This window comes from Pseudomonas sp. PA1(2017) (assembly GCF_001945375.1).
GTDB lineage: Bacteria > Pseudomonadota > Gammaproteobacteria > Pseudomonadales > Pseudomonadaceae > Aquipseudomonas.
Genome location: NZ_MSXU01000005.1, coordinates 3,220 through 59,876, shown reverse-complemented (window position 1 = coordinate 59,876; position 56,657 = coordinate 3,220). Strand labels below are relative to the sequence as shown.

General features: G+C 65.1%; 49 protein-coding genes and 2 pseudogenes (1 of these 51 running past the window's edge). 33 read left to right on the top strand and 18 right to left on the bottom strand.

All coding sequences use genetic code 11. The features are described from left to right. Window positions 1–513, bottom strand: the beginning of a protein-coding gene (gene yjeH / locus BVH01_RS06900) for an L-methionine/branched-chain amino acid transporter (protein WP_075929630.1). 750 nt of this gene lie to the left of the window's left edge; only the first 513 of its 1,263 coding nucleotides appear in the window; it begins with the start codon at window positions 511–513; its stop codon lies beyond the left edge, outside the window. 156 nt (window positions 514–669) lie between these two features. Between yjeH and BVH01_RS06895 the strand changes: the two genes are divergently transcribed. The 3 genes from BVH01_RS06895 (at window position 670) to BVH01_RS06885 (ending at window position 2,350) form a co-directional block, all read left to right on the top strand. Continuing rightward, window positions 670–1,089: an Lrp/AsnC family transcriptional regulator gene (locus BVH01_RS06895; protein ID WP_075929629.1), complete on the top strand. Its 420-nt coding sequence runs from the start codon at window positions 670–672 to the stop codon at window positions 1,087–1,089. 13 nt (window positions 1,090–1,102) lie between these two features. Further along, on the top strand, window positions 1,103–1,477 hold the full coding sequence (locus BVH01_RS24935; RefSeq protein ID WP_256562725.1) for an alpha/beta fold hydrolase: 375 nt from the start codon (window positions 1,103–1,105) through the stop codon (window positions 1,475–1,477). Window positions 1,478–1,837: 360 nt separating this feature from the next. Further along, window positions 1,838–2,350 (top strand): DinB family protein, encoded by a 513-nt coding sequence (locus BVH01_RS06885; protein WP_075929628.1) that lies wholly within the window; start codon window positions 1,838–1,840, stop codon window positions 2,348–2,350. 263 nt (window positions 2,351–2,613) lie between these two features. Here BVH01_RS06885 and BVH01_RS06880 read toward each other — a convergent pair whose 3' ends face one another. From BVH01_RS06880 to BVH01_RS06865, 4 genes are all read right to left on the bottom strand, one after another. Continuing rightward, entirely contained in the window at window positions 2,614–3,309 is a 696-nt protein-coding gene (locus BVH01_RS06880) for a lipopolysaccharide kinase InaA family protein (RefSeq protein ID WP_075929627.1), read from the bottom strand. After that, window positions 3,309–3,986: a class I SAM-dependent methyltransferase gene (locus BVH01_RS06875; RefSeq protein ID WP_075929626.1), complete on the bottom strand. Its 678-nt coding sequence runs from the start codon at window positions 3,984–3,986 to the stop codon at window positions 3,309–3,311. Before BVH01_RS06875 ends, BVH01_RS06880 begins: the two co-directional genes overlap by 1 nt. A 79-nt stretch (window positions 3,987–4,065) precedes the next feature. Then, on the bottom strand, window positions 4,066–5,337 hold the full coding sequence (locus tag BVH01_RS06870; RefSeq protein ID WP_075929625.1) for a HAMP domain-containing sensor histidine kinase: 1,272 nt from the start codon (window positions 5,335–5,337) through the stop codon (window positions 4,066–4,068). Continuing rightward, window positions 5,327–6,010 carry a response regulator transcription factor gene (locus tag BVH01_RS06865; protein WP_075929624.1) on the bottom strand — a complete coding sequence of 228 codons (684 nt, stop codon included), beginning with the start codon at window positions 6,008–6,010 and terminating at the stop codon, window positions 5,327–5,329. Before BVH01_RS06865 ends, BVH01_RS06870 begins: the two co-directional genes overlap by 11 nt. A 105-nt stretch (window positions 6,011–6,115) precedes the next feature. Between BVH01_RS06865 and BVH01_RS06860 the strand changes: the two genes are divergently transcribed. The 5 genes from BVH01_RS06860 to BVH01_RS06840 all read left to right on the top strand — a co-directional run bounded on the left by BVH01_RS06860 (window position 6,116) and on the right by BVH01_RS06840 (window position 10,360). After that, entirely contained in the window at window positions 6,116–8,071 is a 1,956-nt protein-coding gene (locus BVH01_RS06860; RefSeq protein WP_075929623.1) for an LTA synthase family protein, read from the top strand. Continuing rightward, a complete protein-coding gene (locus tag BVH01_RS06855; RefSeq protein ID WP_371915586.1) occupies window positions 8,068–8,829 on the top strand; it encodes a phosphatase PAP2 family protein in 762 nt (253 codons plus the stop codon). Before BVH01_RS06860 ends, BVH01_RS06855 begins: the two co-directional genes overlap by 4 nt. Continuing rightward, window positions 8,826–9,470: a dual specificity protein phosphatase family protein gene (locus BVH01_RS06850; protein ID WP_075929622.1), complete on the top strand. Its 645-nt coding sequence runs from the start codon at window positions 8,826–8,828 to the stop codon at window positions 9,468–9,470. The genes BVH01_RS06855 and BVH01_RS06850 overlap by 4 nt, the downstream gene beginning before the upstream one ends. Before the next feature lie 10 nt (window positions 9,471–9,480). Continuing rightward, window positions 9,481–9,846, top strand: coding sequence for a hypothetical protein (locus BVH01_RS06845; protein ID WP_075929639.1), 366 nt, complete (start codon window positions 9,481–9,483; stop codon window positions 9,844–9,846). A 298-nt stretch (window positions 9,847–10,144) separates the two neighbouring features. Further along, entirely contained in the window at window positions 10,145–10,360 is a 216-nt protein-coding gene (locus BVH01_RS06840; RefSeq protein ID WP_075929621.1) for a DUF6434 domain-containing protein, read from the top strand. A 299-nt stretch (window positions 10,361–10,659) separates the two neighbouring features. On the opposite strand, the gene BVH01_RS06835 is transcribed toward BVH01_RS06840, so the two are convergent. Genes BVH01_RS06835 through BVH01_RS06825 form a run of 3 tightly spaced genes read right to left on the bottom strand, consistent with a single transcriptional unit; the run spans window position 10,660 to window position 13,543 of the window. Next, window positions 10,660–11,346, bottom strand: coding sequence for an HAD family phosphatase (locus tag BVH01_RS06835; protein WP_075929620.1), 687 nt, complete (start codon window positions 11,344–11,346; stop codon window positions 10,660–10,662). Window positions 11,347–11,398: 52 nt separating this feature from the next. Then, entirely contained in the window at window positions 11,399–12,748 is a 1,350-nt protein-coding gene (locus BVH01_RS06830) for an APC family permease (RefSeq protein WP_075929619.1), read from the bottom strand. A gap of 3 nt (window positions 12,749–12,751) precedes the next feature. Beyond that, complete coding sequence (locus BVH01_RS06825) at window positions 12,752–13,543, bottom strand: methyltransferase domain-containing protein (protein WP_075929618.1); 792 nt, start codon at window positions 13,541–13,543, stop codon at window positions 12,752–12,754. A gap of 233 nt (window positions 13,544–13,776) precedes the next feature. Here BVH01_RS06825 and sbcD point away from each other — a divergent pair, with 233 nt between their 5' ends. Beyond that, a complete protein-coding gene (gene sbcD / locus BVH01_RS06820) occupies window positions 13,777–14,994 on the top strand; it encodes an exonuclease subunit SbcD (protein ID WP_075929617.1) in 1,218 nt (405 codons plus the stop codon). Window positions 14,995–15,225: 231 nt separating this feature from the next. Here the strand turns inward: sbcD and BVH01_RS25140 are convergent, their stop codons facing one another. From BVH01_RS25140 to BVH01_RS06805, 4 genes and pseudogenes are all read right to left on the bottom strand, one after another. Continuing rightward, entirely contained in the window at window positions 15,226–15,930 is a 705-nt protein-coding gene (locus BVH01_RS25140; RefSeq protein ID WP_371915588.1) for a methyl-accepting chemotaxis protein, read from the bottom strand. Between the two features lie 420 nt (window positions 15,931–16,350). After that, window positions 16,351–16,863 (bottom strand): annotated as a pseudogene (locus BVH01_RS25135) (MCP four helix bundle domain-containing protein); the annotation flags it as partial. Between the two features lie 239 nt (window positions 16,864–17,102). Beyond that, a complete protein-coding gene (locus BVH01_RS06810; protein WP_075929615.1) occupies window positions 17,103–18,737 on the bottom strand; it encodes a methyl-accepting chemotaxis protein in 1,635 nt (544 codons plus the stop codon). A gap of 283 nt (window positions 18,738–19,020) precedes the next feature. Next, window positions 19,021–19,749 carry a GntR family transcriptional regulator gene (locus BVH01_RS06805; protein WP_075929614.1) on the bottom strand — a complete coding sequence of 243 codons (729 nt, stop codon included), beginning with the start codon at window positions 19,747–19,749 and terminating at the stop codon, window positions 19,021–19,023. Between the two features lie 174 nt (window positions 19,750–19,923). Between BVH01_RS06805 and BVH01_RS06800 the strand changes: the two genes are divergently transcribed. Both BVH01_RS06800 and BVH01_RS06795 read left to right on the top strand, forming a co-directional pair. After that, window positions 19,924–20,745 (top strand): amidohydrolase, encoded by an 822-nt coding sequence (locus tag BVH01_RS06800; RefSeq protein ID WP_075929613.1) that lies wholly within the window; start codon window positions 19,924–19,926, stop codon window positions 20,743–20,745. A gap of 28 nt (window positions 20,746–20,773) precedes the next feature. Beyond that, window positions 20,774–22,075, top strand: coding sequence for an SLC13 family permease (locus tag BVH01_RS06795; RefSeq protein WP_075929612.1), 1,302 nt, complete (start codon window positions 20,774–20,776; stop codon window positions 22,073–22,075). A gap of 46 nt (window positions 22,076–22,121) precedes the next feature. Here the strand turns inward: BVH01_RS06795 and BVH01_RS06790 are convergent, their stop codons facing one another. Next, entirely contained in the window at window positions 22,122–23,138 is a 1,017-nt protein-coding gene (locus BVH01_RS06790; protein WP_371915259.1) for a helix-turn-helix domain-containing protein, read from the bottom strand. Between the two features lie 317 nt (window positions 23,139–23,455). Here BVH01_RS06790 and BVH01_RS06785 point away from each other — a divergent pair, with 317 nt between their 5' ends. The 7 genes and pseudogenes from BVH01_RS06785 (at window position 23,456) to BVH01_RS06760 (ending at window position 29,969) form a co-directional block, all read left to right on the top strand. Then, window positions 23,456–24,706, top strand: a complete 1,251-nt coding sequence (locus BVH01_RS06785) for a dienelactone hydrolase family protein (RefSeq protein WP_075929610.1) — start codon at window positions 23,456–23,458, stop codon at window positions 24,704–24,706. A 3-nt stretch (window positions 24,707–24,709) separates the two neighbouring features. Then, complete coding sequence (locus BVH01_RS06780; RefSeq protein WP_075929609.1) at window positions 24,710–25,504, top strand: SDR family oxidoreductase; 795 nt, start codon at window positions 24,710–24,712, stop codon at window positions 25,502–25,504. Between the two features lie 77 nt (window positions 25,505–25,581). Further along, complete coding sequence (locus tag BVH01_RS06775; protein WP_075929608.1) at window positions 25,582–26,820, top strand: styrene monooxygenase/indole monooxygenase family protein; 1,239 nt, start codon at window positions 25,582–25,584, stop codon at window positions 26,818–26,820. 13 nt (window positions 26,821–26,833) lie between these two features. Then, window positions 26,834–27,355, top strand: a complete 522-nt coding sequence (locus BVH01_RS06770) for a flavin reductase family protein (RefSeq protein WP_075929607.1) — start codon at window positions 26,834–26,836, stop codon at window positions 27,353–27,355. Between the two features lie 35 nt (window positions 27,356–27,390). Further along, complete coding sequence (locus BVH01_RS06765) at window positions 27,391–28,323, top strand: transporter (RefSeq protein WP_075929606.1); 933 nt, start codon at window positions 27,391–27,393, stop codon at window positions 28,321–28,323. Between the two features lie 131 nt (window positions 28,324–28,454). Next, a pseudogene (locus BVH01_RS25130) lies at window positions 28,455–28,739 on the top strand (PAS domain-containing protein); the annotation flags it as partial. Between the two features lie 177 nt (window positions 28,740–28,916). Then, complete coding sequence (locus BVH01_RS06760; RefSeq protein WP_371915587.1) at window positions 28,917–29,969, top strand: methyl-accepting chemotaxis protein; 1,053 nt, start codon at window positions 28,917–28,919, stop codon at window positions 29,967–29,969. Between the two features lie 36 nt (window positions 29,970–30,005). Here the strand turns inward: BVH01_RS06760 and antC are convergent, their stop codons facing one another. The 4 genes from antC to BVH01_RS06740 form a co-directional block, all read right to left on the bottom strand. Continuing rightward, window positions 30,006–31,040, bottom strand: a complete 1,035-nt coding sequence (antC, locus tag BVH01_RS06755; RefSeq protein WP_075929604.1) for an anthranilate 1,2-dioxygenase electron transfer component AntC — start codon at window positions 31,038–31,040, stop codon at window positions 30,006–30,008. 10 nt (window positions 31,041–31,050) lie between these two features. After that, complete coding sequence (gene antB, locus BVH01_RS06750; protein WP_075929603.1) at window positions 31,051–31,545, bottom strand: anthranilate 1,2-dioxygenase small subunit; 495 nt, start codon at window positions 31,543–31,545, stop codon at window positions 31,051–31,053. Beyond that, on the bottom strand, window positions 31,542–32,933 hold the full coding sequence (antA, locus tag BVH01_RS06745) for an anthranilate 1,2-dioxygenase large subunit (RefSeq protein WP_075929602.1): 1,392 nt from the start codon (window positions 32,931–32,933) through the stop codon (window positions 31,542–31,544). The genes antB and antA overlap by 4 nt, the downstream gene beginning before the upstream one ends. 308 nt (window positions 32,934–33,241) lie before the next feature. Further along, entirely contained in the window at window positions 33,242–34,369 is a 1,128-nt protein-coding gene (locus tag BVH01_RS06740; RefSeq protein WP_075929601.1) for a PQQ-dependent sugar dehydrogenase, read from the bottom strand. Between the two features lie 170 nt (window positions 34,370–34,539). On the opposite strand from BVH01_RS06740, the gene BVH01_RS06735 reads away from it, so the two are divergent. The 13 genes from BVH01_RS06735 to BVH01_RS06675 all read left to right on the top strand — a co-directional run bounded on the left by BVH01_RS06735 (window position 34,540) and on the right by BVH01_RS06675 (window position 52,154). Further along, on the top strand, window positions 34,540–37,953 hold the full coding sequence (locus BVH01_RS06735; protein WP_075929600.1) for an AAA family ATPase: 3,414 nt from the start codon (window positions 34,540–34,542) through the stop codon (window positions 37,951–37,953). 19 nt (window positions 37,954–37,972) lie between these two features. Beyond that, window positions 37,973–38,407, top strand: coding sequence for a hypothetical protein (locus BVH01_RS06730; RefSeq protein WP_168177265.1), 435 nt, complete (start codon window positions 37,973–37,975; stop codon window positions 38,405–38,407). 143 nt (window positions 38,408–38,550) lie between these two features. Then, entirely contained in the window at window positions 38,551–40,194 is a 1,644-nt protein-coding gene (locus tag BVH01_RS06725) for a glucan biosynthesis protein D (protein WP_075929638.1), read from the top strand. A gap of 102 nt (window positions 40,195–40,296) precedes the next feature. Then, window positions 40,297–40,848 (top strand): YaeQ family protein, encoded by a 552-nt coding sequence (locus BVH01_RS06720; protein ID WP_075929598.1) that lies wholly within the window; start codon window positions 40,297–40,299, stop codon window positions 40,846–40,848. A 67-nt stretch (window positions 40,849–40,915) separates the two neighbouring features. After that, entirely contained in the window at window positions 40,916–42,628 is a 1,713-nt protein-coding gene (recJ, locus tag BVH01_RS06715; RefSeq protein ID WP_075929597.1) for a single-stranded-DNA-specific exonuclease RecJ, read from the top strand. Between the two features lie 165 nt (window positions 42,629–42,793). Continuing rightward, entirely contained in the window at window positions 42,794–43,522 is a 729-nt protein-coding gene (locus BVH01_RS06710; protein ID WP_075929596.1) for a tellurite resistance TerB family protein, read from the top strand. A 199-nt stretch (window positions 43,523–43,721) separates the two neighbouring features. Continuing rightward, entirely contained in the window at window positions 43,722–45,344 is a 1,623-nt protein-coding gene (locus BVH01_RS06705) for a methyl-accepting chemotaxis protein (RefSeq protein ID WP_075929637.1), read from the top strand. 4 nt (window positions 45,345–45,348) lie between these two features. Continuing rightward, the gene (locus tag BVH01_RS06700; protein WP_075929595.1) at window positions 45,349–45,864 is read left to right on the top strand and encodes a chemotaxis protein CheW; all 516 of its coding nucleotides are present in this window, start codon (window positions 45,349–45,351) and stop codon (window positions 45,862–45,864) included. Next, window positions 45,861–47,108 carry a protein-glutamate O-methyltransferase CheR gene (locus BVH01_RS06695; protein WP_075929594.1) on the top strand — a complete coding sequence of 416 codons (1,248 nt, stop codon included), beginning with the start codon at window positions 45,861–45,863 and terminating at the stop codon, window positions 47,106–47,108. Before BVH01_RS06700 ends, BVH01_RS06695 begins: the two co-directional genes overlap by 4 nt. Next, window positions 47,098–47,778 (top strand): chemotaxis protein CheW, encoded by a 681-nt coding sequence (locus BVH01_RS06690; RefSeq protein ID WP_075929593.1) that lies wholly within the window; start codon window positions 47,098–47,100, stop codon window positions 47,776–47,778. Before BVH01_RS06695 ends, BVH01_RS06690 begins: the two co-directional genes overlap by 11 nt. Further along, window positions 47,775–50,072, top strand: a complete 2,298-nt coding sequence (locus BVH01_RS06685; RefSeq protein ID WP_075929592.1) for a hybrid sensor histidine kinase/response regulator — start codon at window positions 47,775–47,777, stop codon at window positions 50,070–50,072. Before BVH01_RS06690 ends, BVH01_RS06685 begins: the two co-directional genes overlap by 4 nt. Next, entirely contained in the window at window positions 50,069–51,070 is a 1,002-nt protein-coding gene (locus BVH01_RS06680; RefSeq protein ID WP_075929591.1) for a chemotaxis response regulator protein-glutamate methylesterase, read from the top strand. The genes BVH01_RS06685 and BVH01_RS06680 overlap by 4 nt, the downstream gene beginning before the upstream one ends. A gap of 52 nt (window positions 51,071–51,122) precedes the next feature. Beyond that, complete coding sequence (locus BVH01_RS06675; protein WP_075929590.1) at window positions 51,123–52,154, top strand: diguanylate cyclase; 1,032 nt, start codon at window positions 51,123–51,125, stop codon at window positions 52,152–52,154. 1 nt (window position 52,155) lies between these two features. On the opposite strand, the gene BVH01_RS06670 is transcribed toward BVH01_RS06675, so the two are convergent. Continuing rightward, window positions 52,156–53,811, bottom strand: coding sequence for a GGDEF domain-containing protein (locus BVH01_RS06670; RefSeq protein WP_075929589.1), 1,656 nt, complete (start codon window positions 53,809–53,811; stop codon window positions 52,156–52,158). Window positions 53,812–53,969: 158 nt separating this feature from the next. On the opposite strand from BVH01_RS06670, the gene prfB reads away from it, so the two are divergent. Both prfB and lysS read left to right on the top strand, forming a co-directional pair. Then, a protein-coding gene (gene prfB, locus BVH01_RS06665; RefSeq protein ID WP_139315535.1) for a peptide chain release factor 2 occupies window positions 53,970–55,065 on the top strand; the annotation gives its coding sequence in 2 pieces (ribosomal slippage) (window positions 53,970–54,041 and window positions 54,043–55,065; 1,095 coding nt in all). A 95-nt stretch (window positions 55,066–55,160) separates the two neighbouring features. After that, window positions 55,161–56,657, top strand: a 1,497-nt coding sequence (lysS, locus tag BVH01_RS06660) for a lysine--tRNA ligase (protein ID WP_075929636.1), incomplete at its 3' end; no start/stop codon positions are given.

The following is a 56,657-nucleotide window of genomic DNA, read 5'->3' as shown; positions in this document are numbered from 1 at the left end:
GGCGTGGGGCAGGTCGCCTTTGAACCAGATCAGCGCGATGGTGGCGACGATGGCCAGGGCAATGGCGATCTGCACGCCGCCGGAGGTTCGGGCCGGGCGCTGGCCGAGTAGCAGAATGACGCCCAGAGTGGCGAGCTGGATGGCCAGGACTGCCAGGTCGCTGAGGGTGAACAAGGCGTGCCAGAAGCCGCTGGCGATGTTCAGCGCCGCCGGCAGGCCCACCGGAATCACCGCAAGAAACAGCCAGGCGCTGGTGCGCTCCATGGGCGCGCCGAACGCGCGACCGATCAGGTGCGGGGCGCCGCCCGCGTGCGGGTAATGGCGGCCGAGCTGGGCGAAGGTGAAGGCCATCGGCAGAATCAGCACGATCAACAGCAGCCAGGCCCACAGCGAAATCTCGCCAGCAGCCGTGGCGGCCAGCGCGGGAATCACGAAAACCCCGGTGCCCAGCAGAGACGTGCACAGCAAACCCACGCCCTGCAGCAGCCCCAGTTCCTTGTTCAATCGGCTCATGTTGTATGCTCTCGCTCCTGACGCGGCCCCTGGCAGAGCGCCTGCCGGCCGTATCGCCATGGTAAGGCCGCTTCGCTTGCGCGGCTGCTGGCGAAGCGTCGCCGATCACCGACGAAACGGCGGCAATGGCCGTCATCCTGTTTGCAGAGAGCTTCAGTGGACAAGTTCGATCAACGCATCATCGCCTTGCTGTGCGCCGACGCGCGCCTGACCGTTACCGAGGTGGCTCGCCAGGTCAACCTGTCACGTTCCGCGGTGAGCGAGCGTATCCGCCAGCTGGAGGCGTCCGGGGTCATCCAGGGCTATCACGCGCGCATCGCCGAGCCGACGACGGTAGTGGTCAAGGCCTACCTGGAACTGTTCTACAAGGGCGGACGCTGCGAGCAGTACGTCGAGCGCATGCGCGCCTTCCCGGAAGTGCGTCGCTGCTCGGGCATCAGCGGCGAAACGGACATGCTGATCTACCTCGAAGCGGCGTCCATGGAACGGCTGGCGGAAGTACGCGGGGAGATCGAAAACCTGCCTGGCGTGTTCAAGGTCAAGACCCATATGGTAGTGAAGGATTGGGTGATGTGAGGGTGGGCCGGACATGCTCGAATATCCGATAACCTTGGTTCTACTGCCCGGCATGGACGGCACAGGCTCGCTTTTCAGACCGCTTATTGATCAGCTCGGCAACGGCTTTGATGTTCGGGTCATCAGCTATCCTACTGAGGAAGCGTTGGGTTACGAAGCATTGGAACGCATGGTTCTCTCTTCGCTACCCCGAGGCGAGCCCTATATCCTGCTTGGAGAGTCGTTCTCCGGCCCTCTCGCCATCTCGATCTCAGCCGTACGGCCGCCTGGTCTGATTGGTTTGGTTCTCTGCAGCACCTTCGCGGTAAGCCCGCGGCCGGCGGTCACCGCGCTTTGGGCACTGGTCACGGCGTTTCCCCCTAGGCTGGCGCCCACTGCAGCTCTTTAGTACCTGCTGCTTGGCAGGTTTTCCAGCCAAGCGCTTCGCTCAGCCTTGAGCGCAGCCATTCGCCCGCTATCGTCGGCCGTTTTTTCTGCCAGGGTAAGGGCCATTCATACCGTAAACGTGCTGCCGAAGCTGGAATTCGTTTCGGTGCCCATCCTGTATTTGCAGGCGCAGGAGGATCGGCTTGTGCCTGGCTCAGCTGCTGGGCTCATACAAAGAGAGGCTCCCGGCACTCGCGTGGTATCGGTTATTGCCCCGCATTGCCTGCTACAAGCTGCTCCTGGCGAGGCTGCTGCTGCCATCGAAGCGTTTGCCGAACAGCTGTGATTGAATACTTCCAGCACTGCCGCAGAGGAGCTAAAAATGCTGTTCGCTGACGCATTCAAGTACAAGAAATGGGCAAATGAAGAGCTGCTCGCCCTGGGCGAACGCCAGCTGCATCAGTTGCCGGATAACGATGCCGAGTTCTTCGTACGTATCCTCAATCACACCACGGTGGTCGACAGCCTGTTCATCAGCCGTTTGTCCGGGGGCGCGGAGCATTACGGCGCTGACAACACCCGTGAGACGCCAACATACGGTGAACTTAGGGCACGCATTACGCAGAACGATGCCTGGCTCGTCGACTTCGTCCAGCGCGCCACAGCCGAAGAGCTGCAACGGGTTATCGCCTTTCGCTTCACCGATGGTGATCTCGGCCAGTTGTCGGTCGAGGAGGTGCTGCTGCATCTGTTGACCCATGGCAGCAACCACCGCGGCATGGCGTCGCGAACCTTGGCGATTAATGGGCTCGAACGGCCGAAGGATACCTTCACGCGCTATCTGCACGAGGCGCAGCCGGGCCGGCGAGAAGCTGCCCGGCAAGCGCTCAGCTGAACCTCGTGCTCGCGCTGAGACCTCTGTTCACAGCCTTTTTAAATGGACATTGAAGAGGCTGCTACAAGGCAGAAGCAGACACTCAAACCAACCTGTGGGAGCCCCGACCTCGGGGCGAAACGATTGCAGCCTGACTGCCTATTTCGGCGGTGCCTGAGCGATTCGCCGCGAGGTCGCGGCTCCCACAATGGATCGGATAACGGCCGCTCCCGCCACTTTGCAGTCAAGGCGCTGGAGTCCAGCCGAAAGGTCGTGAACAGCTTCTAAGCTGCCAGCGCTGCCGTATAGGTCTGCATCAGCAGTTGCCAGTCGCTCTCGGGCATTGCCCCGCAATGACGCTTCAGCTGGCGCATGTCATGGCGCGAGGCGTCGGCGCTGCGCCAGCGGCGGCGGCTTTTTTCCAGGTCGAGCAGGGCGATTTCAGCGCGGGGTGAGCTGCTGTCACCATCGTCCTCGATCCTGATGAAGACATGCTTGGCGTAGCAGCAGCCGTGCTGCCAGCCTCCGCGATGCATGCGAGCCAGGGTATCGGCCAATGCAGCCAGCATGCGGGCCGACTGCTCGGCGCGGTGTTCTGTTTCGTACCACTGCTCCAGGCTGATGAACCCTGTCAGCGCCTGGGTGATCAACAGCGCCTGCCACTGGCCCTTATGCTTTCGGGCCGAGCCATAAACGAGCTTTGGTACCCGGACGCCCAACTCAGCGAGTGCCTGATAAGCCTGTAGCTCACGCAAGATGGTCGGGCGGCCAAGTGGGTAGCGCAGGCTGCGGTACAGGTGCCCGGTCTGGCGTTTGCTGTAGAGCAGTGGATGGGAGGGGTTACGGGGCAGCAACCGTTGCACGCCACTTTCCCCGTCGCGGCGCTGGTTCAGTGGTTCCACCCAGGCGCCCTGGCATTGCCACCAGCGCTCGAAGGCGCTGCTTCGAGTTGCCGGATGCTGAACGACGATCGTGGCCATCACTGCACCTCGCGCTTGCGCAGTACATAGGTTCGCCACATGGCATAGCCGGGCAGAAAGTCGCGATGGCCGATTACCTGAAAACCGGCTTCCAGGACCTCGCGTTCTATCTCGTCGCGGTGCACCACGAAGCGGTTCTCGCCCGCACCGCGGCGTTTCTCCAGGCGATTACGCCGCCAGGCCTTGTAGTTGCCGTCGACCCACAGCGAAACGATCACCGTATCGCGGGTGACCCGGTGAAACTCACGTAGCGCCGCCAAACGGTGTTCCGGTGATTGGAAGTGATGCAGCAGGCGAATGCAGAACACGCAATCCACCGAGTTGTCGCCCAGGGCGATATCGAAGGCCGAAGTCTTGAAGGTCTTGACCCGCTCGACCACTGCCGGCGGCTGGGCGGCGAGGGCGGTGGCGAGCATGTCGGCGGAGTTGTCCGCAGCCAGGATCACCCGGTTCGGGTGTTCGGCGAGCATCGGCCAGAAACGCCCGGCGCCGCAGGGCAGGTCGAGCACCAGGTTGGGGTCGCCGGCCAGGCGCAGGGCGCTGCGGCCGACCTGCACGTCGCGCCAGTGCGACAGCCGCCTGGCCAGGCCGTCCTGGTGCTTGTGCAGGTAGCTCTGGGCGTGTTGCTGGTCGTATTTGCCGGAGAAGGCCAGTTCGATGGAGCGGGGTTTGGACATGACGAGGCACCTCTAGGAGAGTGCCTCGATGCTAGGCGGGCAGTTCTGATGAACTCGTCAAGCAAAAGTGAAAAAAGTGTCAGTTACCGGGTTGCAGTACCACCTGAAAGCAACTGCCGGCTACCGGCAGGCTGTGCACGGTGATCTGCCAGCCCTGATGGGCGCAGATGCGCTTGACCAGCGACAGGCCCAGGCCGAGGCCTTCGCCGCGCGCCTGCTCGCCACGCACGAAGGGATCGAAGATCTGTTCATGGTGCTGCTCGGGAATGCCCACGCCGCTGTCCTCGACGCGAAAGCCGTCGGCGAGCAGGGTCAGCTTCACGAAACCGCTTTCGGTGTAGTGCAGGGCGTTACGCAGCAGGTTGGCCATCACCGTGCGCAACAGGGTCGGGTTGTACACGCCATCGGGCTGCGCCTGGGCGTCGATCTGGAAATCCAGGCCCTTTTCGCGCATCAGCGGTGCCCAGGTGTCCACCTGCTCGTCGGCGATCTGTCCCAGGCTGGCGCTGCCGGCGAACAGGCTCTCGTTACCCTTGACCCGGGCCAGTTGCAGGAAGGTCTGCACCAAATCCTGCATCTCTGCGCTGGCGCGTTCGATACGCTCTACCTGCTTGCGTTGCATCGGCTCCAGGTCGACCTGGGAGAGCAATTCGCAGGAGCTGGCGATGACCATCAGCGGCGTACGCAGTTCGTGGCTAACGTCACTGGTGAACAGCCGCTCGCGCTCCAGGGACTGGCGCAGGCGGCCCAGGGTGCTGTCGAAGGCAGCGGCGAGCTGGCCCACTTCGTCGTCCGGGTATTCCGGTGCCAGCGCTGGCGCCAGCGGCAGCAACTGGTCGCGGTGACGTACCTGGTTGGCCAGCTTGCTGACCGGGCGCATCACTCGCTCGGACATGAACCAGCCCAGCACCAGAGCGCCGAGCACCGACAGCAGAAAGCCCGCCAGCACCACGTTGAACAGCACCTGCTCGCGCTTTTCGAATTCGCTCTGTTCCTGCACCAGCAGATAGCGGTCGCCGTTGATCAACTGGGTGAAGATATAGAATGCGCGCTCGCCTTCCAGCTGCTCGCTGAAGCCTTCCGGCAGATTGGCGTAGCGCTCTGGAATGGCGTACTGCGGGTAGTTCGAGGCGAAGAAGCGGGTGCGTGAATCCAGACGCGGCTCCTGGCCGCTCTTGAGGTCCTGATGCACCACCACGCCCAGCTCCAGGGCCAGCTCCTCGGAAACTAGGTGCTCTTCGATCAGGTGCACGATGGCCACGATGCTCAGGGAGAACACCCCGCTGACCAGGATGGTCATGGTCGCGAAGGCGATCAGGATGCGCCGGCGAAACGGCTGCTTACTTTGCATCGGGGTTCGCTGCCAGCCGGTAGCCCACGCCGTGCACGGTGTGCAGCAGGGGCGTGGCGAAGGGTTTGTCGATGGCCTGGCGCAATTGATGGATGTGGCTGCGCAGGCTGTCGCTGTCCGGGCAGTCGTCGCCCCACAGGGCTTCCTCCAGCGCTTCGCGGCGGACCACGGCGGGCGAGCGCTGCATCAGGATGGCCAGCAGCTTCATGCCCAGGGGGTTGAGTTTGATCGGCATGCCGGCGCGGGTCACGCTGAGCATGTCCAGGTCGTAGGCGAGGTCGGCGACTTCCAGCAAACGTCGGCGATTGCCCTGGGAACGGCGCAGGATGGCTTCGATGCGCGCCACCAGCTCGGACAGCGCGAAGGGCTTGATCAGGTAGTCGTCGGCCCCGGCGCTCAGGCCCTGCAGACGGTCCTCCAATGCATCGCGGGCGGTGAGCATGAGGATCGGGATGCTGCTGCGCGCCTCTTCACGCAGGCGCCGGCACAGCTGGTAGCCGTCCAGGCCGGGCAGCATGATGTCCAGCACGATCAGATCGTAGTGCCCCTGGGTGGCCAGGTGCAGGCCGCTCAAACCGTCCTGTGCGCAATCGGCCGTGTACCCCTTGAGCTGCAGGTAATCGAGGATATTGGCCAGGATGTCGCGGTTGTCTTCGATCACCAGAATGCGCATGCAACGTTCTCTTCACGGGGATTGACGTTTTTTTCACACGGCCATGACGAAGCCCTCACGGGGGCGTCGAGAAACTGAGCTCGTTCATCCAGCCAGGATCATACGATGCCACAGCTTCGATACGCCCAACTACGTTACCTGTCGATCGTCCTGTTTGCCTGGGCGAGCATCTTCGTGCTCACCCGCGGCGCGTTGCTGCTGGCCCACTGGAGCGATGCCGGCGCCAGCGGCGTGCAGATCCTGCGCATCTTCTTGGTGGGCCTGGTCTACGACGCGACCTTCCTGTTGTACGCCGCGCTGCCGCTGGCGTTCTACCTGCTGCTTTGCCCGCACCGGCTTTGGCAGCACCGCGGCCATCGGGTGTTCCTGCACCTGCTGTTTGGCGTCAGCCTGTTCGTGATGCTGTTCACCGCCACTGCCGAGTGGTTGTTCTGGGACGAATTCGGCGTGCGTTTCAACTTCATCGCCGTTGATTACCTGGTGTATTCGGAGGAGGTGATCAACAACATCCTCGAGTCGTACCCGGTGTATCCGCTGATCGCTGCCTTGGCGCTGGTGGCGGTTTTTCTGGCCGCGGCCCTCAAGAAGCCGGTCAGCCGGGCGCTGAGTGCGCCGTTGATGCCCCACAAGACAGCCTTGGGCGCCTGGGCTCTGGTGCTCGCCGGGGCGCTGCTGGCGACCCTGGCGGTCAACCAGAACTTTCCGCGCGGGCTGGGCGGCAATGCCTACCAGAACGAACTGGCGAGCAACGGCCCGTTCCAGTTCTTCGCCGCCTTTCGCAATAACGAGCTGGACTACATGACGTTCTACGCCACGCTGCCCGATGAGCAGGTCGGCTCACTGCTGCGCCAGGAGGTTGCCGAAGACAACGCACGGTTCGTCAACGATGACCCCGAGGATATCCGCCGGGGGATCGACAACTCCGGCCCCGAGCAGCGTCACAACGTGGTGCTGGTCACCGTCGAAAGCCTCAGTGCGCGCTACCTGGGCGCCTTTGGTGATCGCCGTGGCCTGACGCCCAATCTCGATGCGCTGGCCAAGCACAGCCTGTTCTTCAGCAACCTGTACGCCACCGGCACCCGTACCGACCGCGGCCTGGAGGCGATCACCCTGTCGGTGCCGCCCACGCCCGGTCGCTCGATCGTCAAGCGCATTGGCCGCGAATCCGGTTACGCCAGCCTCGGCCAGCAGTTCCGGGGCAAGGGCTACGACAGCGTGTTCATCTACGGTGGGCGCGGCTATTTCGACAATATGAACGCCTTCTTCGGCGGCAACGGCTACCGGATCGTCGACCAGAGCAGCGTCGCCAGCAGCGACATGACCTTCCAGAACGCCTGGGGCATGAGCGACGAAGACCTCTATGCACAGACCCTGCGCGTGGCCGACGCCGACCACGCCGCCGGCAAGCCGTTCTTCCTGCAATTGATGACCACCTCCAACCACCGGCCGTACACCTACCCGGACGGGCGCATCGACATTCCTTCCGGCAGCGGTCGAGAAGGCGCACTGAAGTACACCGACTATGCCATCGGCCGCTTTCTGGCCGAGGCGAAGGGCAAGCCCTGGTTCGCCAACACCCTGTTCGTGTTCGTCGCCGATCACACCGCGGGCAGCGCTGGCAAGGAAGACCTGCCGGTAGCCAACTACCACATCCCGATGTTCATTTACGGCCCAGGCATCATCACGCCTGCCGAGGTAACGCGGCTGACCAGCCAGATCGACGTCGCGCCGACGTTGCTCGGGTTGCTGGGCTTCGATTACAGCTCGACCTTCTTCGGCCACAACGTGCTGCGAGATAACGCCCCGGCCGGTCGCGCGCTGATCGGCAACTACCAGCACCTGGGCCTGTTCGACGGCCAGAACCTGGCGATTCTCAGCCCCAAGGGCGCCATGCGCCGGCACGACGATGCCTTGGGCATCAGCCATGAACAGACGGCGACCAAGCGCGATCCGCTGGTGGCGCGCGATATCGCCTATTACCAGGGCGCCAGCCATGACTTCACTCAGCGCCTGCTGGGCTGGCAGCCGACCCCATCGGCGGCCGTGGCGGTGTACCCATGATCAGAGATCACGCCATGTCGTTGCCTGCTTCTGCGACGCCGTCGCGGCGCTTCGACTTCCGCCTCTGGCTGGGCATGCCCCTGGGCCTGATGGCGCTGCTGCTGGTGCTCGACCCCAAACCGCTGGATTTCGCCCTGGCCGAGCGCTTCTACGACCCGGTCAGTGGTTTCATCGGCGGGCGCAGTTCCTGGCTGGAAAACGTGCTGCACGACCAGGTCAAGATCATGGTGATCTGCCTGGGCGTGGCCTGCATCGTCGCCTTTCTGGTCAGCCTGCTGCCGCTACGGCTGCGCAGCTGGCGCCGCGAGCTGGGCTATCTGGTGCTGGCACTGGGGCTGTCGACCAGCATCGTGCCGCCACTCAAGACCCTGACCGCAGTGCAATGCCCGTGGAGCCTCACCCAGTTCGGCGGGCACGAAGCCTTCAGCCCGCTGATCGGCGAGCGGCCGGTTACCGACAAGCCCGGGCGCTGCTGGCCGGGCGGGCATGCTTCCACCGGCTTTTCCCTGCTGGCCCTGTATTTCGCCCTGCGTGATCGCCGCCCACGCCTGGCCCGCTGGGCATTGGGGTTCGCCCTGACTTTGGGTTGCGTGCTGTCGCTGGGGCGCATGCTGCAAGGCGCACACTTTCTCTCCCACAACCTGTGGACGCTGCTGCTCGACTGGCTGATCGCCGTGGTCGGCTACCGCGTGCTGCTCTACCGTCGGGCGCCGCAGCCGGCGCCGACGCCCACCCTTGCTAGGGAGCTGCGCGGATGAGCATCGTCAACCTGCGTCAACTACTGCTGGCGGTTCTGTTCTGCGTACCCGCCGCGCCAGCCTGGAGCGCGGTGCAAAGTGCTGCCATGGACGCGCAATGGGCCGCGCCGGTGGACAAGGCCTTCAACCTCTACCGCATGCAGCCCGATCTGTATCGCAGCGCGCTGCCCAGGGCCGATCAGCAAGGCGAGCTGCAGCGCCTGAAGATCGCCACGGTAATCAACTTCTACCAGCGCAGCGATGCCGAGTGGCTGAGTGATCCACGCATCCGGCTGATCCACCAGCCCCTGCACGCCGACCGCGTCGACGATGCCGATGTGCTGCAGGCCCTGCGCAGCATTCGCCAGGCGCAGGCCAGCGGCCCGGTGCTGATCCACTGCAAGCACGGCCAGAACCGTACCGGCCTGATCGCCGCCATGTATCGCATCGTCTACCAGGGCTGGAGCAAGCAGCAGGCGATCGCCGAGATGCGTGGCGGCGGTTTCGGCGGGCAGGAGCGATTCGAGGATGCCGAGCGCTATGTGCGCGAGGTCGATCTGCCACGCTTGCGCCAGGCACTGGCCAGTGGCGCCTGCAGCACCAGCCCCTGGGCCTACTGCGCACTGCGCGACAAGGTGCTCGAGGCACTCAACGAGTGGTGAGGTGACGATCATGAACAGATGCCTGGCTTTCCTGGCTATAGTGCTGGTACCGCTGCTTGGCGGCTGCCAGAGCACGCGGGACTATCTGCTGGCCCAGGGCTACCCGCCGGCCTTCGCTTCGGGCTACGCCGATGGTTGCACCAGCGGCGACAGCGCCGCCAAAGCGCTCGGTGCGTTTCGCAAGAACGTGCCGCAGTACCTGGCCGACAACCAGTACGCCAGCGGCTGGGACGACGGCTTCCGCCAGTGTCAGGCCAGTGCCGCCGCCGGTATCGAGCGGCGCCTGCAGCCCGACAGCGACCGTGATCGTGACTGGCAGCACCAGGTCGACCAGGACATGGCCAAGGCCATGAGCCGCTCCCTGAAACGCAGCTAGCCGCGTGCCGCCGCGACTTTAAAAACTCATGGCGACAGGGCACATTGGCGGGTCCGACCGCCGAGAACCCCCATGCCCGCCACGCCGAGCGCTGAGCGCAGCCCTGGCCGATCTTCCTGATTCATCTTTCTGCGCCTGGGGCTCACCTCGTTCGGCGGGCCGGTTGCTCATCTCGGCTATTTCCGTCAGGCATTCACCACGTTTTGAGCCTGTTCTTTCCTCGCATCAGTTGCCTCGCCTACGTTTTTCAACAGCCTGCTGTATTGTGACAGCCGGCCCCATCGGCAAGGAGCGTGACATGGCATTCGACTGGCACGGCGGCACCATCACCCGCGACACCCCGGTAGGCAGCGATTACCGCAACACTCAGAAGGTACGGCGCTTCATGACGGAGCAGTGCGGCGCCAGCTTTCGTTTCGATCGGCCGTTCATGGCCTGGATTCGCAGCGGTGCGCCGCGCACCATGGGCGATGTGGTGGACGAGTGGTTGCGGCGTAACGGCGCCCAAGCCTAAGAACCTGTTCAGGACCTTTATGGGCATGAAGTGGCAGCTACAAGGGGCGGCCACTCAAACCAACCTGTGGGAGCCCCGACCTCGGGGCGAAACGATTGCAGCCTGACTGCCTATTTCGGCGGTGCCTGAACGATTCGCCGCGAGGTCGCGGCTTGTATGTTCTAGGCTAGGAACCTGTCGGGGGTGGAGGGACATGCGCGGCTCACACAACGGATCGGATAACGGCCGCTCCCGACACTTGGCTGCCAAAATCCAAGAACCTGGGCTGAAAGATCATGAGCAGGTTCTAGAATCCGCTTCTAGTCGCTGCCGTGACGCAAGCGCTCCACCAGCGCCGGCAACTCGCTCATGCGCCCGATCAAGTGATGAACGCCCAGCTGGCGCAGGGTCTCGCCATGCTCGGGCGGAATGTGGCTGGCGCCGAGAAAGCCAATCACCTGCATGCCGGCGGTCAGCGCCGCGGTGGCGCCGGTGGCGCTGTCCTCGACCACCAGGCAGCGGCTGGGGTCGACGCCCGCGCGTTCGGCGGCCAGCAGGTAGAGATCCGGCGCCGGTTTTGGTCTTTCTACCTGGTCGGCACTGAAGGCCCCGACGTTGACGCGCTCGACCAGCTCGCAGCGCTGCAGGGCGAAGGCCACGGCATCGGCGTGGCTGTTGGAGGCCACAGCGAGCGGCAGATCGATCTGCATCAATGCGTCGCGCACGCCAGGGATCGGCTTTACCTGCTCGCGGATCAGCGCCTTGGTGATGGCCCGGTTCTTCTCCAGAAACCCCTCGGGCAGCGGCTTGCCGAAATGCGCCTCGGCCCGGGCCATGATGTCGCGGGTCTGCAGGCCGAAGGTGCCGGCCAGCACCACGTCCAGCTCATGGGCCGGATAGTGCTCGGCCAGCGCCGAGTGCAGGTGGTGTTCGGCGATGATCTCGCTGTCGATCAGTACGCCATCGCAGTCGCAGATCAGCAGTTCGATGGGCGGTTTCGGCGGCATGGCAGGCAGTCTCCTGTAAGGCGGGGAGGGCCTGTGTAACACAGAAACCCGTTCAGTTCGAACCGCTCGCCACCGTCTCGGCGGGCCGTTGCAGCAGCAACAAGGGCAACCCGGCGGCCAGAATCGCCAGGCCCAGCAGGGCGCCAGCCCCGGCATACAGGGTGCTCGACCAAAATAGCCCCAGGCAGCTGGCGGCGAACAGCAGCGGCAGCAGCGGGTAGAGCGGCACGCTGAACGGTCGGGCGCGACTCGGATTCAGGCGACGCAGGCGCAACAGGGACAGGGCGGTGAGGCACATGAACAGCCAGAACACTGGCGCGGTGTAGGCGACCATGCTCTGCACGCCGTTTTCGCTCAGGGCGCCGAACAACAGCAACGGCAGGGTGATCAGGCATTGCACCAGCAGCGCCCGTACTGGCGTGGCAGCGCGGTCGTTCCAGGCGCCGAGCATCGACAGCTGTGGCACGTCGCGACCCAGGGCGTAGTAGACCCGCGAGCCGGTAAGGATGGTGGCGTTCAGGGTGCTGATCGCCGTGATGCAGATCAGCACGCTGAGCAGCACACCGCCCCAGGGGCCGGCGACGATGGTCATCAGGTCGGCGCCGATGGCGCTGGACTGGCGCAGGCCGTCGAGGCTGAAGATGTTGAGGAACACCAGGTTGGCCAGCAGGTAGACGCCGGTCACCACCAGGGTGCCGATCAGCAACACGCGGCTCATGTTGCGGCCTGGGTTGCGCAATTCGCCGGACAGGTACGCGGCCTCGTTCCAGCCGCCGTAGGTGAGCAGCACGAACACCATGCCCATGCCGAGCATACCGGCCAGGTTGCCGCCGGCATCGGCGGCGGCTGGCGCCACGTCGGCCACCGGTTCGGCCAGCAGCAGGCCCGCGAGAATCACCGTGACCAGCGCCAGCAGGGTGATGCCGGTGAACAGCACCTGCAGGCGTTTGGACTCGTGGGTGCCGAGGATATTCAGAGCGGTCAGCGCCAGCACCACGATGGTGGCGTGCCAGGCGCTGCCGTATTCACCGAGCGGCAGCAGGCGCTGGGCGTAGTCACCGTAGATGAAGGCGACCACCGCGATTGCCCCGGTCTGGATCACCGTGCCCCTGGCCCAGGCGAACAGCAGGCTGATCTGCCGGCCCCAGGCCAGGTGCAGGTAGTGGTATTCACCACCGCGATCCGGGTAACCGGCGCCCAGTTCGGCATAACACAGCGCGCCGACCAGCATCACCAGGCCGCCGGCCAGCCACAGGCCGATGTACAGGAAGGCGTTGTCGGCATGCTGGGCCACCAGGGGCGGAAAGCCGAAGATGCCGACGCCGATCACCACGCCGACCAGCATGGCGACGCCGTCGATCACCGACAGGCCGGATTGTCGTGCCGCTGCATGTGCGCTCATGGCTCAGCTCCGTCGCGCGCTCCAACCGGTCATCGCGCCTTCGGCGGAAATCGGTTCGATGCGATCACCCTCGACCTGGCCGACGTACAGCTTGCCGTCGACCTCGAAGCGCAGCTCGGTGCCGTTCAGGCGCCCGCGCAGGCGTTCCTGATGCTGGGTGATGCCGCTGATTTCCTGGAAGCGCTGTTCGAGGTCGACGGTGAAACGCTCGCCCTCGGTTTCGATCTGCCAACTGCCGGCGATCTTGGCTGGCACGACCCACAGGTAGATGCGCGCACCTTCGACGATATCGCTGCGATCGGGCTCCCAGTCCTCCATGCTGAAGGCGTGGGACACCACGCGGGTGCCGGGCTCCAGGGTGTCGAGGATGACCGGGCGCAGGCGCATGTTCACGGTGTTCAGCAGGTACATGGTCAGCACGTCGGCGTCGGCGATGTCCTTCTTGAACAGGTCGCCCTGCTCGAACACCACTTTGTCGGCGACACCGGCCTGCTGGGCGTTGGCCTCGGCTTCCTCGATGCGCTGCGGGTTCAGATCGATTCCGTAAGCGGCCTTGGCGCCACGGTCCTTGACCGCCGAGATGGCGATGCGCCCATCGCCGGAGCCCAGGTCCACTACATAGTCGTCGGGGCCGACATCGGCCATTTCCAGCATGCGTGCCACCACCGGTTCCGGTGTCGGCACGTAGGGCACATCGAGGGCGATGGTCTGGGCCTGGGCGGCGGATTGCAGCAGGCCGAACAGGGCCAGTGCAGAGGCGCACAGGGAAAAGGGGCGAACGGCTGCGGTGGTCATCGGCGGATACCTCTCAGCTAAGTCGGCAAGGGAAGGGGGAACGATTTTCCGACCGGGGCCTTCGCGCCAGGGTTCGACCCATGGAGCGGGGCTGACCGGCAGATCACCCGGTAATCGCCACGCAGCCCAGCGAACACGAGCTTGTCGGTTGTGTTACCTCATGTGAAACCATTGCCTTGGCAGCGCCGAAAAGGCATGGTGGCCGCAATTTTCAGCCACGGGAGCGGCCCGGCATGCGCCTTCTGCACACCTCCGACTGGCACTTGGGCCAGCACTTCATGGGCAAGACGCGCCAAGCCGAACACCAGGCCTTCTGCGCCTGGCTGATCGAGCAGGTGCGCGCCCATGAGATACAGGCGGTGCTGGTCGCCGGGGATATCTTCGATACCGGCTCGCCGCCCAGCTACGCCCGTGAGCAGTACAACCACTTCGTGGTGGCGCTACGCGAAACCTGCTGCCAGCTGGTAGTGCTCGGCGGTAACCATGATTCGGTGGCGATGCTCGGCGAGAGCCGCACTTTGCTGGCGCAGCTCGGCACTCGGGTCATTCCCGGCGTTGGCGCCCACCTGCACGAACAACTGCTGGTGCTCGATGGCGCCGATGGCGCGCCGGCGGCGCTGCTCTGCGCCATCCCGTTCATCCGCCCGCGCGATGTGCTGCGCAGCGAAGCGGGGCAGAGCGCGGCGGACAAGCAACTGTCGCTGCAGCAAGCCATTCACGGCCATTACCAGGCGCTGTACGAGCTGGCCCTGGCGCGCCGCAGCGAACTCGGTGCGGCGCTGCCGATCATCGCCACCGGGCACCTGACCACCGTGGGCGCCAGCGCCAGCGAGTCGGTGCGCGAGATCTACGTCGGCGCGCTGGAGGCCTTTCCGACTTCGTCCTTTCCGGCTGTCGACTACATCGCCCTGGGGCATATCCACCGGCCGCAGAAGGTCGGCGGCCTTGAGCACATCCGCTACAGCGGCTCGCCGATCCCGCTGAGCTTCGACGAAGCCCGCCAGCAGAAGGAAGTGCTGCTGGTCGACCTCGATGCCAGTGGTTTGCGTGAGGTGCGCGCCTTGCCAGTGCCGCGCTTCCAGGCTCTGCAGTCGGTGCGCGGCTCGCTGAAAACGCTGCCGGCGGCGCTGGCCGAGGCGGCGCGCGAGGGTAGCGAAGAACGCCCGGTGTGGCTGGAAGTTCAGGTCGAGACGGACGACTACCTGAGCGATTTGCAAGTGCGCATCGCCGCGCTGTGCGAGGGTCTGCCGGTGGAGGTACTGCGCATCCGCCGTGCCCGTGGTGCGGCGGTCGCCAGCCTGCAGGGCGAGCAGGGCATGCTGGACGAACTGACGCCTGAGCAGGTGTTCGACCAGCGCTTGGCCAGCGAAACCCTGGAGCCCGAGCAGGCGCAGCGCCTGTACGGGCTGTACAGCCAAGTGTTGGCTGAGCTGCGCGACGAGCCGGCCTGATTCAGACTCCAGCCCAGGTTCGTCGATTTTGGCAGCCAAGGGGCTGAAGCGGCCGTTATCCGATCCACTGTAGGAGCCGCGACCTCGCGGCGATTCGCTCAGGCACTGCCGAAATAGGCAGTCAGGCTGCAATCGTTTGGCCCCGAGGTCGGGGCTCCCACAGGTTGGTTTTAGTGGCCGCTTCTTCCTTGTAGCTGCCGCCTCATGCTCATAGAGGTCATGAGCAGGCTTTCAGGCCTTGAAGAAACTCACCCGCTCGATAAGCCGGCGGGCCAGGGACGACAATTCCTCGCTGGCCGCGAAAACCTGGGTGGAGCCGGCGGTGGTTTCTACCGTGCTGGCGTGAATGCGGCTAATGTTCTGGTTGACGTCTTCTGCCACCAGGCTCTGCTGCTGAGCGGCGCTGGCGATCTGCGCGTTCATGTCCTTGATCGCCCCGACTTCCTGGCGAATGCGGCCTAGGGCCTGTTCGGTCTCGGCGGTCTGCTCGACCGTCTTGCGGGCCATCTGGCTACTCGTCTGCATGATCTGTGCGGCACCGCTGGCACCGGCCTGCAGCTGTTCGATCATGCCGCTGATTTCCCGGGTCGAGGTCTGCGTGCGGCTGGCCAGCGAACGTACTTCATCGGCCACCACGGCAAAGCCGCGGCCATGCTCGCCCGCCCGCGCCGCTTCGATGGCGGCATTGAGCGCCAGCAGGTTGGTCTGGTCGGCGATCGCGGTGATCACCGCGATGATGGTCTCGATGTTGCTGCTGTCGCGGGCCAGTTGCTCGACCTGCCCGGCAGCCGCGTCGAGCACCTTGGCCAGTTCCTGAATCGCCTGGCCGCCCTGAGTCACCAACTGGCTGCCGGTTTCCACTTCGCCATCGGCGTTGCGGGTGGCCGAGGCAGCGGTGCCGGCATAACCGGCCACTTCGTTGACCGTCGCGGCCATCTGGTTGATGGCCGCGGCCATCTGCTCGGCCTCTTCGGACTGCGCCTGCAACTGGCGGTTGTTGCTGGCCGATGTGGTGCGCAACTGATCGGACGCCAGGTTCAGCTCGTCGGCGGCGCTGCGCACCTGGGCGATGGTATCGCCGAGGCGCGCGCTCATGTCCTTGACGGCGCCCATCACGCTGTTCGGGTAACGCGTCTCGATGCGCTGATCGAGGGCGCCGCCGGCCAGGCGCTGGATGACCTCGGCCACCTGGTGAGGCTCGGCGCCCAGCGTCGAGCGCAGGCGGCGGATGATCAGCAGGGAGACGACCACGCTGAGCAGGATCGCCACGCTGGTGACGGTCACGATCAGCAGGCCGAAGCTGCCCGCGGTTTCACGCACGCCATCCAGGCTGGTGATGATGTCCTTTTCCTGCAGGTCGATGAAGGCGTTGATGCGCTTGAGCCATTCGGTATAGGCGCCCGCCACGTCCCGTGACAGCAGCGTCTGCGCGCCCTCGATATCGCCACTCTGGCGCTGGCTGATCAGTTGCCGGGTCAGTTGGCGGGCGGTGTTTTCGATGGCCTTGATCTGGCTGAGCTGGCGCTGTTCCTCGGCGCTCGCGGTGCTGGCAGCGAGCAGCTTGTCCAGCGGCGCAGCCGATTGCTGGTAGAAGGCGTCGAGGCGCTCGATGTTCTGCAGTTGCTCGTTCAGCGCGGCGGGCTCGCGGGCCAGGACCAGGTCTCGGATGGCGATGGCACGGTCGTGCACGCTGCCGCGGAAGTTGATCGCATAGCGCTGTTTGAGGCTGGCGCCGTCGTTGACTTTACTGAGGCTGCTATCGATCACCTGCACGCGCTGGATGCCGACCAAGGCGACCAGAATCATCAGCGACAACACCAACCCGAAACCCATGGCCAGACGCTGGGCGATCGTTAGCGGTTGCGACATCTTGGGTACCTATGAGCAGAAGAGCCGGTTTGCTCCAGCGCTCGTTGGGCTCGCAGGAGGGGATGGCCAGGGAACGCTGAGGCTAATGTTTGCACAGCGGAAAGCAAGCGTTTTGTGATGGCTAATTGATGCTATAGCTTGCCGCTATGGCCCGCCGTTTGGCGTTTTGCGTACGCCCATGTAACGGGCGCCGATTCCGCTGCGAACGCATGCGAAGTGCGTTCGCAGCAGGGCAGGGCTCAGACGCGGAACTGCCCCAGCAGGCGACCGAGTTGCTCGGCCAGTTGCTTGAGGTGCTGGCTGGCAGCGCTCGATTGATCGGCCGACTCGGCGGTGCTGTGGGCCAGAGCGGCGGTCTCGGTGACGTTCTGGTTGATGTCGTCGACCACGTGGGATTGCTGCAGCGTGGCGCTGGCGATCGAGGCGTTGAGGCCGGTCAGGTTGCGCAGCGACTGGGCGATCTGCGCCAGGCTTTCGCCGGCCTGGCTGGCTTGTTCGACGGTCAGGCGTGAAGCGTGGCTGCTGTCGCCGATGGCTTTCACCGCCGCCTGCGAGTTGGTCTGCAGGCGCTCGATCATGCCCTGAATCTCGGCCGTGGATTTCTGCGTGCGCTGGGCCAGCAGGCGCACCTCGTCGGCGACCACGGCGAAGCCGCGGCCCTGTTCACCGGCCCGGGCGGCCTCGATGGCGGCGTTGAGCGCCAGCAGGTTGGTCTGCTCGGCAATCGAGCGAATCACTTCCAGCACCCCGCCGATCTGCGTGCTTTCGCTGGCCAGCGACTCGATCACCGCCACGGCCTTGTCGATGGTGCCTGACAGCTGGTCGATCTGCTTGAGGCTGGCGTCGATATTGTGCTGGCCCTGGCGCGCCTGCTCTTCGGCGGTGTGCACTTCGCTGGAGGCGTGCTCGGCGTTCTTGGCCACGTCCTGCACGCCGTAGGTGACTTCGTTGACCGCGGTGGCGACCAGCTCCATCTGCTGGGCCTGCTGTTGACTGTGCTGCTGAGCGGCGCTGGAAATGTCGCCGAGCGAATGCGCGGCCTGGTCGAGCGAGGAGGCGGAATCGAGCAACTGGCGAATCACCTGGCGCATCTTGCCGGTGAAGGCATTGAAGTGTCCGGCCAGAGCAGCGAGCTCATCACGACCCTGGTCATCGAGTTTGTGGGTCAGATCACCCTGGCCGCTGGCGATGTCGGCCATGGCCGCGACGGCCTGCTGCAGCGGCGTGGCGATGCTGCGCGAAATCATCACCACCAGAACGATCAGCAGCAGGGTGGCCGGCACGCCGATGGCCAGGGCCTTCATTGCCTGGGATTTGAACTCGGCCTGCACGTCGTCGACGTAAACGCCCGAGCCGATGATCCAGCCCCAGGGCTGGAACAGCTCGACGTAGGAAATCTTCGGTACTGGCTCGCTGGCGCCTGGTTTGGGCCAGCGATAATCGACCGGGCCGGCGCCCTGGCGCTTGGCGATGGCGACCATCTCGTTGAACAGCGCCTTGCCGTCCGGATCCTTGAGGGCGGACAGGTTCTGTCCCTCGAGTTTGGCGTTGGTCGGATGCATGATCATGGTCGGCGTCTGATCGTTGATCCAGAAGTACTCCTGGCCGCCGTAGCGCAGGCCGCGGATCACCTCGATCGCCTGCTTCTGTGCCTGCTCGCGGCTCAGCGTGCCGTTGGCCTCCAGGCCCTGGTAGTACTTGAGCAGGCCCACGGCCGTCTGCACCACGTGCTGGGTCTTCTCGGCCTTGCCGGCGTAGAGGCCAACGCTGATCTGGTTGAGCATATAGGCGCCGAGCAGTACCAGCATCAGCACCGGCATCGCGATGATGAGCCAGAGACGACGATTGATCGGCAAGCGACGCAAGCTGTTCATGGGGGCATTCCTGACAGTGTTGTTCTTGTTATGGCTGCCGATGCAAATCAGCAGCAATCTTTACGCACCTGATAGCACTTCGATAGTGCGGCGTAAATCGAAAATATGCGGGCTTGATGTTTTTTAACATCGGAATAGCCAAACGCCCCTGCAACGGGGCCTTCAGGTCATCGGACGTCCGTTGAGAGGGCGCACGAAAGTAACCCGGCCGAGCGCCGTGAAGCACGCAACGAATTGAGGGGATAGGGCAGATTTGGCCACGCGGTGGAGCGTGGCGACCACGTCAGCAGATATCGATCTGGTAGCGGAAGTTGGCCGCCGCAGCGCGCGACAGACGGTATTCCAGCGGGCTGCGGTCGTAGCCCAGGGCCGTACGTTCGATCACCACGATGGGGTCACCCTCGCCGATGGCCAGGGTGCCGGCCATCTCGGCATCGGCGCTGCCAACGGTCAGGGTCTCGCGGGCCGAGGCGATGCACTGGCCGCACTGCTTCTCGTAAAAGGGGTAGAGCAGGTCACCGAAGGTGGCCGAGTCGATATCCAGCAGCACGATGAAGCGCGACGCGGGCAGCCAGATTTCCTCGTGGAACAGCGTGCGCTCTTCGATCACCCGCAGGCGTTCCATACGCAGCACCTGCTCACCGCTTTTCAGGGCGAGTGCCTTGGCGATCTCCCTGGACGGCTTTTGCAGGGCCTTGGAAAGAATCCGGCTGGAAGGGATTTCCCGACCACCGCTGGCGTTCACCTGGCGAAAGAAGCGCGCCAGTGACGCATCGAAATTCGGTCGGCGCACGAAGGTACCGCGACCTTGACTGCGCAGCAGCAGCCCCTCGTTGACCAGGGTGTCCACCGCCTTGCGTACCGTGCCTATGGCCACGCCGTAGAGCTTGGTGAGCTCCGCTTCGGTGGGAATCGGTGCGCCGGGTGACCACTCGCCAGCGGCGATCTTGGCCAGCATCTCTTCGCGCAGCCGTTGGTACAGCGGCAGGCGTTCGTCGTATCCGAGAGTCATCGCGTCTTCGTGTCCGGTTGCAACAGGCTGGCGCCACTCTACCACCGCCTGATCGATTGACAGAATGGCTGAAGCGAATATATGGTCAACTATTCATATATATGACTGCATGTCGTGATAACAACGACTGGCGCCGATGCCGGTCTCCATAACAATCGATCAGGTAACGCCTCAATGAGCACTTCCCGCCCTGCCATCACCGGCATCGACACCCACGCGCATATCTTTCGCCAGGATCTGCCGATGGTTGCCAACCGTCGCTACAGCCCCGCTTACGATGCATTGGTGGAGCAGTACCTTGGCCATCTGGACCACCATGGTTTGTCCCATGGCGTGCTGATCCAGCCGAGCTTTCTGGGCACCGACAACAGCTTCATGGTCGAGGCGCTGCGCCGTTTCCCCGAGCGCCTGCGCGGCGTGGCAGTGGTCGATGCCGACATCGACGACGCGCAGCTGGACGCGCTCGCGGCAGCCGGCGTGGTAGGCATTCGCCTGAACCTGATCGGCAAGGCGCTGCAGGATTACACCGGCCCGGCGTGGAGCGCCTTGTTCGAGCGCCTGGCCGGTCGTGGCTGGCAGGTGGAAATCCAGCGTGGTATCGATGACCTGGCGCAGATCGTGCCGGCCATCGTCGCCACCGGCGTGGAAGTAGTGATCGATCATTTCGGTCTGCCGAACCACGGCATCGATGAGCAGAACCCCAATCACTGGGCATTTCTGCAGCTGCTCGGCGATTCAAGGGTGTGGCTGAAGCTGTCGGCGGCCTACCGCAGCCAGTCCGACCTGCCCCAGGCGACTCGGGTGCTGGCGCAGGTACGTGAGGCGGCAGGCGGCCTCGAGCGCTTCCTGTGGGGCAGCGATTGGCCCAACACCCAGTTCGAGGATCGGACACACTATGCCGAGCAATTGGCGCTGATCGAGGCGCTGTTGGAGCCGGCCGAGCGCGCCCAGGTGCTGGTAGCCAACCCCGCCCGTCTGTTCGGCTTCACCCGCTGATCGCCCGCATACACAGGAAGCCTTCATCATGATGAGCCTGCTCGTCGTCGCGGCGATCGTTATCTCCGTGGCCCTCGGTTACAAGACCAAGATCAACATCGGCCTGTTCGCCATTGCCTTCGCTTACCTGATCGGCTGCTTCGGCATGGGCCTGAGCCCGTCCGACATCATCAACATGTGGCCGCTGAAGATCTTCTTCATCATCTTCTCGGTATGCCTGTTCTACAGCTTCGCCACGGTCAACGGCACCCTGGAGAAACTCGCCGAACACCTGATCTACACCTGCCGCGCCTTCCCACAGTTGCTGCCTTTCGCGGTGTTCGCCACCGCCGGGATGATCGCCGCCATGGGGGCGGGCTACTACACGGTGCTGGCATTCATGGCGCCGATCACCCTGCTGCTCTGCGAGCGCACCGGCATGAGCCTGATCCTCGGCGGCATGGCGGTGAACTACGGAGCGTTGACCGGTGCCAACTTCGTGTCCAGCCAGAGCGGCATCATCTTTCGCGGCCTGATGACCGGCGCCGGCATCTCCGAGAACGATGCCTTCATCAATGCCTTCGGCATCTTCCTCAGCACCCTGGTGATTCCGCTGGTAGTGATCAGTGCCTTCGTGTTCCTCACCGGGCACGGCAAGTCGATGAAGAACTCGTCCTTTGTGGCCACGCCACCGGCGCCTCTGAACCGCGAGCAGCGCATCACCCTGTGGCTGACCCTGGCGATGATGGTCATCGTGCTCGCCGCGCCCATCGCTCATATCGTCCTGCCGGACAACGCTACCGTCACCTTCGTCAATTCGAAGATGGATATCGGCCTGATCGCCAGCTTGTTCTCGGTGATCGCCCTGCTGCTCAAGCTCGGTGACGAGCGCAAGGCCATGGCCTCGGTGCCGTGGAGCACGCTTATCATGATCTGCGGCGTGGGCATGTTGATCTCGGTGGCGATCAAGGCCGGCACCATCGACATCCTCGCCTCGTGGATCGGCAGCACCATCCCGCCGGTTCTGGTGCCGGTGGTGTTCGGCATCATTGCCGCGATCATGTCGATTTTCGCGAGTACCCTGGGCGTGGTGACGCCGGCGCTTTTCCCCATCGTGCCGCCGATCGCCGCGACCATGGGTATCGAGCCGATGGTGATCTTCATCGCCATCGTGGTCGGTGCCCAAGCCACTTCGATCTCGCCGTTCGCCTCCGGCGGCAGCCTGATCCTCGGCTCCTGCACCTCGGAGCAGAGCCGCACCGCGCTGTTCCCACAGTTGCTGTTCAAGGCCGCGCCCATCGGTTTCGTGGCGGCGCTGGTGTTCAACGTGCTGCTCACGTTCGTTTACTGACCGATCCGAGGGTCCGCTGCCCGGGTGCTACCCGGGCAGCGCAGGATCAGCGCCGATAGCGCAAGGTCGCCGATGGCAGCTCGCCGTAGCGTTTGCGGTACTCCTGCGAAAACCGTCCTAGGTGGGTGAAGCCCCATTTCAGGGCGATATCAGTGACCGACTCTCCTTTTTCGTGGCGCAGCGCTTCATGTACGCGCTGCATGCGTACTTCGCGCAGGAACGTCATGGGACTGGTACCGCGGAACTCGCGAAAACCGGAAAACAGCGTACGCACGCTGACCCCCACATGGGCCGCCAGTTGCTCGACGGTCAGCGGCTCGTGGGCGTGATCGAGAATGTACTCCTCGCTGCGTTTGACGAAGTAGGGCGAAACCTGGCGCTCGTTGGAGAGCGCATCGACCATGCGTTGCATGGTATTCGGCTGCCCGTAGAGCAGGGCGTTGATCAGGGTCGCCTCGAACTGCTTGAGCACCATCGGCTGATGGATGGGATGATCGGCACAGGTCAGTGCATCGGTCAGGGTCGACAGCAATTGCAGGAAATAGCGGGCACCCGGTTTATCCAGATCGAAAGCTGGCATGAAGCGCAGCGGCGTTTCCAGGCGCCGGCCAAGATGCTGCGCGCAGTGGCTTTCCACGTATTCGCGTTCGAAGCGTAACGCTAGCTGCGGTGCGTCGGCGGCCCAGTGCATCGACACCGGCGTGTCCGGGGAAATCAGCGAGGCGCAGTCTGGCGACGAGGTAAAGCTGTGACCATCGCAGCTTATTTCGGCGCTGCCCTTGAGCGGGATCTGGATCAGGAAGAAGTTTTCCAGGCTGCCGGGGTCGATGCGCACTGCAGAACCGTACTCCAGGCGACTCAGTGACAGGCGCCCAAGACTGACGTGATGCATTGACGCGCTGATGCCACGTGTCGACCCGACCAGGCTCAGATCGTGGGGCTTGAATACGCCGCTGACCTTTTCGCAAATGCTGTCGCGGTCGTTGAGCAGGAACAGTCGGTTGTGTACCGAGAACAAAGGGGTGCGCAAAAAACGCGTACCTCCGTTCGCATTGAACTCCATATTCATGAACACCTCACCCGCATGCACGATTTCAAGGCAGTGTGTGCCATTGCGTTACCGGGTCATTGCACGATCCGGATAGTCGCTGCAGTGAGCGGATACTGCGGCACCTCTGCTGTTTCTTATTGGCACGCTTGGCCGTGCCTACCGCTGTCGAAGCAATACCTGCGCCAGCTACGAGAGGCCTCTGTGACAGCTTGGTGAAAGGGCCGCAAATTTTCCGCGGATCAAGGACAGTCGGTGCGCTAGGCGGATAGTGCGCCGACGCCAAGCAGCTTCACCATCGTTTCCAACATCACCGGACGTTGGAGACACACATGAAAGGTCGCTATGTCAGCGTTGCCAGCAATGGCGGCGGAGTGTTCCAGGCTTATATGGCCACCGCCATTGGCGGTCGCGGCCCGGGCGTCGTGCTCTGCCAGGAGATCTTCGGGGTCAACGAGGCCATGCGCCTCGTGGCCGATCACCTGGCCGAAGAGGGCTACACCGTGCTGGTGCCGGACCTGTACTGGCGCCAGCAGGCGGGCGTCGAGCTGGGCTACACCCCTGATGACTTCGAGAAGGCCCTGGCGCTGTACCAGGCTTACGACGAGAACCACGGTGTGGCCGATATCGACGCCAGCCTGGCCTTGCTCAAAGCCCTCCCCGAGTGCAGCGATGCCGGGCTCGGCGTGGTCGGTTACTGCCTGGGCGGCAAGCTCGCCTACCTGGCCGGCTGTCGCCTGCCGCAGGTAGCCTGCGCCGTGGGCTACTACGGGGTCGGCATCGAGAATGCCCTGGATGAGTTGGAGGGGTTGCAGGGGCGCTTGGTGCTGCACCTCGCCGAGCAGGATGGTTTCTGCCCGGAGCCGGCCCGCAAGGCGATCGTCGCGGCGCTGGCGCAACGCCCAGGCACCGAGGCCTACGTCTACCCAGGTGTCGACCACGCCTTCGCCCGCCCGGCCGGGCATCATTACCACAAGCCTTCCGCGCTACTCGCCCATGAGCGCAGCATCGCCGCTCTGCGCCGCACCATCGGCCCGGACTACAACCTCTCGGACCTGTGGGAGGAGCACATCCGCCACGAGTTCGACACCCGCGACGTGCCGGCGACCATGGCCACCATGGTGCCCGAGCCCTACGTCAACCACATTCCCACCATGACCGGTGGCGTGGGTTACCGCGAGCTGGCGCGCTTCTATCGCTACCACTTCGTTCACGGCAACCCCAGGGACATGGTGCTGACGCCGATTTCGCGCACTGTCGGCGCCTCGCAGATCGTCGACGAATTCGTCATGAGCTTCACCCATGACCAGGCGATCGACTGGCTGCTGCCCGGCGTCGCGCCTACCGGCCGCTTCGTCGAGATTCCCATGCTCGGTGTGGTCAAGTTCCGTGGGCCGAAGCTGTACCACGAGCACATCTACTGGGATCAGGCCAGCGTGCTGGTGCAGATCGGCCTGCTCGATCCCGCGGGCCTGCCGGTGGCCGGTGCCGAAACCGCGCACAAGCTGCTCGACGAGAGCCTGCCCTCCAACACCTTGATGCCGAGCTGGCCGACCAGCGCCGGCAAGCCGATCGAGGGCTGAGCCATGAACCTGCACAGTCTCGACGGCAAGGTCGCCGTGATCAGCGGCGGCGCCACCCTGATCGGCCGCGCGGTGGCCGAGGCGCTGCTTGCCGCCGGTGCCCGCGTGGCCATTCTCGACATCGACCCGCAGGGCGCCGCCGTCGCGGATGAGTTGGGCAGCGATGCGTTGTTCATCGCTCTGGATCTGACCGACGATGCTGCCTCGGCGGCGGCCCTCGACAGCATCCATGGGCAGTTCGGCAAGGTCGATCTGCTGGTCAACCTGGCCTGTACCTACCTCGACGACGGCCTGGCCTCGACCCGCGCTGACTGGCTGCGTGCCCTGGACATCAACCTGGTGTCGGCGGTGATGCTCACCCAGGCGCTGTGCGCCGACTTGCAGGCGAGCCGTGGCGCAGTGGTCAATTTCACCTCGATTTCCGCGCAGTGCGCGCAGACCGGGCGCTGGATCTACCCGGTATCCAAGGCCGCCATGCTGCAACTGACGCGCAGCATGGCGATGGATCTGGCGCCGCTGGGCATTCGCGTCAATTCGGTGTCGCCAGGCTGGACCTGGTCGCGGGTGATCGCCGAGGTCAGTGGCGGCGATCGCGCCCATGCCGACCGCGTGGCCGCCGACTTCCACCTGCTCGGGCGCCTGGGCGAGCCGGCGGAGGTGGCCCAGGTGGTCGCCTTTCTCTGCTCGCCAGCGGCCAGCTTCGTCACCGGTGCCGATTATGCGGTGGACGGTGGTTACTCGGTGATGGGGCCGGAGCGCAACCAGCCGGCCATCCCACGTCTCGCCGAACGGGAGTGAGCCTCATGAGCAATCCCTTCTGGCGCCTTTTCAACGGTTTCACCCCAACCCGCCACTCGACTCCCCGGAGGACTCCCATGCGTAGAATCGCCATCGTCGGGGCCGGCCAGGCCGGCCTGCAACTGGGCATCGGCCTGCTCGCCCAGGGCTACCACGTTACCCTCACCACCAACCGCAGCGGCGAACAGGTGCGCGGCGGCAAGGTGATGTCCAGCCAATGCATGTTCAACAACGCCCTGCAGACCGAGCGCGATCTCGGCCTGAATTTCTGGGAGGAGCAATGCCCGGCGGTAGAGGGCATCGGCCTGTGCGTGCCCAACCCGGAGCGCCCGGGCGAGAAGCTGATCGACTGGAGCGCGCGCCTGGATCGTTATGCCCAGGCCGTCGACCAGCGCCTGAAGATGCCGGCCTGGATGGACGAGTTCGAGCGCCGTGGCGGCGAGCTGATCATCCAGGACGTCGGCCTGCCCGAGCTGGAGCAACTGACCCAGAGTCATGACCTGACCCTGCTGGCCGCCGGCAAGGGCGAGGTGGTCAACCTGTTCGCCCGCGACACCGAGCGCACCGTGTTCCAGCAACCGCAACGCGCCCTGGCACTGACCTACGTCAAGGGCATGATGCCCAAGTCGCCTTATTCGCGGGTGGCCTTCAACCTCATTCCCGGCATCGGCGAGTACTTCGTGTTCCCCGCCCTGACCCTCAATGGGCCGTGCGAGATCATGGTCTTCGAGGGTGTACCCGGTGGCCCGATGGACTGCTGGCAGGACGTCACCTCGCCTGAGCAGCATCTTGAGCGCAGCCTGGAGATCGTCCAGCGCTACGCCCCCTGGGAAGCCGAGCGCTGTCGCAACCTGGAACTGACCGACGCAGGCGGCGTGCTCGCCGGGCGCTTCACCCCAATGGTGCGCAAACCGCTGCTGCGCCTGCCGTCCGGGCGCACCGTGTTCGGTATGGCCGATGCTCTGGTAGTCAACGACCCGATCACCGGGCAGGGCTCCAACAACGCCGCCAAGTGCAGCAAGGTCTACCTCGACGCCATTCTCGCCCAGGGCAGCGCCGCTTTCACCCCGGAGTGGATGCAGCAAACCTTCGAGCGCTACTGGGACTACGCCGGCCAGGTGGTCAAGTGGACCAATAGCCTGCTCACCCCACCGCCCCCGCACATCCTCGAACTGCTCGGCGCCGCCGGCCAGTCGCAGGCCATCGCCGCGCAGATCGCCAACGCCTTCGACGACCCGCGCCGCTTCGCGCCCTGGTGGTTCGACGCCGCGCAGTGCCAGGACTTCATCCAAAGCCATATCAACCGTGCCGCCTGATCGGGAGACCGCCATGAACGATTCCACGCTTATCGCAGTCGACGGCGTCGAGCCGCGCAGCCTGCGCAATCTGCTCGGCCAGTTCGCCACCGGGGTGACGGTGATCACCACCCGCACCGCCGACGGACGCCGGGTAGGTATGACCGCCAACTCCTTCTCCTCGGTGTCGCTCGAGCCGCCCCTGGTGCTCTGGAGTTTGGCGCGTAGCGCGCCGAGCCTGACGGACTTCCTTGCCGCCAGCCACTTCGCCATCAACGTGCTGGGCAGTGACCAGCATGGCCTGTCCGGGCATTTCGCCCGCCCGGCGACGGACAAGTTCGCCGGCATCGACTGCGAAGACGGGCCAGCCGGCGTGCCACTGCTGAATGGCGCCATCGCAACCCTGGTGTGCCGTAACGGCACGCAGTACGAGGGCGGCGATCACCTGATCTTCCTTGGCGAGATCGAGCATTACCGACACAGCGGCGGAGAACCGCTGGTCTTCCATGCCGGGCAGTATCGGGTCGCCGTCGCGCACCCGGCCATCGCCCTCTGAGTCTGCCGCCAATACGACAATGACAGGAGCCTTGCATGTCTCAGATCCGCTATCTTCCGCTGGCCTTGGCAATTGCCACCAGCGGCGCTCACGCCTATGACCTCCCCGTGGTCAACCTGGGGCTGACCAGCTTTCTCGACGGTGGCTTACCGGCCGGGTCCGGTTGGTACCTGCAGCAGTATTTCCAGCACTACAGTGCCGATCGCCTGCGTGATCGCAACGGTGATCGCATCGGACTGCCGAAGACCGATCTCGAGTATCAGGTGGCGGTGACGCAGCTGAGTTACCTGTCCGATCTGCGCGTGGGCAACGCCAGCCTGGGCCTCAACGCGGTGCTGCCGATCGTCACCAGGATGGATGTCGACGACGGCCTGAACAACGCGGCCCTCAAGGCGCAAAGCGGCATGGGCGATCTGCTGGTCGGACCGTTCATCCAGTTCGACCCGATCATGGGCCCGGACGGCCCGCGCTTCGTACACCGCATCGAGCTGCAGGTGAACCTGCCGACCGGCGAGTACAGCGACAAGCGCGACATCAACCCGGGCAATAACGCCGTATCGTTCAACCCCTACTGGGCGGCGACCTACTGGTTCAGCCCCAAGTGGTCGGCCTCGGTGCGCGCGCACTACCTGTACAACTTGCGCAACGACGACCCCAGCTACGCCTTCGGTGACGTCTCCGATATTCAGGCCGGGCAGGCGCTGCACGCCAACGTCGCCACCGAGTACGCGGTCACCCCGCAACTGCGTCTGGGCCTAAATGGCTACTGGCTCAAGCAGATCAGCGACACCAAGATCGACGGCCACGAGGTATCCGGGCGCCGTGAGAAGGTCTGGGCCATCGGCCCGGGGGCGATGTACAGCTTCTCCAGGGAAGACCACCTGGTGGTCAACGCCTACTTCGAGCAGGACGTGGAAAACCGCCCGGACGGCAGCCGCCTGCAGGTGCGCTACATCCATCACTTCTGACCCTGCCCACCTGCCGGTGCCCCTCCGGCAGGTCTTTTTCTGCTGCGCCGTGCTGGCGCCTGTGATTTCCCGCTACCGGCCGCGACTCGGACGTGCCGAGGCTGGCCGGTGGCCCGAGCCGGAGAGCCTCGATGGACGACCATCCACTGATTTGCCGCACCGACCTCCAGGGGCGGATCACCTTCTGCACCCAGGCTTTCGCCGAGTACCACGGTTACCAGGCCGGCGAACTGTTGCAACGACCCTTCGCCCTGCTGCGCCACGCGGACATGCCGCCGGCGCTGTTCGCCCACCTCTGGCGCACCCTTGGTCAACAGCGCATCTGGCTCGGCCCGCTGTGCAACCGCCACCGTGACGGGCAAGCGCTGTGGCTCGAGCTGTACATCAAACCGGTGCATGGCGCGCAGGGCATCAGCGGTTATGGCGCGCTCTACCAACCACTGGACGAAGCGGCGCGGCAGCGTACCGAACGGGCTCTGGCGCGAGTGCGCCGCGGGCAGGCACCGGGGCGCGCCCTGCATGGTTGGTTGCGGGGCGCATGGCCCTGGCTGGCAGCCAGTGCGGCACTATTGGCCGGCGCGCCGCTACTGCCCATGGGCTGGGCCGAACAGGGCCTGGCCCTGGGCTGTGTGCTGGGTGCGGGGCTGGTCTCGCAGCGGCGCCAGGCGCGGTGCATGCAGAGCCTGCTGGAAGGTGGGCGAGCGCTGTGCAACGACCCCTGGCTGGCCGGTTTTCTCGATGATGAGCCGGTGGCCGGGCGTGTGGCATTGGCCCTGCGCAGTGAGGCACGACGCCTGCAGACGGCGCTTATGCGTATCGGCGCCGCGGGCGGCCAGCTCGAACAGCGTGCCGCAGAGGTCGCTCACCTGATCCGCCACGAAGCGGCGCGCCTCGATTTGCAACGCGACAGCAATCATCAAGCGGCCACGGCCCTGCATGAGCTGGCGGCGACCATCCAGGAGGTCACCAGCAATGTGCAGGGCGCCAGCCAGGGCACCGCGGATGCCAGTATGCAGACGACACACAGCCGGCACCTCGCCGCCCGTGCACAGGCCGCGTTGGGTCAGCTCGACGCGGCGGTGGCGGGCGCTGCGACGGCAGCGCAGCAAGTGGGGGCGGCGGTCACGGACATCACCGACTTCACCCGGCTGATCGGCGAGATAGCCGAACAGACCAATCTGCTTGCGCTCAATGCTGCCATCGAGGCGGCCCGGGCTGGTGAAGCCGGGCGTGGTTTCGGTGTGGTCGCCGACGAGGTGCGCCAGTTGGCTTCACGCACGCAGGTGGCGACGGGGCAGATCCGCCCATTGCTGGAACGATTGCAACAGACGGCCGAGCACAATGGCGAGCAGGCCGTGCGCTGCCAGGTGCTGACCCAGGACGCCGACGGTCAATTGCGCGAGATGATCCGTGGGCTGGCAGATGTGGACGACCGGCTGCAGGACGTCAATGCCCTCGGCCAGCAGATCGCCGTGGCCATGCAGGAGCAGGAGCAGGTCATCGGTCTGCTCGACGAGCAGGTGCAGGGCGCTGTCGCCGATGTCGCGCAAAGTGCGCAAAGAACCCGTGAGGTCGAGCGCCTGGGCACCAGCCTGCACGAACAGGCGGCGGCGCTGATCCAGCTGGCGCGGTATTTCGATCGTTGAGAGCGGTGGCGCCGGCCAGGGACGGCGCCGGAGCGATCAGCGCCGGGCTGCGGCGCTTTGCAGGAACTTCTCGCTATACAGGCGGGCGTCGCCCAGCCCCGCCTCGTCGAGCCAGCTACGCACCGCATCGACCATCGGCGGCGGGCCGCACAGGTACATGTCGAAGGGCTGCGCCGCCAGCGTGCTGCGGTCGAAATGCTCGGGAATATAGCCGCGCAGGCCGGTCCAGGCCGGCGTGGGCTGGCTGACCACGGGCAGGTAGTCGAAGTCGGCGATGCGCCCGCGGTAGTTCTCCAGACGCTCGCGCTCGCACAGATCGGCGTCCTGATTCACCCCGTAGAACAGCCGCACAGGTTGGCCGCAGCCGCCGCGCTCGGCCATCTCGTCGAGCATACCGAGGAACGCCGACAGCCCCGTGCCGCCTGCCACCAGCAGCAGTGGCCGCTCGATCTGGCGCAGGTAGAAACTGCCCATCGGCAATTTCAGCTCCAGGTGCTGGCCGACCTGGCAGCGCTCGCGCAGGAAGTTGCTCATCACCCCGTCGGGCAGCAGACGAATGAGGAACTGCAGGTGGTTCTGTTCGTTGGGCCGGTTGGCGAAAGAGTAGGCGCGCCATTGCTCGGTGCCCGGCACTTTCAGGCGCGCGTACTGGCCGGGCAGAAAGCGCAGGGTGCTGCCCTGGGTGATGGCATCGAGGTGGAGGATGGCGGTACTCGGCGACACCTGTTCGAGCGCCGTGACCACGGCCTCGACGCGCTCCAGCGAGTTGGCGTGGCACAGGCTGGAATCGAGGTCGAAGTAGAAGGTGGCATCCGACTGCACGCGGGTCTGGCAGGCGAGCATCTTGCGCTGCGCCAGATCACGCTCACTGAGGGCTTCCTCGTCGACGTAATCCTGCTGGTAGCGGCCCGCTTCGCAGCGGCCCTGGCAGGTACCGCAAACCCCTTCGCGGCAGTCCAGCGGTAGGCTGATGCCCTGGCGCAACGCGGCGTCGAGCAGCAGCTCACCGGGTTTGACCCCGATGAACAGTGTCTTGCCGTCGGCGAAACTAAGCGCGACGTTATGGCTCATGGCGTGCCTCCTAGAGGTGGTAGAAGTCGAGCACGGAGTTGATGGTGTCGTTGAGCAGCAGGACGTGCTTGCGGCTGATGCGGAAGTCGTCTCCGCCCAGCTCACGCAGGTGGTAGATGGCCTGGCCGTAGAACTGCTCGGAAATGCCGTGGCGGGTGTACAAGGTGTTCCAGCCAACCTTCGCTTCGAGCTGGCCGTCGTCGAGCCGCTGAAGGCGCAGGTTGCTGATCTGATGCAGGGTGCGTGGCAGCGGCGTAGAGGCCGCCGACTTGCCGGTGCGCAGGCGGAACACGCGGTCCTCCAGACCCGAGCGGTCGGCGTAGTAGATGTACGACAGGCCTTGCTGCGGGTCCTGCACGTACTCGTGCTCGCTGATCCACTGCGGCAGGTGGAACAGGCTGTCCTCGTCGAACAGGGCGATGTAGGCGTCCCAGTCCTGGGCATCGCAGAGCGCGGCTTTGCGGTAGAGGAACTGCTCCACCGCGTAATGCAGGTTCGGGTTCATGCGGACACCTCGGCAGGTTGCAGGGCTTTGTGCGCCAGGCCATCGAGCAGGCGCAGCTGCCAGGCGCGGTGCTGGTTGACGTAGAGGCCTTCGTGGGTGAATTCGGTGCCGGTGAGCACCGGCTCGATGCCCAGGGCCTCGCTGTTTGGCGTCGGCCCTTCGGCCCACAGGTGGTGGCCACGGGATATGTCGCTCCAGCGCTCCAGGCGTGCCTGGAAACCGCGCTGGGCCTCGCGGAATTCCACCAGATCGTCCGGCGTCCCCATGCCCGAGACGTTGAAGAAATCCTCGAACTGGCGGATGCGGCTGGTACGGTCGGCGGCGGACTCGCCTTTCACGCCGATGCACTGGCTGATGATCTCGGTCTTGTTCCAGGCCACAGGGCGCACGATGCGCAGCTGCGAGCTGATCTGATCCATGAAGAACAGGCTCGGGTAGATGTTCAGGTTGCGCAGGCGGTGCATCATCCACTCGGCGCGGGCCTGGCCGTATTCCTCCACGAGGCGCGGCATCACGCTGGCGTAGCCGGGGCGCACCGTGGGGTTGGGCATGTCGCTGAACAGCAGGCTGTGGCCGTTGTTGAAGGAGAACCAGCCGTCATCGGTCTCGGCATCGCCGGCGCCGAGCTTGCTGTAGTCCAGGGTGCTGCTGGCGCCGCCTTTCTCGGCGTTGACTTGTTGGCGGTGCTGCACGGTGGATACATAGTTGTAGTGCACGGTGCTGACGTGATAACCGTCCAGGCCGTTCTCGTTCTGCAGCTTCCAGTTGCCCTCGTAGGTGTAGGTCGACTTGCCCGGCAGTACTTCCAGTTCGCCGGTGGGCGACTGTGCCACCATCATGTCGAAGAACACCTTGGCATCGCCAAGGTAGTCTTCCAGCGAATCGCTACCCTGGGTGTCCAGGCTGACGAAGACGAAACCCTTGTAACTCTGGATGCGCGCTTTCTTCAGGCCGCGGGTGGCCTTGTCGAAGCCTTCCGGGTACTCACCCGGCGCCTTGACCTTCACCAGGCGGCCGTCGCTCTTGTAGCACCAGGCATGGAACGGGCAGGTGAAGGTGGACTGGTTGCCCTTGCCGACGCGGGTGAGGGTGGCGCCGCGGTGCTGGCAGGCGTTGATCAGCGCGTGGAGTTCGCCGTTACCGTCACGGGTGATGATCAGTGGCTGGCGCCCGGCGCGCATGGTGATGAAGTCGTTCGGCTGGGCGATCTCGCTCTCGTGGCAGGCATAGATCCAGACCTTCTCGAAGATCAGCTCCATCTCCAGCTCGAACAGCCCGGGTTCGGTGAACAGGTCGCGGGCGACCCGGTAGACGCCCTCGGCTGGGCGGAAGTCGAGGCAGCCACGAATGTAGTCCTGCCATTGGGTCACGGTTCTTATGTTATTCATCTAGGGCTCCTTTCGAGTGGTCCGGATCGACTCGATTGAAGCGCCAGTGCGACCAGCTATCTATCCATTTACTGCGAGGCGACTATCCGCTCTTGCGATTACCTGCACTAATTGGATAGAGGTTGCACCGGATGTCCATCGGGGATGGCAGGTGCCAGGTTCTGCGGCAGGAGCGAGCCCTGGTGGAAGGGGGCAAGAGGGAAAGCCGGAGCGATTTCAGGCCGATCTCGAAAGTAACCAGGCCGCGGTTCAGGGGCTGGCCTCACACTCTTGGGTGGAGGCCGCCCGCGTCAGTGTTCAGCGGCGTGTCACTTGGGCTGCAATTCCAGCAGCCGGCCACCGCTGCCATCCTCCAGCAGCCAGATGCTGCCATCCGGGCCTTGCTCCACTTCGCGGATGCGCGCGCCCATGTCGTAACGCTCGGCCTCGCGGGCGTCGTCGCCGTCGAAAGCGACGCGCACCAGCGCCTGGGACGACAGGCCGCCGATCAGCCCGGCGCCGTTCCAGCCGGGAAAGCGCTCGCCCTGGTAGATCACGAAGCCTGCCGGGGAAATGACCGGGTTCCAGGTGATCTTCGGGGCCTCGAATTCGGGGCGGGTGTCGTGATCGGGAATCGGTTTGCCGCCGTAGTGATCGCCGTTGGAAACCTCCGGGTAACCATAGTTTTCGCCGCGTACGATCAGGTTCAGCTCGTCGCCACCGGCCGGGCCCATTTCGTGCACCCACAGCTTGTCGTTTGCGTCGAAGGCGAGGCCGAGCATGTTGCGGTGGCCCAGCGACCACACTTGGGCGGCCACGCCACCCTGATCGGCGAAGGGATTGTCGGCCGGCAGGCTGCCGTCATCGTTGAGGCGCACCAGCTTGCCGAGGTTGGCCTTCATGTCCTGGGCCGGAGTGAATTTCTGCCGCTCGCTGGAGGTGATCCACAGCTTGCCATCCGGGCCGAATGCCAGGCGATGGCCGTAGTGCCCGGCACCGCTGACCTTGGGCGTTTGCTGCCAGATCACGCTCAGCTCGGTCAGTGCGCCGCTGCCGTCATCGTTGAGCTGCAGCTTGGCGCGGGCCACCGCTGCGCCGCGGGTGTCGCCGTCACCGGCTTCGGCGTAGCTGATATAGACGTACTGGTTGTTGGTGAAGTCGGGGTGCAGGATCACGTCGCCAAAACCGCCCTGGCCGCCGTAGGCGACTTCCGGTACACCGGCGATGTCGTGGCTCTTGCCGGTCTTGGGATCGACATGTTTGAGAACACCGCGCTTCTCGGTCACCAGCAGCGTGCCGTCGGGCAGAAAGGTCATGGCCCATGGCTCATCCAGCGTGGCGCGCGGCTCGGCGGTGAACGGCCATTGCTCCTGGGGCAGGGCGTCAGCCGCCTGTGCGCCGAGGCTGGCGAGACCGAGTGCGATACCACCGAGCAAAAGATGAACGGGACGGGTCATGGCGAATCTCTCCTGATAGCGGGCCTTACACGTTACCCGCCCGCCAAGGATGTAACAGGACGTTTTTGTTACCACGCACGTCAAACGATCTGCGTCGCGGCAAGGCCCCGCCAGCCGGCAACAATGCCACAATAGCGGCCTGCTACCGTTTCGAGCCCAGCCCTGCCTCCATGAAAATCCTCAGCCTGCGCCTGAAGAACCTCAACTCGCTCAAGGGCGAGTGGAAGATCGATTTCACTGCCGAGCCCTTCGCCAGCAATGGCCTGTTCGCCATCACCGGGCCGACCGGCGCTGGCAAGACCACGCTGCTCGATGCCATCTGCCTGGCGCTGTATCACCGCACCCCGCGCATGGACAAGGTCGGCGGCGAGAACGAGCTGATGACCCGGCACACTGCCGAATGCCTGGCCGAGGTCGAGTTTGCAGTGAAGGGCCAGGGCTATCGGGCGTTCTGGAGCCAGCGCCGTGCCCGCGACAAGGCCGACGGCGCCCTGCAGGGCGCCAAGGCCGAGCTGGCGCGGCTGGACGGGCAGATCATCACCGACAAGCTCAGCGAGAAACCCAAAGAGGTGGAGCGTCTCACCGGCCTGGATTTCGGTCGTTTCACCAAGTCCATGCTACTGGCCCAGGGCGGTTTCGCGGCTTTTCTCGAAGCCTCCGCCAACCAGCGCGCCGAGTTGCTCGAAGAGCTGACTGGCACCGACATCTACGGGCAGATTTCCCAGCGGGTGTTCGAGCAAACCCGTGAGGTGAAAACCGCCCTCGACCAACTCCGCGCCCGTGCCGAGGGTGTCGAGTTGCTGGGTGACGAACAACGCCGGGCGCTGGCCGACGAGGCGACGCAGTTGGCGGTCGAGGAGGGCGAGGCGCAGGGCGCGTTCGCCGAGGCTGGCCGCCAGCGCCAATGGCTGACCGACCTGGCGCGTGCCGAAGGCCAGGTGGCCGCTGCCGCCAGCCAGGTGGAGGTTGCCAGCCAGGCCGAGCGCGATGCGGTCACCGACCTGGCGCGTCTGCAACTGAGTGTGCCCGCCCAGCGTCTGCAGCCGCTTTACCAGGCGCGGCGCGAGGCTGGCCGTGCCCTGGCCGCCAATCAAGAGCAGCAACGTAGCCACCAGCAGGCATTCAGCCAGGCCGGTGAGCAGTCGCACGGCAGCCTGGAGCAGGCCGCACGGGCCAGCGCGGCGCTGGCCCTGGAAAAACGACAGGCGGTGCAACGGCTCGATGATGAATGCCAAGCCCTGGACGCCCAGTTGCAGGCCACCGCCGATCACCAGCGATTGGCCGCGCAGCTCAGCGGTTGGCAGCAAGCCTTCCAGGCTCGCGATCAGCTGCGTCAGACCCTCACTGCTTTGCAGGCGCGCCAACAGGCGGGAACAGACCAGTTGCAGCAATTCACCGCACAACTGAGTGGCCTCGCCCAATCGCTGCAGGCCGCCACCCAGGCCAGAACCGAAGCGGAGCGAGAGGCCAGCGAGGTGCAAGGGCGCTGGCAAGCCGCCCTGGCCGGTTACAGCGAGGCGCAGTGGCGTGAGCGCTGGCAGCAGGTGCACGCTCGCGGCAGCGCCCTGGAGCAACTGGCGCAACTGGCCGAGCGGCGCAGGCAATTGCTTCAGCAGCGTGAGCGCATGGCGGCCAGCTTGGCCCGCCAGCAACAAAGCCTGGTCGAGCAGGAGGCCGCGCGCTCGACGCTACGCGAGCGCTATCGCGAGGTGAAGCAGCGCTTGGCCGACCAGGAAAAGCTGCTCGAACAGGAGCAGCGCATCCGCGCGCTGGAAACCTATCGCGCGCAGTTGCAGGCCGACGAGCCCTGTCCGTTGTGCGGCGCCCTCGAACACCCGGCCATCGCCGCCTATCAGGCGCTGGACGTCTCGGCTACCCAGCAAGGGCGCGACGAGGCGCGGCAGGCGCTCGAGGCGCTGACCGAACAGGGGCAGAACCTCAGCAATAAGGTCGCCACCCTGCAGGCCCAGGTGGTGCAGAGCCAGGAGCAGGATCAGGAACTGCAGCGCCAGCTCGATGCCCTGGCGGCGACCTGGCAGCGCCTGGGGGAGGCACTCGACCCGCTGCCTGAAGACGATCAGGCCCTGGCCGCCGCGCAAACCCGCCAGCTCGCCGAGCACGTCGAGATCAACGCCACCCTCAAAACCCTCGATGGCCTCAAGGGTGAGCTCGAGCGCGCTCGGCAGAGCGCCAACATCGCCGGCCAGAAATACACCGCGGCGCAGCATCAGCAGGCCGCCATCGAGCATGAACGTGATCTCGTGGCCGCTGCTCAGCAGGCGCTGGACGAGCAACTGGGGGCGCAGAAGGAACGTTTGAATGCATCGCAGGCCGAACTGGCCGTGCAGCTGGCAGGCTTCGGCCATGAAGTGCCGGATGATGATGCTGCCTGGCTGGCCGCCCGCCAGGCCGAAGCCACTCGCTGGCAGGAGACGCAACAGCGGCGCCAGGCGCTGGCCCAGCAACTGCCGGCGCTGCAGCACCAGGCCAGTGAGGCCGACAAGCAGGCGCAGCTATGGCAGGCTCGCTGGCAGGAGGCAGGTGGCGAGCCGGTTGCAACCGACTTGATGGAACAGGCCGCAACACGCCTCGAAACGGCCCAGACTAGCTGGGAAAGCGCTGAACGGCGCTGCCTGGAGTTGCGCATCACCCTGGACGGTATCGCCCAACAGCAGCTGGCGTTGCGTGAGGCCGAACAGACGGCAGCGCAGCAGTGGCAGGCGGCCCTGGCTGGCAGCCCGTTCGCGGACGAGACGGCGTTTCTCGCTGCTTCTCTCGATGATGGGCAGCGCGAACAGTTGCAGGCGCTCAAACAGCGCCTGGAGAAGGCCCAGACCGAAGCCCGTGCCCTGCAGGCCTCGGCGCAGGCGCAACGGGCCGCGCTGCAAGCCGAGCCACAAACCGAACACGACGCCGTTTACCTGGATGAGCGGCTGCAGGCCTTGCAGGCGACCCTGAGGCAGCTCGGCCAGCGCCAAGGCGAAATCCGCGGGCAATTGCAGGGCGACGAGCAACGGCGGCTCAACCAACAGGCGCTGTTCGAGACCATCGCCCGGCAGCAGGGCGAATACGACGGTTGGCAGCAGCTCAATAGCCTGATCGGCTCGGCAGACGGCGCCAAGTACCGGCGTTTCGCCCAGGGCCTGACCCTCGGCCATCTGGTGCACCTGGCCAACGGGCAACTGCAGCGCCTGCATGGCCGCTATCAACTGGCGCGTAAATCCCTGGGCGAACTGGAGCTGGAGGTCGTCGACACCTGGCAGGGCGATGTGGCGCGTGACACACGCACCCTGTCCGGCGGCGAGAGCTTTCTGGTCAGTTTGGCGCTGGCCCTGGCGCTGTCCGATCTGGTCAGCCACAAGACGCGCATCGACTCGCTGTTTCTCGACGAAGGCTTCGGCACCCTGGACGGCGAAACCCTGGAGGTGGCCCTCGATGCACTGGACAATCTCAACGCCAGCGGCAAGATGATCGGTGTGATCAGCCACGTCGAGGCGCTCAAAGAGCGGGTTGCCGTGCAGCTCAAGGTCAACAAAGGTGTAGGCATGGGCTACAGCACCCTGGAGAAACGCTATGCGATTTGAATTTCTGGCAGCGTGCCTCTTGGCAACCAGCCTCGTACATGCCGAAGACGTACAGAAAGACCACGGCCTGCAGCCGATGGACGAGCGCGGTTGCGTACTCGGCAATGCCGGCATGCAGGCGCCGACCTTGACGCTGATGGCCGCTGCCTACGGCGAGTCCGAGGCGCGCAAGGACATGGCGCTGGCGCAGATGAAACAGGCGCTGGAGGCCGGCTGTGCGGTCGACGAGCCGGACCAGATGGGGCTCTCGGCGCTCAATGGCGCCATCCTCTATGACGAGCCGGAACTGGTGGAGCTGTTGCTCGCCCACGGCGCCGATCCCAAGCGCAAGATCGTCAGCCCGAAGACCACGATCAACGGCCTCGACTCCTTCGCGTTTCTCGATCTGCTCGACAAGCGTGACGGCAAGCGCGATCGCAAGGCCATCCGCGCGCTGCTGGCGGCTCACCGCTAGCGTTTCGCTTGTAGCCGGGGCGTGATTGGCAGCGGTTGCGAATTCACCGCGGAACCATGTGGCGGGTAGGGCTATCTGTTGTAGGGATTTTTCATTGCCCTGACTAGGGCGTGTGCAGACTCCTTACCGATTCAGGGATGCCCATGCATAGACGTGACCTTCTCAAAGCCTCCATGATGCTGGCCGCCGCCAGTGGCCTGCCGGCCAGCCTGTTCAGCCTGCACAGCTTCGCCGAAACGGCGGACGGCGAGGCTGAACCCTTCGACTTCAAGCAACTGCAGGCGCGCGCCAAGAGCCTGGCCGGTCGGGCATACAAGAGCACCGCCGAAGTGCTGCCAGAGACTCTCGCCAAGCTGACGCCCCAGCAGTTCAACGCCATACAGTACGACCCGGCGCACTCGCTGTGGAACGAGCTGGGCGGCCAGTTGGACGTGCAGTTCTTCCACGTCGGCATGGGCTTTCGCCAGCCGGTGCGCATGCACGCCGTCGATCCCAAGAGCCGCCAGGCGCGCGAGGTGCATTTCCGCCCCGAGCTGTTCGAGTACGGCAAGAGTGGCGTGGACGTCGCGCAGCTCAAGGGCGACCTGGGCTTTGCCGGCCTGAAAGTGTTCAAGCAGCCGAACATCGCCAAGTACGACATCGTGTCGTTCCTTGGCGCTAGCTACTTCCGCGCGGTGGACAACACCGGCCAGTACGGCCTTTCGGCGCGCGGCCTGGCTGTCGACACCTTTACCGATACGCCGGAAGAATTCCCCGACTTCACCGAGTTCTGGTTCGAGACTCCGGACAAGGACGCCACCCGCTTCGTGCTCTACGCCCTGCTCGATTCGCCGAGCGCCACTGGCGCCTTCCGCTTCGATATCGACTGCCAGGAAAAGCAGGTGGTGATGGATATCGACGCCCATATCAATGCCCGCAAGACCATCAAGCAGCTCGGCATTTCGCCGATGACCAGCATGTTCTCCTGCGGTGGCCATGAGCGGCGCATGTGCGACTTCATCGCCACGGCGATCCACGACAGCGATCGCCTGTCCATGTGGCGCGGCAACGGCGAGTGGGTCTGCCGGCCGCTGAACAACCCGGAAAAACTGCAGTTCAACGCCTTCGCCGACACCAACCCGAAGGGCTTTGGCCTGGTGCAGTACGACCATGACTTCAAGTCCTACCAGGACACCGTGGTCTGGTACAGCCGTCGCCCGAGCCTGTGGGTCGAGCCGACCACCCAGTGGGGCGAGGGCAGCATCGACCTGCTGGAGATTCCCACCACCGGCGAAACCATGGACAACATCGTCTGCTTCTGGAATCCCAAGCAGCCGATCGAGCCCGGCACCTCGCTGAACTTCGGCTACAAGCTCTACTGGGCCGCGCTGCCGCCGGTCAAACCGACCCTGGCGCAGGTTCACGCCACCCGTTCCGGCATGGGCGGCTTCACCCTCGGCTGGGCGCCGGGCGAACACTGGCCGAAAGTGTGGGCGCGGCGCTTCGCCATCGATTTCGCGGGCGGCCCGCTGGCCAAAATGGATGCCAAGGCCCAGGTCGAGGTAGTGGTCGAGGCTTCCCACGGCGAGGCCAAGGATTTCAGCATCCTGGCGCTGTATCCGGAGGTGGAAGGTTTCCGTGCGCAGTTCGACTGGTTCCCCACCAGCGACAGCGTCGAGCCGGTGAACATGCGTGCTTACCTGCGCCGCGTCGACAACAAGGAAGTGCTCAGCGAAACCTGGCTTTACCAGTATTTCCCGCCGGCGCCGGCAGAACGCCGCTATCCGGACTGGAAGAGCGATTCCTGATGGCCTGACACGTGACAAGCGCCTCCTTTGGGCGGCGCTCTGCCCACGTTCCTGGCCGGGCTGATAGACTGGCGCACTTTTCCGAATTCCAAGAAGTGCGCCATGGCCCTGCCGTCCACGACCTACAAGATCGATCTCAACCTCACCGATATCGATCGCAACATCTACGAAAGCCTGCGTTTCACCGTGGCCCGTCATCCTTCGGAAACCGAGGAACGTCTGGCGGCACGGCTGATCGCCTATGCGCTGTTCTACCAGAAGAACCTGGCCTTCGGTCGCGGCCTGTCGGATGTCGACGAGCCGGCGTTGTGGGAAAAGAGCCTGGATGGTCGCGTGCTGCACTGGATCGAAGTCGGCCAGCCGGACAGCGAGCGCATCACCTGGTGCTCGCGGCGTACCGAGAAATTCAGTCTGGTGGCCTACGGCAACCTGCGCGTGTGGCAGACCAAGTGCCTGGACCCGGTGCGCAGCCTGAAGAACATCAACGTCGTCGCCCTTGGTCAGGAAGCCCTGGCCGAGCTGTCCCAGGATCTGCCCCGTTCGCTGAGCTGGAGCGTGATGATCAGCGACGGCGAGCTTTTCGTCACCGACGAGCGCGGCCAGCACGAGATTCCCGTGGAGTGGCTGGCCGGCGAGCGTGACCTGAGCAACTGATGCAAACCGGGCCCGGCAACGCCGGGCTTCGGCCCCGTGAAAAACCGCAAGAGTAGAAAACCCGTCCATGCGTATCGAGTCCCGCCCGCTTCCCGCCTCACTGCCCGACCTGGGCAACCTGCCGCCGTTGTTGACCCGCCTGTATGCCGCACGCGGGGTGCTGTCGGCAGTGGAACTGGAAAAGGGCCTGGCGCGGCTGATTCCGTTCAGCCAGCTCAAGGGCATCGATGCTGCCGTCGAGCTGTTGGTCGAAGGTTTGCGGCAACGCCAGCGCATGCTCATCGTCGGTGATTTCGACGCCGACGGCGCCACGGCGAGCACCGTCGGCCTGCTCGGCCTGCGCATGCTGGGCGCCGCCCACGTCGATTACCTGGTGCCCAATCGCTTCGAGTACGGCTACGGCCTGACCCCCGAGATCGTCGCCGTGGCGCTGAGCCGCGAGCCTGAATTGCTGATCACCGTCGACAACGGCATCTCCAGTATCGAGGGCGTGGCCGCGGCCAAGGCCGCCGGCCTCAAGGTGTTGGTCACAGACCATCACCTGCCGGGCCACGAGTTGCCGGCGGCCGATGCCGTCGTCAATCCCAACCAGCCGGGCTGCAGTTTCCCAAGCAAATCACTGGCCGGCGTCGGGGTGATCTTCTACGTGCTGTTGGCGCTGCGCGCGCGGCTGCGCGAACTGAACTGGTTCACCGCCGAGCGCCCCGAGCCGAACCTCGGCGAGCTGCTCGACTTGGTGGCCCTGGGCAGCGTCGCCGACGTGGTGCCGCTGGACGCCAACAACCGCATCCTGGTGCATCAGGGCCTGGCACGCATTCGCGCCGGCCGCGCGCGCCCTGGGTTACGTGCGCTGCTGGAAGTGGCTGGCAAGCAGCACGGGCGGATCACTTCGACCGACCTGGGCTTCATCCTCGGGCCGCGCCTGAATGCGGCGGGGCGCCTCGACGACATGAGCCTGGGCATCGAATGCCTGCTCTGCGAAGACGAAGCCCTGGCCCGCGACATGGCCGTGCAGCTCGACCAGCTCAACCAGGACCGCAAGGCCATCGAGCAGGGCATGCAGCGTGAGGCCCTGGCCCAGCTCAAGGACCTGCCGCTGGAAAACCTGCCGTTCGGCCTGTGCCTGTTCGAAGCGGACTGGCACCAGGGCGTGATCGGCATCCTCGCCTCGCGCCTGAAGGAGCGCTACCACCGCCCGACCATCGCCTTCGCCGATGCCGGGGAGGGCATGCTCAAGGGCTCGGCCCGCTCGGTGCCAGGCTTTCATGTCCGCGATGCGCTGGACGCCGTGGCCTCGCGCCATCCGGGGCTGATCAGCAAGTTCGGCGGCCACGCCATGGCCGCCGGCCTGTCGCTGCCTGCCGAGCATTTCGAGACGTTCGCCAAGGCTTTCGACGATGAAGTTCGCCGCCAGCTCTGCGAGGACGACCTGACCGGCCGGCTATTGTCCGATGGCGTGCTGAGCATCGACGAATTCAACCTGCCGCTGGCCCGCGAGCTGCGCAATGCCGGCCCCTGGGGCCAGCACTTCCCTGAGCCGCTGTTCCACGGTGCGTTTCAGCTGGTGCAGCAGCGCATCGTCGGTGAGCGTCACCTGAAGGTGGTGCTCAAGAGCGAATGCGGCAGCCTGCAACTCGATGGCATCGCCTTCGGCGTCGACCGTGAGGTGTGGCCCAACCCCACCGTGCGCTGGGTCGAACTGGCCTACAAACTCGACGTCAACGAGTTTCGTGGCCAGGAATCGGTGCAGTTGCTGATTTCTCATTTGGCGCCACGCTGATCGCTGCGTCACGCCCTCAACCGCTCTGCTGAACGTTGCTCACCGCACGATGGTCTATCGAGCGGTGTGGCACGGTCGTTCGCGCAATATTCTGAAGCAATCTGTAACCGACGACGGCCAGGCATCGCAGTAGATTCTTCTGTTCCCGAACTATTGGAGATCTCCATGAATACGCGCGGCTTGCTCGACCAACTGCTGAAGTCCGGGCAGGAATTGCTGCAACAGAAAACCGCTGGCAAATCCTCGTCCGGGCTTGGCGGTGCGCTGGGCGGCCTGCTCGGCGGCAACGCCGCTGGTGCCGGCAAGAGCGATAACGGCGGCATCGGCTCGATGCTCAAGGGAGCTGGCGGCGGCGCGGCCCTGGCCATGCTGCTGGGCAACAAACGAGTACGCAAGGTCGGTGGCAAGGTGGCGATCTATGGCGGCCTGGCCGCGCTCGGCGTGATCGCCTACAAGGCTTACGGCAACTGGCAGGCCAAGCAGGCGGGCGCGCCCAAGGGCGAGCCACAGACGATCGATCGTCTGCCGGCGCCCGAAGCGGAACTGCACAGCCAGAGCATCCTCAAGGCGCTGGTGGCGGCGGCCAAGGCCGATGGGCATGTCGACGAGCGCGAGCGCGAGCTGATCGAAGGCGAGTTCAGCAAGCTGGCCAGCGACAGTGAAACTCAGCGCTGGCTGCACGCCGAGCTGAACAAACCACTGGATCCGGCTGACGTGGCGCGCGCCGCCAGCACGCCGGAAATGGCGGCGGAAATGTACGTGGCCAGCGTGCTGATGGTCGACGAGGAACACTTCATGGAACGCGCCTACCTGGACGAACTGGCCCGCCACCTGAAGCTCGACCCCGCCCTCAAGGCCGAGCTCGAAGCCCAGGTCCGCCAGGACCTTCAGTAACCCCTTCGACCTGGCTGTCGGCGGCCTCTGGCCGTCCGGCAGCTGTCCCCATTCTCCCCCTTCATGTCCGGGCGCCTGTTCTACAGTAAATAGGCTCGGTCTCGCTTGCGCTGCACTCGCAACGCCCCTAGAGTCCGGCAGCATGAACTGCGGGCGCTGCCCTGCGGCTGGACAGGAATATCGGCAGATGGGGTTGAATGTGAAGAACTGGACAGTTCGCCAGCGTATCCAGGCAAGTTTTGCGGTCATCATCGCCATCATGTTGCTGATGGCTGCTGCGTCCTTCGAGCGCCTGCTCAAGGTCGAAGGCGGCGCTACTCGTCTGCTGGACGACGCCATGCCCGGCATGTTCCATATCACCCAGGTGCGCAGCGCCTGGACGGACATGTTCCACCAGACCATCGTCCAGGTCAGTCTGCGTGAGACGCACACGCTCAACGATGCTGACAGGCAACAGATCAAGGGCGCCAGCGACAAGCTGGTCAACTCGCTCGCCGATTACCGCGCCACCATCCGTGATGACAGCGATCGCAACGCCCTGGAGGCTTTCGAGCGCACCCGCGACCTGTTCGTCCAGCAGCAGACCGATGTCCTGAATCTCTACGATCAGGGGCGCCAGGCCGAGGCCGAGGCGCGCCTCAACGGTGAACTTACCGACACCTGGAACGAGGGCCGCACCCAGCTCACCGCGATGATCGAACTCAACCGCGACATGGCCTACAGCTCGGCCGGGGATATCGTTTCGGCGGTCAACCGCGCCGAATTGAGCATGGCAATCTCCGTGCTGCTGGCAATCGTCGCGGCGTTCGTCTGTGGTTATTTCCTGATGCAGGCGATCACCCGCCCGGTGCAGCAGGTGGTCGACACCCTGCAGACGTTGGCCAGTGGCGATCTGACCGCACGCCTTAATCTCGGTCGGCGCGACGAGTTCGGCGCCATCGAAACCGGCTTCAACGGCATGGCCGAGGAGATCAAGACCCTGGTCGCCCAGGCGCAGCGCTCGGCCGTGCAGGTCACCACCTCGGTCACCGAGATCGCCGCCACCTCCAAGCAGCAGCAGGCCACCGCTACCGAAACCGCGGCCACCACCACGGAAATCGGCGCCACGTCGCGGGAAATCGCCGCCACCTCCCGCGATCTGGTGCGCACCATGACCGAAGTGTCCGGCGCCGCCGAGCAGACTTCCACCCTGGCCGGTGCCGGGCAACTTGGCCTGGCGCGCATGGAAGACACCATGCACCAGGTGATGAGCGCCGCCGAGCTGGTCAACGCCAAGCTGGCGATCCTCAACGAGAAAGCCGGCAACATCAATCACGTGGTCACCACTATCGTCAAAGTCGCCGACCAGACCAACCTGCTGTCGCTCAATGCCGCCATCGAGGCCGAGAAGGCCGGTGAATACGGTCGCGGCTTCGCGGTGGTGGCCACCGAGGTGCGCCGTCTGGCCGATCAGACCGCCGTCGCTACGTACGACATCGAACAGATGGTGCGCGAGATCCAGTCGGCGGTATCCGCTGGCGTGATGGGCATGGACCGTTTTTCCGAAGAGGTTCGCCGCGGCATCGCCGAGGTCGGTCAGGTCGGCGAGCAGTTGGCGCAGATCATTCATCAGGTTCAGGCCCTCGCGCCGCGCGTGCTGATGGTCAATGAAGGCATGCAGGCGCAGTCCACCGGTGCCGAACAGATCAACCAGGCCCTGGTGCAGCTCAGCGAGGCTTCGTCGCAGACCGTCGAGTCGCTGCGCCAGGCCAGCGCTTCCATCGACGACCTCAACCTCGTGGCGAACGGTCTGCGCACCGGCGTCAGCCGCTTCAAGGTCTGAGCCGATGGCCGAGGTAGGCAGGCCTTCGCCGGGGCGACGTAGCCCGGGACAGCTGTTCCTGCTGTTCAGCATGGGCAGCGACCGCTATGCGCTGGACGTCCACGAAGTGGTCGAAGTGCTGCCGTTGCGTCGCTTCAAGCAGATTCCCGCTGCACCCGCCTGGGTTGCCGGGCTGGTCGTGTTTCGCGGCACGCCGGTGCCGGTGATCGATCTGACCGCTCAGGCGCTCGGCCAGCCCGCGGTGGTGCGTACCAGCACCCGGCTGGTGGTGGTGCATTACCAGCCGCAGGGCGATCAGCCGGCACGCTGGCTGGGCCTTATTCTCGAACAGGCCAGCGACACGCTGCGCAGCTCCGCCGAGGCCTTCGTGGACAGCGGCGTCAGCCTGCCGGATGCCCGCTATCTGGGGCCGGTGCTCAAGTCCGAGCAGGGCCTGGTGCAGTGGGTGCGGGTCGCTGACCTGCTCGACGAACCGATTCGCGACCTGCTTTACGCGGCAGTGGCGGAGGATGGTCGATGAGCGCGCGCTTCGAGCAGTTGCTGCATGGCTTGATAGGGCTGGATGCCGAATCCGTCGGCCAGGTGGTGATCGAGCGGGCGGTTCGCCAGCGGGTCGCGGCCCTCGGCTGCGCCAACGAGGATGTCTACTGGCTAAAAGTGCATAACTCCGCCAGCGAGCAACAGGCGCTGGTCGAAGCGGTGGTAGTGCCGGAAACCTGGTTCTTCCGCTATCCGGAATCTTTCGTCGCACTGGTCAACCTGGCCCGCGAGCGCAGCACGCAATTGGCCGGCGCCCGGCCGCTGCGCATCCTCAGCCTGCCGTGCTCGACTGGCGAGGAGCCTTATTCGATCGCCATGTCGCTGCTCGATGCCGGTTTGCCCGGCGACGGGTTTCGTATCGACGCCATGGACATCAGCGAGGTCAACCTGCAGCGCGCCGAACGGGCCCTGTATGGTCGCAATTCCTTCCGCGGTGATGACCTGAGCTTTCGCGACCGTCATTTCGCCGAGACTCCTGAAGGTTTCGAGCTGCGCAGCCAGGTGCGGCGCAAGGTGCGCCTGCTGGCCGGCAACCTCCTGGCACCCGGCCTTCTGGCAGGTGAAGCGCCCTATGATTTCGTGTTCTGCCGCAACCTGCTGATCTACTTCGACCGGCCCACGCAACACACGGTGGCCGGCGTGCTGCAGCGCCTGATGCGTGACGACGGCGCACTGTTCATCGGCCCGGCCGAAGCCAGCTTGTTCAGCCAAGTCGGCATGCAGGCGCTCAATATTCCGCTGGCTTTCGTGTTTCGCCGCCAGACACCGCGGCCGGCCAGCGCACCGGCTCAGGCCGTACCGAGCGTTACGGCGCGGACGCGACCTGCGCCCGTGGCGATGCCCGTCGCCAGGGCGCCGGCACCGGTGCGACGTACGCCGGCCGCGGTGCCTGCGCCTGCCACAGTAACCGCCGATACCGCGCTGGGTGAGATTGCCGCGCTCGCCAATGCCGGGCGCAGCGATGAAGCGCGCGCCGCCTGCGAACGTCACCTCGCCGCCCATGGGCCGACCGCCCAGGCGTTCTACTGGCTGGGGCTGCTCAGCGATGTGGCCGGGCGCAGCAGCGAGGCCCAGGATTATTACCGCAAGACCCTGTACCTGGAGCCGACCCACGCCGAGGCCCTGGCGCACCTGTCGGTGCTGCTCGCCGCCCGTGGCGACATGGCTGGCGCCAGGCGCCTGCAACAACGGGCAGGCCGTGGAGTGAGCCGTGATGAGCGATAGTCTGTTGCCGCTGAGCGATGCCGAACGCGACGCCGTCGACGACTGCTGGAACCGTATCGGCGTGCAGGGCGACAAGTCCTGCGAGCGGCTGGTCAAACACATTCACTGCCGCAACTGTGAAGTGCATGCCGAGCTGGCCACCCGGCTGCTCGACCGTTTTGCGCTGCAGCGCGACGACAGCCAGCTGGAGGAAGAGTGGGGCGAGCAGGACAGCGGCGAGCGCCGCTCGCTGCTGCTGTTTCGTCTCGGCGATGCCTGGCTGGCGTTACCAACCCGGGCGCTCAGCGAGGTGGCCGCCAGTACGCCGATTCATTCCCTGCCACACCAGCGCTCGCTGGGGCTGATCGGCGTGACCAACGTGCGCGGCGCCCTGGTGGCGTGCTTTTCCCTGGGCGAGATGCTAGGGCTCGATCCCGGCGAGGCGGTCAGCGAGCGCCGAGTGGTGCCGCGCATGCTGATCTTCAACCTGGCGGACGGGCCGGTGGTGATTCCAGTCGACGAGGTCGAGGGCATCGAAGCCATCGCGGTTGGCCAGATCGTCGAGTCCGGCGCCGGCAGCGTGCCGGTGGGCCGCCGGTTCGCGGCTGGCGTGTTGCAATGGAAGGGTCGTAGCGTGACCCTACTCGACGAGCAGATCGTGCAGCAGACCATCGCCAGGAGTCTCGGATGACGCCCGATCAGATGCGCGACGCATCGCTGCTGGAGCTGTTCAAGCTCGAGGCCGAAGCCCAGACCCAGGTGCTCAATAGCGGCCTGCTGGTGCTCGAACGCGACCCGCGGCATGCCGGCAGCCTGGAAGCCTGCATGCGCGCCGCCCACTCGCTCAAGGGCGCGGCACGTATCGTCGGCCTCGATGCCGGGGTCAAGGTCGCCCACGTCATGGAGGATTGCCTGGTCGAAGCCCAGGAGGGGCGCCTGCTGCTTAGCCCCGAGCATATCGATGCCTTGCTGCAGGGCGCCGATATTCTGCTCGGCCTCGGAACGCCGGCGCAGCCCGGAGCGGCCGACCCTGGCATAGATGCGCTGGTGGCGCGCCTGGGCGCGCTGGCGCGTGGGCTCCCTGTGCCGCCCTCGGCATCGGCACCGGCTCAGCCGGCCGTCACCGTCACGCAAGCCGTCGCGCCACCCGAGCAGTCTGTGATCCCGCCTGCCGTCGAGCCGCCGGTCGTACCGCCGGCAGTCCGGGCGGAGGCCAGCGAGCCGGCCAGCGAGGGGCGGGCGCGTATTCTCAGGGTCAGCGCCGAGCGGCTCGATCACCTCCTGGATATTTCCAGCAAATCCCTGGTGGAATTCCAGCGCATCAAGCCCCTGGGCGACAGCCTGCAGCGCCTGAAACGCCTGCAGGCCACCGCTCGCCGCGCTCTGGATGTCGCCCGCGAGGCATTGCCCAAGGGCGCGGTGGATGCCCAGGCCGAGGCCATGCTGCTGGAAACCCGCGAGGCCCTCGGCGAGTGCCAGCAATTGCTGGCCCAACACATGACCGATCTGGACGACTTCGGCTGGCAGGGCGGGCAGCGCGCCCAGTCCCTCTATGACGCCGCACTGGCCTCGCGCATGCGGCCATTTGCCGATGTGCTGGCCGGTCAGGAACGCATGTTGCGTGATCTGTCCCGATCCCTGGGCAAGCAGGTGCGTTTTGTAGTCGAGGGCGAGGGCACCCAGGTCGACCGCGATGTGCTGGAACGCCTGGAGGCACCGCTCACGCATCTGCTGCGCAACGCCCTGGACCATGGCATCGAAACGCCGGAGCGGCGTATGGCACAGGGCAAGCCTGCCGAAGGGCAGATCCTGATCCGCGCCCGACACCATGCTGGCATGCTCCTGCTGGAGCTGCGCGATGACGGCGGCGGTGTCGATCTCGAGAAGCTGCGCCGGGCGGTGATCGAGCGTGGCTTCGCCACCGAGCAGACCGGCGAGCAACTGACCGAGGAGGAGCTGCTGGCCTTCCTGTTCCTGCCTGGCTTCAGCATGCGCGACCAGGTTACCGAGGTATCCGGCCGCGGCGTCGGCCTGGACGCCGTGCAGCACATGGTGCGTCAGCTGCGTGGCGGCGTGCGCATGCAGCAGCGCCAGGGCGAGGGCTCGACTTTCCACCTCGAAGTGCCGCTGACCCTGTCGGTGGTGCGCAGCCTGGTGGTCGAGGTGGGCGGTGAGGCCTACGCGCTGCCGCTGGCGCATATCGAGCGGATGACCCGCCTGCAGGCCGAGGACATCGTGCAGCTCGAAGGCCGCCAGCATTTCTGGAGCGAAGGGCAGCACGTCGGCCTGATCGCGGCCAGCCAGATTCTCCAGCGCCCTGAAGGCAAGCCCAGCGACAACGGCATTCCGGTAGTGCTGATCCGCGACCGCGACAGCCTGTTCGGCCTAGTGGTCGAGCAGTTCCTCGGTGAGCGCACCCTGGTGGTGATGCCGCTCGATGCGCGCTTGGGCAAGGTGCAGGACGTCTCCGCCGGCGCCTTGCTGGACGACGGCACGCCGGTGCTGATCCTTGATGTCGAGGACATGCTGCACTCGGTGGCCAAGCTGCTGGGCAGCGGGCGCCTGGAGCGGGTCGACCGCAATGCCCGGCAACTGGCCGGCAGCAAACGCAAGCGTGTGCTGGTGGTCGACGATTCGCTGACCGTGCGTGAGCTGGAACGCAAGCTGCTGCTGTCGCGCGGCTACGACGTCGCCGTGGCGGTGGACGGCATGGATGGCTGGAACGCGCTACGCGCCGAGCACTTCGACCTGCTGATCACCGACATCGACATGCCGCGCATGGACGGCATCGAGCTGGTCACCCTGGTACGCCGAGACAGCCGCCTGCAATCGCTGCCGGTGATGGTGGTGTCCTACAAGGATCGAGAAGAAGACCGCCGGCGTGGCCTGGATGCCGGGGCCGACTATTATCTTGCCAAGGCCAGTTTCCATGACGAGGCGTTGCTTGACGCCGTGGTTGACCTGGTAGGGGAACCGCACGAATGAGGATCGGAATCGTCAATGACATGCCGCTGGCCGTCGAGGCCATGCGCCGTGCGCTCGCCCAGGAGCCGGCCCATCGTATCGTCTGGGTGGCGGGCGATGGTGCCGAAGGGGTGGCGTGCTGCCAGGCCGATCTGCCCGACCTGGTGCTGATGGACCTGCTGATGCCGGTCATGGACGGCGTCGAGGCGACGCGGCGGATCATGGCGCAGACCCCCTGTGCGGTGCTGATCGTTTCGGTGGACATCGAGCAGTACGTCAATCGCGTGTTCGAGGCCATGGGCCATGGTGCTCTGGATGCAGTCAACACGCCGTCATTGACCGGGCAGGGCAGCGATGCCACGGCGCTGCTGCGCAAGATCCACAATATCGGCTGGTTGATCGGCCAAAGCAGTGCCCGCAAGGCCAGCGTGTCGGCTGCGGCGCCCACGGCCTCTGCCGCGCGCCGGCTGGTGGCGATTGGCGCCTCGGCGGGCGGCCCGGCCGCGCTCGCTTCGCTGCTCAAGCAGCTGCCCCGGGATTTCAACGCCGCCGTGATGCTGGTGCAGCATGTCGACGAGGTGTTCGCCGCCGGTATGGCCGACTGGCTGGCCGGCGAGTCGGCCCTGCCGGTGCGCCTGGCCCGCGATGGCGAACAGCCGCAGCCGGGCCTGGTGCTGCTGGCCGGTACCAACAACCACATGCGCCTGCTGCGCAACGGCACGCTGACCTATACCGAGGAACCGCGCAGCTACGCCTACCGGCCCTCCATCGATGTGTTCTTCGACAGTGTCGTCGAGCACTGGACCGGAGAGGCCATCGGCGTTCTGCTCACCGGCATGGGCCGCGATGGCGCCCAGGGGCTCAAGAACATGCGCAGCCGCGGCTACACCACCATCGCCCAGAACCAGGCCAGCTGCGCCGTGTATGGCATGCCCAAGGCCGCCGCAGAACTGCAGGCGGCCGGGGAGATACTTGCGTTGGAGCGCATCGCACCACGTATCGTCGAGCTGTTTGGCTGATAGACTAACTGGCACCCACGCAGACCCGCCTTCAATTGGTCCGGAGACCCACATGCAAGCCCCACCCCATTCCATGGAAGAATTCGGCTCACGCAAGGATGGCGCGGTCATGGTGTTGCTGGTCGACGACCAGGCGATGATCGGCGAAGCGGTGCGGCGCGAACTGCTGGGCGAAGAGGGTATCGACTTTCATTATTGCTCCGACCCGACCCAGGCCATCGCGGTGGCCGAGCAGTTGCGGCCAACGGTGATTCTGCAGGATCTGGTGATGCCCGGTGTCGACGGCATTACCCTGCTCGGCGAGTACCGGGCGCGGCCAGCGTTGCGCGATGTGCCAATCATCGTGCTGTCCACCAAGGACGATGCCACGGTGAAGAGCTCGGCGTTCGCCGCCGGTGCCAACGATTACCTGGTCAAGCTGCCCGATACCATCGAGCTCGTAGCGCGCATTCGCTACCACTCGCGCTCTTACATGGCCCTGCAGCAGCGTGACGAGGCCTATCGCGCTCTGCGTGAGAGTCAACAGCAGTTGCTGGAAACCAATCTGGTGCTGCAGCGGCTGATGAACTCCGACGGTCTTACCGGGCTGTCCAATCGTCGCCACTTCGACGAGTACCTGGAAATGGAATGGCGCCGGGCGACCCGCGAGCAGACCGCGTTGTCGTTGCTGATGATCGATGTCGACTTCTTCAAGAGCTTCAACGACCGCTTCGGTCACGTCGCCGGCGACGATGCATTGCGTCGCGTAGCGGCCGCACTGCGTAGCAGCTGCAGCCGTTCCACCGACCTGGCGGCGCGCTATGGCGGCGAAGAGTTCGCCATGGTGCTGCCCGGCACCTCGGCCGGTGGCGCACGGCTGCTGGCGGAAAAGGTACGCCGCGCGGTGACCGACCTCGGTATTCCCCACGACAAACCCGAGCCGGGCTCGGTGCTGACCGCCAGCATCGGCGTCGCCACGCTGGTGCCGCGGGTCGGCCAGACCTCTCTGCAACTGGTCAACATCGCTGACCAGGGCCTGTACATGGCCAAGCAGGCCGGCCGCGATCAGGTCGGCCTGGTCAACGACACCAGCGCGCTGTCCTGAATCATTGCGGGTCGCCATCGGCCGCCGGGGCCTCGCCGTGCAGCGTGACCCGGCCGCGACCGGTCTGCTTGGCGCGATAGAGGGCCTGGTCGGCCAACTCCACCACCTGCTCGAGGCTGCTGGCGTCCTGCGGCCATAGCGCGCCACCGATGCTGCAGCCAATCAGCAGCTGCTGGTTTTCCCAGTGAATCGGCCCTGCCAGTGCCTGGATCGTCCGCTCGGCGACTTGCCGGGCCTGGTTGGCGGCATCATCGGCGGCGACTTGCAGGATCATCAGAAATTCGTCACCGCCCAGACGCACCACCAGATCGCCGCCGCGCAGGCAGGCGCGCATGCGTGATGCGGCCTCGCGCAGCACCTGGTCACCCGCGGCGTGGCCATAGCGGTCGTTGACCGGTTTGAAGCCATCGAGGTCCAGATAGAGCACTGCCAGGCCGTCTTGCGAGCCCTGATTACGCTGTTGTGCCCGGGGCAGAAACCTGGCCAGTGCAGCCCGGTTCGGCAGGCCGGTCAGCGGGTCGTGGTGGGCGCGGTTTTCCAGAGCGTCGAGTTCGGCGTGCTGGTGGGTGAGGCTTTCCACCAAATGGCGGATCGAATGGCTGAGGCGGGCAATCTCCCGGGGGCTGCCGATTTCCGGGATCACGGTGATTTCGCCATTGGCCAGGCGATCCGCCGCGCGGGCGATGGTGCGCAGCGGGCGGGTCACGTAGCTGGCCAGCAGCCAGCCGCAGGCGGCGAACAGCACGGCCAGCACCACGCCCCAGCCAAGAATGGTGAGGTGCATGGCCCGCACCGGCGCATCGGCCAGTTGCAGATACTGACGGGCCACCACCATCCAGCCCAGGCCCGGGTAGTCGAGGTAGCCCTGGCTCGCCGTCAGGCCGGTGAGGTACTCCTGGCCATCGGGCCATTGCTGCACGGCCCATTCGCTCTGTTGGTCGGCCAGCTCGTTCATCATCGGCAGGTGCAGGCGCTGGCCGACCATCTCGCGCGGGCCGAGCAGGATGGTGCGGTCGCGGCCAACCACGAAGAACTCGATCTGGCGGTTCTCCTCGATGGGCTTGAGGATCGCCTCGCGCACCTCGTCGGCCCATGACCACGACAGGTGCGAAGCGAGCACGCCGATCAGGCGACCTGCGTCGTCGCGCACCGGCAGGCTGATGTCGACGAACTTCATCGCCTCGCCGGTGGGGTTGGGCAGTAGCTTGGCCAGCAGCACCGCCTCGTGCACGTCGCCGATGAACAGGCCCTTGATGCCCTCCAGAAAAACCGGGCGCTGGGCGATGCTGGCGCCTTCGAGAATGCCGTTGCTGGAAGCCAGTACCTGGCCCTGGGCATCGGTGAAGCCGATCCAGGCGATGGTCGGGAACTTGCGCTGCAGCTCGTCGAGCAGCCGGCGCACTTCTCGGCTGTCAGCCGGTTGGCGCAGGGCGTCGAGGCTGCCGATCACCTGCAGCATGCTGGCGCGGCTCTGCATGTCGCGATCCAGGCGGTCGACCATGGTGTAGGACGATTCGGCCAGGTCGCGGCCGATTTCCTCGCGGATACGCTGGCTCGAATCGCGGCTGATCAGGCTGCCGAGCAGCAGGCTGAGCAGGCAGACCAGCGCCACGGTGAGCAGGGCATAGTGGCTACGCAGGCTTTGGATGCGGAGCATGGTGGTTGGGGATCCTTGGCGCGATGGCGGACGGCTCGTTCGAGTATAGAAGGGGCATTGGTCCACGGATGGCCGATCGCCTAACATGCTGCCAGAGTAGCCCGAGTCGGGTATACTCCGCGGCTTTTCCGAAGTTTTACCTGCGAGTGCCGCCAGCCATGGAAATCAACCCGATCCTGAACAGCATCAAGGACCTGTCCGAGCGCACCCAGACTATTCGGGGGTATCTTTGACTACGATCACAAGCATGATCGTCTCGTCGAAGTAAACCGCGAACTCGAAGACCCGAACGTCTGGAACAAGCCCGAATATGCGCAGAGCCTGGGCCGTGAACGTGCCACCCTGGCGCAGATCGTCGAAACCATCGACGACCTGACCGGTAGCCTGGCCGACTCGCGCGACCTGCTGGACATGGCCGTCGAAGAAGACGACCAGGGCGCCGTCGACGACGTGGCCGCTGAAATCGAGCGCCTGCGCGAAATCCTCGAGAAACTCGAGTTCCGCCGCATGTTCAGCCACGAGATGGACCCCAACAACTGCTATCTGGATATCCAGGCCGGCTCCGGCGGTACCGAGGCCCAGGACTGGGCCAACATCCTGCTGCGCATGTACCTGCGCTGGGCCGACAAGCGCGGCTTCAATGCCGAGATCGTCGAGCTGTCCGAAGGTGAGGTCGCCGGTATCAAGGGCGCCACCGTGCATATCAAGGGCGAGTACGCCTTCGGCTGGTTGCGTACCGAGATCGGTGTGCACCGTCTGGTCCGCAAGAGCCCGTTCGATTCCGGCGCCCGTCGCCACACCTCGTTCTCGGCGGTGTTCGTGTCGCCGGAAATCGACGACAAGGTGGAGATCGAAATCAACCCGGCCGATCTGCGCGTCGACACCTACCGCTCCTCCGGCGCTGGTGGTCAGCACGTCAACACCACCGACTCGGCGGTGCGTATCACCCACGTGCCGACCAACACCGTGGTGGCCTGCCAGAACGAACGCTCCCAGCACGCCAACAAGGACACCGCCATGAAGATGCTGCGGGCCAAGTTGTACGAGCTGGAGATGCAGAAGCGCAACGCCGCTTCCCAGGCGCTGGAAGACAGCAAGTCGGATATCGGCTGGGGCCATCAGATCCGTTCCTACGTGCTCGACGACTCGCGCATCAAGGATTTGCGTACCGGCGTCGAGCGTAGCGATTGCCAGAAAGTGCTCGACGGCGACCTCGACGGTTACCTCGAAGCCAGCCTCAAACAGGGCCTTTGATCCCGCACTCCATGTGGGGCGCTGCTGCCGGTGAGCAGCGGTGTCCTGCGGATTCCCCATCGATTAGTGATTAGACGCCAGGCAGATAGACGACCATGAGCGACCAACAGCCCGACCAGCACGAACTGCAACAGGAAGAAAACAAGCTGATTGCCCAGCGCAAGGAAAAGCTTGCTGCCATCCGTGAGCAGGGCGGTGCCTTCCCGAACGACTTCCGCCGCGAGAACCTCTGCGCCGACCTGCAGAAACAGTACGTGGACAAAACCAAGGAAGAGCTGGAAGCGGCTGCCATTGCGGTCAAGGTCGCCGGGCGCATCATGCTCAACCGTGGCGCGTTCATGGTCATCCAGGACATGACCGGGCGCATTCAGGTCTACGTCAACCGCAAGACCCTGCCCGAAGAAACCCTGGCTCAGATCAAGACCTGGGACATGGGCGACATCATCGCCGCCGAAGGCACCCTGGCGCGCAGCGGCAAGGGCGACCTGTACGTCGAGATGACCCATGTGCGCCTGCTGACCAAGTCGCTGCGCCCGCTGCCGGACAAGCACCACGGCCTGACCGACACCGAGCAGCGCTACCGTCAGCGCTACGTCGACCTGATCGTTAATGAAGAGGTGCGCGACACCTTCCGCGTGCGTTCCCAGGTCATCGCCCACATCCGCCGTTTCCTCGCCGAGCGCGACTTCCTGGAAGTGGAAACGCCGATGCTGCAGACCATTCCCGGTGGTGCCGCGGCCAAACCGTTCGAAACCCACCACAATGCCCTGGACATGGCCATGTTCCTGCGCATCGCGCCGGAGCTGTACCTCAAGCGCCTGGTGGTTGGCGGCTTCGAAAAAGTCTTCGAGATCAACCGTAACTTCCGTAACGAAGGGGTTTCGACCCGGCACAACCCCGAGTTCACCATGCTCGAGTTCTACCAGGCCTACGCCGACTACGAAGACAACATGGACCTGACCGAGGAGCTGTTCCGCGAGCTGGCCCAGACCGTTCTCGGCAGCACCGACGTGCCTTACGGCGACAAGGTGTTCCACTTTGGCGAGCCATTCGTGCGCCTGTCGGTGTTCGACTCGATCCTCAAGTACAACCCGGAAATCACTGCCGCCGATCTGCAGGATCTGGACAAGGCCCGCGCCATCGCCAAGAAAGCTGGCGCCAAGGTGCTCGGCTTCGAAGGCCTCGGCAAGCTGCAGGTGATGATTTTCGAGGAGTTGGTCGAGCACAAGCTGGAGCAGCCGCACTTCATCACCCGTTACCCGTTCGAAGTCTCGCCGCTGGCCCGTCGCAGCGACGACGACCCGAGCGTCACCGACCGCTTCGAGCTGTTCATCGGTGGCCGCGAGATCGCCAACGCCTACTCCGAGCTCAATGACGCCGAAGACCAGGCCGCGCGCTTCCTGCAGCAGGTGGCCGACAAGGACGCCGGTGACGACGAAGCCATGCATTTCGACGCCGACTTCGTACGCGCCCTCGAATACGGCATGCCGCCGACCGCGGGCGAGGGCATCGGCATCGACCGTCTGGTGATGCTGCTGACCAATTCGCCGTCGATTCGCGACGTGATTCTATTCCCGCATATGCGCCCGGAA

What these genes read in the sequence shown, in the direction of transcription:
- BVH01_RS06775 (WP_075929608.1), top strand. Translation starts at nt 25,582, where the DNA reads ATGCGTAGAATCGCCATCGTCGGGGCCGGCCAGGCCGGCCTGCAACTG.
- BVH01_RS06860 (WP_075929623.1), top strand. Translation starts at nt 6,116, where the DNA reads ATGCCACAGCTTCGATACGCCCAACTACGTTACCTGTCGATCGTCCTG.
- BVH01_RS06735 (WP_075929600.1), top strand. Translation starts at nt 34,540, where the DNA reads ATGAAAATCCTCAGCCTGCGCCTGAAGAACCTCAACTCGCTCAAGGGC.
- BVH01_RS06845 (WP_075929639.1), top strand. Translation starts at nt 9,481, where the DNA reads ATGAACAGATGCCTGGCTTTCCTGGCTATAGTGCTGGTACCGCTGCTT.
- BVH01_RS06695 (WP_075929594.1), top strand. Translation starts at nt 45,861, where the DNA reads ATGAGCGCGCGCTTCGAGCAGTTGCTGCATGGCTTGATAGGGCTGGAT.
- BVH01_RS06850 (WP_075929622.1), top strand. Translation starts at nt 8,826, where the DNA reads ATGAGCATCGTCAACCTGCGTCAACTACTGCTGGCGGTTCTGTTCTGC.
- antC (WP_075929604.1), bottom strand. Translation starts at nt 31,040, where the DNA reads ATGAGCCATAACGTCGCGCTTAGTTTCGCCGACGGCAAGACACTGTTC.
- BVH01_RS06740 (WP_075929601.1), bottom strand. Translation starts at nt 34,369, where the DNA reads ATGACCCGTCCCGTTCATCTTTTGCTCGGTGGTATCGCACTCGGTCTC.
- BVH01_RS06765 (WP_075929606.1), top strand. Translation starts at nt 27,391, where the DNA reads ATGTCTCAGATCCGCTATCTTCCGCTGGCCTTGGCAATTGCCACCAGC.
- BVH01_RS06670 (WP_075929589.1), bottom strand. Translation starts at nt 53,811, where the DNA reads ATGCTCCGCATCCAAAGCCTGCGTAGCCACTATGCCCTGCTCACCGTG.
- BVH01_RS06810 (WP_075929615.1), bottom strand. Translation starts at nt 18,737, where the DNA reads ATGAACAGCTTGCGTCGCTTGCCGATCAATCGTCGTCTCTGGCTCATC.
- BVH01_RS06875 (WP_075929626.1), bottom strand. Translation starts at nt 3,986, where the DNA reads ATGTCCAAACCCCGCTCCATCGAACTGGCCTTCTCCGGCAAATACGAC.
- BVH01_RS06795 (WP_075929612.1), top strand. Translation starts at nt 20,774, where the DNA reads ATGATGAGCCTGCTCGTCGTCGCGGCGATCGTTATCTCCGTGGCCCTC.
- BVH01_RS06700 (WP_075929595.1), top strand. Translation starts at nt 45,349, where the DNA reads ATGGCCGAGGTAGGCAGGCCTTCGCCGGGGCGACGTAGCCCGGGACAG.
- BVH01_RS06840 (WP_075929621.1), top strand. Translation starts at nt 10,145, where the DNA reads ATGGCATTCGACTGGCACGGCGGCACCATCACCCGCGACACCCCGGTA.
- BVH01_RS06770 (WP_075929607.1), top strand. Translation starts at nt 26,834, where the DNA reads ATGAACGATTCCACGCTTATCGCAGTCGACGGCGTCGAGCCGCGCAGC.
- BVH01_RS06825 (WP_075929618.1), bottom strand. Translation starts at nt 13,543, where the DNA reads ATGACCACCGCAGCCGTTCGCCCCTTTTCCCTGTGCGCCTCTGCACTG.
- BVH01_RS06685 (WP_075929592.1), top strand. Translation starts at nt 47,775, where the DNA reads ATGACGCCCGATCAGATGCGCGACGCATCGCTGCTGGAGCTGTTCAAG.
- BVH01_RS06800 (WP_075929613.1), top strand. Translation starts at nt 19,924, where the DNA reads ATGAGCACTTCCCGCCCTGCCATCACCGGCATCGACACCCACGCGCAT.
- BVH01_RS06835 (WP_075929620.1), bottom strand. Translation starts at nt 11,346, where the DNA reads ATGCCGCCGAAACCGCCCATCGAACTGCTGATCTGCGACTGCGATGGC.
- BVH01_RS06760 (WP_371915587.1), top strand. Translation starts at nt 28,917, where the DNA reads ATGGGCTGGGCCGAACAGGGCCTGGCCCTGGGCTGTGTGCTGGGTGCG.
- BVH01_RS06675 (WP_075929590.1), top strand. Translation starts at nt 51,123, where the DNA reads ATGCAAGCCCCACCCCATTCCATGGAAGAATTCGGCTCACGCAAGGAT.
- antA (WP_075929602.1), bottom strand. Translation starts at nt 32,933, where the DNA reads ATGAATAACATAAGAACCGTGACCCAATGGCAGGACTACATTCGTGGC.
- recJ (WP_075929597.1), top strand. Translation starts at nt 40,916, where the DNA reads ATGCGTATCGAGTCCCGCCCGCTTCCCGCCTCACTGCCCGACCTGGGC.
- BVH01_RS06780 (WP_075929609.1), top strand. Translation starts at nt 24,710, where the DNA reads ATGAACCTGCACAGTCTCGACGGCAAGGTCGCCGTGATCAGCGGCGGC.
- BVH01_RS06870 (WP_075929625.1), bottom strand. Translation starts at nt 5,337, where the DNA reads ATGCAAAGTAAGCAGCCGTTTCGCCGGCGCATCCTGATCGCCTTCGCG.
- BVH01_RS06725 (WP_075929638.1), top strand. Translation starts at nt 38,551, where the DNA reads ATGCATAGACGTGACCTTCTCAAAGCCTCCATGATGCTGGCCGCCGCC.
- BVH01_RS06865 (WP_075929624.1), bottom strand. Translation starts at nt 6,010, where the DNA reads ATGCGCATTCTGGTGATCGAAGACAACCGCGACATCCTGGCCAATATC.
- BVH01_RS06885 (WP_075929628.1), top strand. Translation starts at nt 1,838, where the DNA reads ATGCTGTTCGCTGACGCATTCAAGTACAAGAAATGGGCAAATGAAGAG.
- BVH01_RS06720 (WP_075929598.1), top strand. Translation starts at nt 40,297, where the DNA reads ATGGCCCTGCCGTCCACGACCTACAAGATCGATCTCAACCTCACCGAT.
- BVH01_RS06680 (WP_075929591.1), top strand. Translation starts at nt 50,069, where the DNA reads ATGAGGATCGGAATCGTCAATGACATGCCGCTGGCCGTCGAGGCCATG.
- BVH01_RS06880 (WP_075929627.1), bottom strand. Translation starts at nt 3,309, where the DNA reads ATGGCCACGATCGTCGTTCAGCATCCGGCAACTCGAAGCAGCGCCTTC.
- BVH01_RS06785 (WP_075929610.1), top strand. Translation starts at nt 23,456, where the DNA reads ATGAAAGGTCGCTATGTCAGCGTTGCCAGCAATGGCGGCGGAGTGTTC.
- BVH01_RS06790 (WP_371915259.1), bottom strand. Translation starts at nt 23,138, where the DNA reads ATGGAGTTCAATGCGAACGGAGGTACGCGTTTTTTGCGCACCCCTTTG.
- BVH01_RS25140 (WP_371915588.1), bottom strand. Translation starts at nt 15,930, where the DNA reads ATGGCCGCGACGGTCAACGAAGTGGCCGGTTATGCCGGCACCGCTGCC.
- antB (WP_075929603.1), bottom strand. Translation starts at nt 31,545, where the DNA reads ATGAACCCGAACCTGCATTACGCGGTGGAGCAGTTCCTCTACCGCAAA.
- BVH01_RS06805 (WP_075929614.1), bottom strand. Translation starts at nt 19,749, where the DNA reads ATGACTCTCGGATACGACGAACGCCTGCCGCTGTACCAACGGCTGCGC.
- BVH01_RS06690 (WP_075929593.1), top strand. Translation starts at nt 47,098, where the DNA reads ATGAGCGATAGTCTGTTGCCGCTGAGCGATGCCGAACGCGACGCCGTC.
- sbcD (WP_075929617.1), top strand. Translation starts at nt 13,777, where the DNA reads ATGCGCCTTCTGCACACCTCCGACTGGCACTTGGGCCAGCACTTCATG.
- BVH01_RS06855 (WP_371915586.1), top strand. Translation starts at nt 8,068, where the DNA reads ATGATCAGAGATCACGCCATGTCGTTGCCTGCTTCTGCGACGCCGTCG.
- BVH01_RS06830 (WP_075929619.1), bottom strand. Translation starts at nt 12,748, where the DNA reads ATGAGCGCACATGCAGCGGCACGACAATCCGGCCTGTCGGTGATCGAC.
- BVH01_RS24935 (WP_256562725.1), top strand. Translation starts at nt 1,103, where the DNA reads ATGCTCGAATATCCGATAACCTTGGTTCTACTGCCCGGCATGGACGGC.
- BVH01_RS06710 (WP_075929596.1), top strand. Translation starts at nt 42,794, where the DNA reads ATGAATACGCGCGGCTTGCTCGACCAACTGCTGAAGTCCGGGCAGGAA.